Below are 54143 nucleotides of genomic sequence, written 5' to 3'. Positions count from 1 at the left end.
CACTTGCACCTTCGAGCGGATGACGGGATTCGAACCCGCGACCCTCACCTTGGCAAGGTGATGCGCTACCAACTGCGCTACATCCGCGCGCCTCGGACGAGATCGTCGCCCGGTGCGAAGCACGACGATAGTCCACGTGAGCGGGCACATACAAATTTCTTGGTACAAGCCGTGTCCAGGCTATCGCGACGGCCTGCGACACGATGCGGCCGGTATTGTCGAGGCCGGCGCGTGCTAGTCTTCGACGTCGTCCGCCGTCTCGGCGCCGGTCCCGTGGCTCAGTGGGAGAGCGTCCGCTTCACACGCGGAAGGTCGCTGGTTCGATCCCAGCCGGGACCACAAGTCCACGGCGTTATTCGTCCGCGACGTGCAACTTCCGTGCAACAACGGGGGACAAAAGTCGCCTCCGGCTCGGGTATTTCCGGGGCTTGCGTGCGGCGCCGGATGAAGGCCGTCATGCCGACACCGCCTGATGCGCGTGGCGCAGCATGTCGGTTCAATTACGCGGCGGATCCGCGAATAGACGGGCTGACCATTGGCTCGGTGTGCGCGCCGCTGGGTCGGTGAGAACGCTGGAGTCGGTCATGGCGACACCCTGGCAAACGACCGTGCAAGCGCAGCTGCTGCGCTCTTAGCCAGGCTTCAAGTCGCTGAACAGACGGCATTGTCTTATCGTTGGTCATGAAATTCAGCAGGGGACTGCTGACCACGGCCCTCGCCGCAGCTGCGATTGGGGCCGCCTGCATCGCTTCGGCACCGCCGGCTTCGGCGGGGTGCTTGGCGGTCGATCCGGAGAACACCTATTGCGATGACCCGGTAGCACCAGACGGGACCTGGCACCGATGCCACCAAAGGTCCCTAATCGTGTACCAGGGCGGCTGGGTGTGGAAGCGGATGCCGCCGACCAACTCTTGTTACCGTGTCGATCCGACGCAGCCGTGGGCGCCGACGCCGGTCGGACAGCCACAGTTCCACGTCGACGATTAAGGCTTCAGTTTGCTGACAATGCCGATTCAGTAGGCATCGGACTTCAGAATCGCAAAATTTGTTGAGTACGGGATCGGTTGTCCTGCATGTCTTTTCAGTGGACACAGCCGACCCCGGACGGTTACCTGGGCGCCGCACGTAAGCGATAATCGCTACACGTCATGATCGGCTGGTTCGATCCCAGCCGGGACCACGGGTGTTCTTGCAGGTAAATTGCGGTGAGTAAGCTTGCAAGAACAAAACCGGTGTTATCCCGATGTCATTCGTCATATCCCCCTGGCTTGGTCGTCGTTTCCGCTTCACCTCAAAAGGCAAGTGCAGGAAGACGAACCGGTCGCTGCGGGACGAGAAATCATTCGGGCACAAAATCGACCCAGTCCGCTTCTGAATAGTTGATCGGGTCGCCCAACGCTCGAAGGGGCGGCCCGATTGCTAGCGCGTTGTGGGCTTCCGCGCGGCGCGTGATGCGCACCGAGTCGGCGAGCTGAGTTGTCCTCAACTGCTTTGACCGGATCGACAGGAGCCCCGTCCTGACGGGTACTTGCTACCGGGAACCTACGACCGTGCGGGTTCGTTGAGCGCAGGTGCTGCTGGATGAAACGTCGCGGGCTTACCGGAAGTAACGCGCTAGCAGCACCGTGTCAAAAGGACCACGGCGCCCTTGCCTAACCATGCTCACTAAGCCACCATGAGCTGCATGAGTAAGGTAACCCTAACTACGGAGCTGCCGATCCCGGTCGAGACGGCCTCCGCTCTGGCGCGCAAGCCTGAGCTGATGCGGCATGTCCTCAGCCCGGTGTTGCGGGCATACCGCCTCGACGTCCCCGAGCGCATCGAGGTCGGCACCCAGGGGTCGGCGCGATTTTGGTGGTTCGGTGTGATCCCGGGCTGGACCCACCACCTCACCATCAAGCGGCTCGAGCCGACCGAGATTTACACCAACGAGCACGGTGGACCGGTCCGGACGTGGAACCACCGCCTGACGTTCGAACCCATCGACGAGCGCAGCTGCCGCTACACCGACGAGATCGAGACCGACGACGGCGTCCACGGACTGCTGACCCGCGCCTTCGTCCGAGTCATGTTTCGCCACCGACACCGGCGATGGCGCAAGCTCGCGCAGATCCTCCACTGACGCGCGTCAGAGAGACGGTGAACATGGCCGGAAATTACGTGACGCCGGCATCTGAAACTCGAATGCCCACAGACTCATCCCGCCGGCCGCATCCGGTGGGGACACCACGAGCATCCGGTAACCGACGCAACCTCGGTAATAGCCGACTCCTCTGCGACCGCGGAGATGGTCACGCTGCTATACGTGTAGTCGCCCGGCACTGCGGATACCGTAAGAGCTACAGTAGCCGCGTTGCGGCGTGGCGCATCCGCGGCGACACCGACCTGAGAGGAGTCCCGTGGCGCAGACATCGCAGAGCAGCCCCCGTCCACCCGAAGGCGATTGGCTCGGTACGCCGTACCTGCGCTTCGAACGTCAGGGCCCGATCGCGGTCTGCACCATCGACCGGCCCGACGCACGCAACGCCTTGAGCCCAGCGATGTACTTCGGAATCCGTTATGCGGTAGGGCGTCTCAACGAGGACCCGGAATTGGCGGGGCTGGTGCTCACCGGAACCGGCGACGTCTTCGCCCCCGGCGGTGACATGGGCGGCGGGGGAGGCGAGGACAACTGGATCACCTTCGGTTCCGCGTTGGGCATGGACGTGACCCCGTTCGACGCGGTCCGCACCTCGGGCAAGCCCATCGTCTCGGCGGTCAACGGGTTATGCCAAGGCGGCGGATTCCAGATCGCGCTGTGCAGCGACCTGTCGGTGGTGAGCGATCGGGCGACCTTCCGGGTGCCCGAGTTGTTCCGCGGCTATGCCGACACCTATTACAGCCAGATGCTCACCCGCGTCATCGGGCCGGTGCGCGCCCGCGACCTCATGTTCACCGGTCGGGTGCTCACTGCGGTCGAAGCCCTCGACTGGGGCCTGGTCACCAGGGTGGTTCCACATGAGGGTCTGCTGGATGCGGCGAAAGACCTACTCGCACAATGCTGTCGAACCGCTCCGCGCGCCCGCGGCGTCATCAAGTCCAGCATCGACAGCTATCTGGGCCTCTATGACCGGATCGGCATGACCGCCAGCCTGTCCGACGCCGAGGCCATCGAGGGGTTCCGTTCGTTCAAGGAACGGCGCTCACCCGACTGGGTGCACCCGGAGCTGCGCGTCGAGGGGCGCCTGTAGCGCACTCAATCACTCAGGAGGCGCGCGCGGGCGTTGTCGATCTGGGCGAAGGCGTAGGCCGCTGTGGTCGGTCCGCCGAGCACGCTGATCGCACAGTCGCGCCGCGCCGCATCCACGCGAGTGCTCATACGCTACGCGCCCGGTTGCGCCAAAAAGGTTCCCGCAGCTGCGTTTTCAGGATCTTTCCACTCGCGTTGCGGGGCAGCTCCGGCACGAAGTCCACCGTGCGCGGGCATTTGAAGCCGGCCAGATGCTGTCGGCAGAATTCGATGATGTCTTTCGCATCGGTTGTGCCATCGCTTACCACGATCGCTTTGACGGATTCGCCCCAGAAGTCATCGGGCACCCCGATCACCGCGGCGTCCTCGACGGCGGGATGTTCGATGAGCACGCTTTCCACCTCGGGTCCGTACACGTTCTCGCCGCCGGTGATGATCATGTCCTTGATGCGGTCTTCGATGTAGACATAGCCGTCGCTGTCCAGGCGCCCGACGTCGCCGGTGCGAACCCAGTCGTCATCGGTGATGGTTTCGGCGGTCGCCTCCGGCCGGTTGAGGTAGCCGGTCATATTCTGGTTGCTGCGCACACACACCTCGCCGGATTCCCCGGGAGGTAACTGTTTCCCGGTCTCGGGATCGACGATGCGAATCTCGCAGCCCTGCACCGCCTTTCCGGCCGCCAGTTGCAGCTCGGGCCTTGCGGCGTCGCGGTGATCGTCGTCGGACAGCGCGGTGACCGCGCCGCACAGTTCCGTCTGCCCGTACACCTGCACGAATTTTGTGCCGGGCCAGGTGGACAGCGCTCGATGAAGCAATGGCAGCGGCATCGGTGCGGCGCCGTACACGATGTAACGCAAGCCGGCGATGGCCATGGTCGCCGCCTGACCCGCATCCAGGAACCGGGCGATCACCGGCGGGACGAAGAACGCGTGGGTGGCTCCCGCGCGCACCGCGCCGATCAGCGTAGCGGCGTCAGGTTCGCGGGTCATGAATGTCGGTGCACCGGAGCGGATTCCAAACAGCGCGTAGCCGATTCCGCCGACGTGGAACAACGGCATGGCCACGAGGTTCGCGTCGCCCTCGGCGAACGGAAATGCCGGGGCCAGGTTGGATGCGTGGTTGACCAGCGCACGTTGACTGAGCAGCACGCCCTTGGGGCGTCCGGTGGTGCCGGAGCTGTAGATCACCAACGCCGTCTCGTTCTCGTCGACGCTCGGGTCTGGCCGCGTCGGTGCCGCCGCGGCGAGCAGCGATTCGTACTCGTCGCCGATCTCGATGATGCGGTTCACGCCGGGCACCCGCCCGGCGGCCGCCTCGGCCGCGTCGCGCAACTCAGCGCCGACCAGCAGCACGCGGGCGCCGCTGTCGGCAAGGACGTGGACGAGTTCGTCGCCGATCACCCGCCAGTTGACGACCGTGGTGGCAACGCCGATGGAGGCGCCGGCGATGAGAACTTCGAGACAGGCGGGGTGGTTCTTGTCCAGGACGGCCACGCAGTGGCCCCGTTCGAGACCGGCGGCGCGCAGCACGCCGGCGGTGCGACGGATCCGCGAGCTCCACTCGGCCCAGGACCACTGGCGTTCGCCGAAGCGAATGGCGATTGCGTCGGGCCTGCTGTGGGCGTGGCTGTCGACGATGCCGGCGAGCGTCTCCGCCGTGCCGGTTCTCGTGTCGGCTGGTGCCATGAACCCCTCCGCGTTCGATTTTGTTCCAGTCTGTAATACGCGGTCGGTCCTGCGCACGCGACGCCGACCCTCGCCTGCACAGGTCGCTAGCGGCTCACTCCATGGAGCCGATCATCATTCCACCGTCGCGGGCGGCTTCGGTGGTCGCGCTGCTGTCCTGCCGGAAGTCGACGAACGCCGACCGGCCGTTCGAGGTGTTCAACAGCTCCGTGAACGTGCCGATCACCGGAATTGCGCCCCGCGAGTTGAGCACCGTCGCGGTGTAGTCGACGGAGGCTTCCTGCTGGAAGGTGGGGCCGGGCAGTGCCTTGGTCTCGGGCGGGGTCAGGCGGTTCACGTCGGCCAAGATGGCCGAGGCGCTACCGGTGAATTGATCGATGTCGGCCTGCAGGAGCCCCGCGGCATCCGCGCCACCCGCGGGCTTGATGGTGATCCGCAGTTGGGCGCTGGTGTCGGCGTTGTTCAGCGCCACCCAGTTCGAGCCGCGATGTCCCAGCGTCCAACCGGGCGCGGGCGTGACCGAGACGCCCTGCGCGATGGTGATCGCGTCCTCGGATCTCAGTGCTATCGCGGCCGGGGGTTCGGCCCGGTTTGGGGTGGAGGCCAGGACCACCACCCCAGTCACGACCGCCGCGCTCGCCGCCCCGACCCGCCATCGGGCCCGGCGGGTGAGCGCCCGAGGCTGAGTCGTTGACATCGTTATTCCTAACGCCGCCGGGGCGCTGCGAAATTCGCCCGCCGGCTCATCGTCCTCCAGCGGCCTCGGCAATGTCCATGACGTTTCGCCACGGCTTGATGCCACCCAGCTATTCAGTCGGCTCATGCGTGTGTAAAGCCAAGGGCGCGAAAAGATTTGACATAACGTTCGATATCTGCGAAGCGATTGCGAGCCGGTGTGTCACCATGACGGGGCCGACCGGCCCGACCGACCCAGACAAGGATCCGACAAATGGTGAACCCCGACCGCGCCCGTTCCCGCACCTTTGTCGTGACCGGCGCCGCGTCGGGAATAGGGCTGGCCACCGCGCGGCGGCTCTTGGCCGAGGGCGGCACCGTGATCGGCGCCGATCTGGCCGCCCCGCCCGACGGCCTGGGCCCGCGGTTCACCTTCGTGTCCGCCGACGTGACCGACGAAGCCGCCATCGCCGCGGTGCTGGCCGCCGTGCCGGGCCGCCTCGACGGGCTCTTTCACGCCGCGGGTGTCGCCGGCGGAGGCCCGGTGCACCTGCTCGACCGCGCCGAATGGGAGCGGGTGATCGGGATCAATCTCACCGGCACCTTCCTGGTGGCCAAGGCGGCGCTGGCCAGGATGATCGAACAACCGCGAGTCGGCGGCGAACGCGGCTCGGTGGTGACGGTCGCCAGCGTCGAGGGTCTGGAGGGCACCGCCGGCGGCAGCTCGTATAACGCCGCCAAGGGCGGTGTCGTGCTGCTCACCAAAAATATCGCGCTCGACTACGGACCCAGTGGCATCCGGGCCAACGTCATCTGTCCCGGCTTCATCGAAACGCCGATGGCGCACAGCGTGTTCAGCATCCCCGGAATGGAGGGCCCGCTGGCCTCCATCACCAAGGAGCACGCCCTGCAGCGGCTGGGGCAGCCGGAAGAGATCGCCGCCATGGCCGCCTTCCTGCTGTCTCCCGACGCGTCCTTTGTCAGCGGCCAGGCCCTTGCCGTCGACGGCGGCTATACAGCCGGTCGCGATCACGGTGTCGTCGAACTCTTCGGCTTTCCCGACTGATCCAACTAAGATTCGTCCATGAGCGGTGGACTTACTCCTGACCAGGCGATCGAGGCGATCCGGGGGGCCGGGGGAGCCCAGCCCGGTTGTCGCGCGTTGCACGCCAAAGGGACCCTGTATCGCGGCACGTTCACCGCCACCCGCGACGCGCTCATGCTTTCGCGCGCACAACATCTCGATGGTTCGACCGTCTCGGTGCTGATTCGCTTCTCCAACGGGTCGGGCAATCCCGAGCAGCGCGACGGTGCGTCCGGTGTGCGCGGGATGGCGGTGAAGTTCACCCTGCCCGACGGCTCCACCACCGATGTTTCGACGCAGACCGCCCGGCTGTTCGTCTCCAGCACGCCGGACGGCTTCATCGATCTGCTCAAGGCGATGCGGCCAGGCCTCACGACGCCGCTGCGCATGGCCAAACACCTGCTTTACCATCCGAAGCTCCTCGGTGCGCTGCCCATCCTGCGCGAGGCGAGCCGGGTCCCGGCCAGTTACGCCACCACCGAATACCACGGCTTGCATGCCTTCCGCTGGATCGCCGCCGACGGAAGCGCCAGATTCGTTCGCTACCACCTGGTTCCGAATGCATCCGAGGAATACCTGTCGGGGTCCGATGCCCATGACAGGGACCCAGACTTCCTCACCGAGGAGCTCAAGGAGCGTTTGGACGGCGGGCCAGTGCGGTTCGACTTCCGGGTGCAGATCGCCGGGCCCACCGACTCGACGGTGGACCCCTCTGCGGCCTGGCAGAGTACGCAGATCGTCACCGTCGGCACGCTGACGATCACCGGTCTGGACACCGAGCGCGAGCACGGCGGCGACATCGTCGTCTTCGACCCGATGCGCGTGACCGACGGCATCGAACCCTCCGACGATCCGGTCCTGCATTTTCGGACCCTGGCGTATTCGGCCTCGGTCAAGCTGCGCACCGGTGTGGAACGCGGCGCAGAAGCCCCGCCCGCCTGACCGGACGGTGCCGGGGCCGACGCTCGCCTCGCGCCGAAATCGGCGGCACGCTAAGGTTTTTCTCCGGTGTCGCCGTTTCAGATGTTCCTCATATGCCTGGCCGGGCTGGGCGCCGGTGCGATCAACGCGCTGGTCGGGTCCGGCACCCTGATCACCTTCCCGACGCTGGTCGCGCTCGGCTATCCGCCGGTGACGGCCACCATGTCGAACGCGACGGGTCTGGTCGCCGGCAGCGTCTCGGGCACCTGGGGCTATCGCGCCGAGCTGCGCGGCCAGGGGGATCGGCTGCGGTGGCAGCTCCCGGCATCGCTGGCCGGCGCGGCGCTGGGTGCGTACCTGCTGCTGCATCTGCCCGAGAAGGTGTTCGCCGACATCGTGCCGGTGCTGCTGGTCCTGGCGCTGGTGCTGGTGGTCATCGGGCCGCGAATCCAGGCGTGGACGGCCCGGCGCGCCGTGGGGGCACCTCCCGCTTGCGGGGGACAGGCGGGTCGCTCGCCCGACCAAGTCAGCCCGCGCCGGATGGCGACGCTGGTGTTCGGCACGTTCGCCGTCGGCGTCTACGGCGGCTATTTCACCGCCGCGCAAGGGATTCTGCTGGTCGGTCTGATGGGCGCCCTGTTGCCCGAGTCGGTGCAGCGCACCAACGCGGCCAAGAACCTGTTGGCTTTAATGGTGAATGTGGTTGCCGCCATTGCCTATACGGCGGTGGCGTTCGATCGGATCAGCTGGCCGGCCGCCGGGCTGATCGCGGCGGGCTCACTGGTCGGCGGATTGCTCGGTGCGCGTTACGGGCGGCGGTTGTCGGGCAATGCCCTGCGGGCGATCATCGTGGCCGTGGGACTGATCGGGCTGTATCGCCTGCTCGCGGTGACCTGACGAGAAATCAAGTACGACAGCGCGATTCGGGTGCGTCTCAGCTCAGCGTCGCCGTGGCGGCCTCGGCGATGACGTCGTGCACCTCGCCGCGTCTGCGCCACGCCCGCAATTGGCGCATCGCCCCGTTACCGCCGGAGATCACGCGGTCGAGTTCTCCGATGACACGGTCATATTCACCCAGCGACTCCAGCGCGGGTCGCGCTCGCCGCACCAGCGCCCGCAATTGCTCACCCGCCGGCACCGCACCGCGGCCGTCGATCAAATCCAATGCGTGACCGGACAATCCGTCGTGTGCGGCCTTCCAATACGCCGCGCGTAGCGCACCGGGCGGGAGTCGCCGGGCGTCATCGGGTGAGTCCAGCGCGGTCATCACCGCTGCCCTGATTATGGTGGCGAGCAACACGGTCTCTGCGACGGTGGCCGGCACGTCGGCCACCCGGACCTCCACCGTCGGGAAATCGGCCGACGGGCGTACGTCCCAATAGACCATGTCGTTATCGAGGATCACCCCGGTGTCGACCAGCATGCGCACCGTGTCGTCGTACTCGTCGGGCGAGGAGAAAAATGGCGGTGCTCCGGCCGCGGGCCAGCGCCGCCACAGCACGCTGCGCCAGCTCGCGTGGCCGCTGTCCGCATTGCGGTACACCCGCGAATTCGCCGACAGCGCAAGCAATGACGGCAGCCACGGCCGCAACCAATTGCTGACGTGGATGGCCGCGGCACGGTCGGGCACCTGCACATGCACGTGGCATCCGCAGATGCCTTGCTCGTGCGCGATCATTCCGAATTCCTCGCCGATCTTGCGGTAGCGCGGGGTGTCGGTGACGGGAAACTCGTGCGGAGTGGTCGGCGGAAGCCCGCAGGCCAGCAGCCGGACGCCGGCGGCCTCGGCGGCCTGCGCCGCGGTGCGCCGCAGCCGGCTGAGCTCCGCACCGAGTTCGGCACTGGTCGACGCCACCTGCGAGGTGGTCTCCACCTGGCAACTGCTCAGTTCGAGCTGCAGCTTGACGCCTCGCCGCTCGGCCTCCGCGGCGACCGCGGCGTTGTGCGGCGCGGGCTCGCCGGTTCGTGGGTCGACGAGGAGGAATTCTTCCTCGGCACCAAAAGTGGGATGGTCGCCCATGAGCCGATTACGGCCCGAGGTACTACCAGCGGGCGGCGGCCGAGAGGGCGGAGTCGACGGTCGGGTAGATCGGGAGCACGCTACCGAGACCGCATGCGTCGACAATGCGCGTGACGATCGGCGCGCAGCTCACCACGCGTACCTCGATGCCGCGTTTCCGGCAGCTCCTGGCCTCTTCGGCCAACACCTCGAACGCGCAGCAGCCCATGAAGTCGATTCCGGTGACGTCGACGACAAAGGGGCCGGGCGCGGTGACGCCGCTGGCCGCCTCGGACACCAGGTGGCGCCAGGTGTCCTCGTTGCAGGCGTCGATCTCGCCCCCGGCATAGATCACCACCGACGGTCCGCTGCGATCCGCGGTCGCCCGCAGCGTGGAATTGGGGTCGCCGAGTTCGTAAACGAGTTTTGTGCTCAGCGTCAAATGGCTGGTGGGCATCGCCTCAATGACAGAATTCATGGTGGTGGACCCCCTGATCGACAGGCGCCGAGACGCCTCGATGGATGCCCGTCCTAATGTCTGAAGACAGACTGTTGCCTACGTGAATCTCATTTCTATAACGAGACAGGGTGGTCTGTCTACCGGCGGGGGCCTAAGAGTACGTTAAGTCCGGTATGACAACGCCCGATGTCGAAGCACCCACCGCCTCGCCTCGCGAACGCATTCTTGCTGCCGCATATGAGCTGTTCAGCCGGCGCGGCATCCGCGCGGTGGGCACCGATGAGGTGATCGTGCGGGCCGGTGTCGCCAGGGCGACGCTGTACCGCCATTTCGCGACCAAGAGCGACCTGGTGCTGGCCGTGCTGGAGCGCCGCGAGGAGGTTTGGACCCGCGGTTTGATCGAGGAACAGTCGCGCCGGCGCGGCAACACCCCCGAGGAGCAATTGCTGGCGATCTTCGACGTCATGCACGACTGGTTCCAGCTCCGCGATGGCTACGAGGGCTGCTCGTTCATCAACGTGCTGCTCGAGGTCGGACCCACTCACCCGGCCGGTCAGGCCTGCATCGTCCACATCGACCACGTACGCGATATCGTGCGGCGCCGCGCCGTTGCGGCCGATCTGACCGACGTCGAGGAATTCGCCTCGTCCTGGCACATCCTGATGAAGGGCGCGATGATCTTGGCCGCCGTCGGGGATTTGGACGCCGCGCTGCGCGCGCGCAAGATGGCCCGCGCGTTGATCGACCAACACCGTCCGCCCTTGGCGGCGGACGCCGGTGAGGCCGTGTAGTCAGACGGGATCGGATGCGGTCGTGCCGGTCTTGCGGTGGTGCTCGGCCTCCAACTCCGCGATCATCCGGGATGTGCGTTCCCGCAACAGGATCGCGGCTGTCAGCCCGGCCATGACGGCGATCACCAGGCCGATCCAGGAGAACCGTTCCAGCCAGCGTTCGGCCGCGATTCCGGCGTAGTACACGAGCGCGGTCGTGCCGCCCGCCCAGCAGATGGCGCCCGACACGTTGGCCGCCAGGAACCTGGGATAGTGCATCTTCAGCGCGCCCGCCAGCGGGCCGGCCAAAATCCGCAGGAGCGCGATGAACCGGCCGAGGAAGACGGCGCGAACACCCCAGCGGTTGAACAACTTTTCGGCGAGCGCGACGTGTCCGGGACCGAAATGTTTCGGGAAACGCCGGCCGAGCCGGTCGAAAAGCGGCATGCCGAAGCGGCGTCCGATCGCGTAGCCGATCGAATCACCGATCACCGCGCCGATCACCGCCGCGACGCCGACCCCGAGCGGGTTGACGGCCAGGTCATGGTGCGACGACATCAGCGCGGCGGTGACCAGCACGATCTCCCCCGGCAGGGGGATGCCCAGGCTCTCGATCCCGACCACAGCGCCGACCACCAGGTAGACCGTGATCGGCGGAATCGAGTGCAGCAGGGGCTCGAGATTCATGCGTCAAGGATGCCTGACCGGCCGCGAATCCGTGACTCAAGGTGTGCGCCTGAGTTCGCTCGGGGTGTCCAGCCCCTCCAGCCGCGGACGTTTGGGTTCGCGCCCGTCGTACGACGACAGGCCGCGCAGGCGTCGCCAGATCCACGGGAAGAAGCTTTCGCGCGTCCAGCGCAACTGCTCGTAGGTGCCGGCCGCGAAGGAGCGCTGGCTGGGATTGAGGCCGGCAAGTGCCCAATCATGGTTCGTATCAGGCAAATTGAGCGCTTCGGCGGCCGCGGCGGCGAACAGCATGTGTCCCTTGCTTGACGCGTGCACCCGGTCTATGGCCCAGGTGTCCAATTCGCGCATCGAGGGCGCGTTGTACAGGTCGACGAGCCGGAAGCCGTAACGGTGGGCGGCCGCGCTGATGGCCCCGTTGATGCGGGTGAGCCGCCCCGCCACCAACCGTCCGAGGGGGAGGAACTGGGCGACGTTCGGAAAGGTCGTCGTCACGACCGTCGCGCCGGATTCGGCCAGCGCGGCGTAGATGCGCTCCAGGTCGGTTAGGGCCGGGCCAAAGGATCGTCCGGGCTGGATGACGTCGTTCATCCCTGCGCAGACGGTGATCAGATCGGGCTGCATAGCCAGTGCCTGCGGAAGCTGCTCGGTGAGCACGTGGCTGATCCGCTTTCCGCGGATCGCGAGGTTGGCGTATTGCAGGCCGGGATAGAGCGAATCGACCATCACCGCGAGCCGGTCGGCGAATCCGAGCAGGCCGATGGTGTCGTCGCCGTCCCACAGGCCTTCGGTCTGACTGTCGCCGATGGCGACGTAACGGTGGTATCCAGCGTGAATAGCCCCGCTCACGAGGCCGAGAATAACCGAAGCCGCGCCCATTACTGGTTACCGTGGAGCCATGCCACACAAGCGTGAGCCGGACGCCGAGGACGCCGCGGCGGGGTCCGGTGCCGATTCGCTTGCGCCGCAGTATCCGATCGAGTCGGTCGACAACGCGCTGAAGCTGTTGCTGCTGTTGGGCGAACAGCCCCAGATCCGGTTGAGCGAGGCGACCCGCTATCTGGGTGTGGCGTCGTCAACCGCGCATCGGTTGCTGGCGATGCTGGCCTATCGCGGGTTCGTTCGGCAGGACCCGGTGTCCAAGGCGTACCTGCCCGGCCCGTCGTTGACCGGTGTGGCGTTCGCGATCTTCGGCCGCATCGACATTGCGCGATCCGCGGCGCCCGTCCTGCGCGGTCTCAGCGAGCAACTGCGCGAAACGGTGCACGTCGGCGTGCTGGACGGGGCCAGCGTCCGCTTCGTCGCCGCCGTCGAGGGGCCGGCCGCCGTGCGGGTGGCGTCGCGGCTGGGCCGCGCCATGCCGGCCCATTGCACCTCGACGGGCAAGGTCATGCTCGCCCAGTTGCCGCGACCGGAATTGCGTGCGCTGCTGCCGCGCGAGCAACTAAAGCGCACCACCCCGCACTCGATCGGCAGCCGCACCGAGTTGGAAGCCGAACTCGCCGGCATCCGCGAGCGCGGCTATGCCACCAACCGCGAAGAGAGCGAGGAAGGCGTCGCGTCGGTCGCCGTGCCGATCCCGACGCGCGCGCCGGGGCTGCGGCTCGCGCTCAACGCGGCCGCGCCGCAAAACCGACTGGAAGCCTCCCGCTATCCCGCGGTGGCGGCCGCACTTATCGCGGCCGCCAAGGAGATTGGCGATCAGCTGGGCTAGCGATCGGCAAGCCGCGCCACCTCGTGGCGCCAGGCCGCCTCGGCGGTGAACGCAGACCCCAAGTCCGGCAGGTCATCCCAGTCCGCGTCGTCGATGTCGCGCAGCGTGCCACCCGCCGCGACGACCCGCAGCGACATTCGCGCCAGCGCGTCGAGGCTGATCGCCTGCAGAACCGCCTGCGGCACGGTGGCGGCGGCGCTGGTGATGCCGTGGCCGCGGCAAATCACCACCGGACGGTCGCGCATCGCCGCCACCATTTCCCTGCCCAGGCGCGAATTCCGGATCAGCACAGCGCGTTCGTAGACGGGAACACCGCCGCGCGCCAGCCAGGCGCCGGGAATGTCATAGGCGCCGAAGATCGGCCGAATAGTGATCCCGGCCAGGTCGGCGGCGACCACGTCCGGTGGATGCAGGTGCGCAACGGCGACATGCCCAGGGGCGGCCAGCATCGTCTCGACGTGGATCGGCAGTTCGTTGGGCACGCGATAGCCGTCGAGTTCTCCTGGGGCACCGGCGGTGCCGTCGAAGGTGATCAACCGGATATCACTGGGTCGGGTGAATGCCACCCCGGTGTCGGCATCGCTTCGGCAGCGCACCAGTAGGCGCTCCTCGCCGACCCGCAGGCCCAGGTGGCCGAGGATGCCGTCGACCAGGCCGCGGGCCGCCGCGACACGACAACCCTGTGCCACCAGAGCGCGCTGCTGATCCAGGTCCGTCATCGCGGCGCGCCCAACCCGAATCCGCCGTCGGGCCGCACGGTTTCGCCGGTGATCCCGCGCGACCGCTGGGACGCCAGGAACACATAACTCCACGCGTGGTCCTCGCCGGTGAGCGCGACGTGCAGGGGAGTGCGCGCGGCAACGTCGCGCGCCCGGTCCGGGCTGTCATCCAGTCGGGTCTCGCCGAGGCCCAGGCTGGACAGGCCGCGCAGGTCGGTGTTGAGCGTGCCGCCGGGCGCCACGCCGTTGACCCGGATGTCCGGCGCCAGTTCGTGCGCCAACGCCGACACCAGCCCGCGCACCGCGAATTTCGAGGACACGTAGAGCACGCCACCGCGTCCGGGATAGAACGACGACGCGGACTCGGTCAGCACGATTGAGGAATCGTTCCCGCGCCGCAGCACCGGGATCGCCGCCTTGACCGACTGCAGATGGCTGAGCACGTTGGTGCGAAACATCTCGTCGAACGCGTCGGGGAGTGCGTCGGCGTCGATGTCGCCCACCCCCCGGTAGAAGTCGAAGACCCCGACGCAGTTGACCAGGGTGTCCAATCCCCCGAAGGCATCTACCGCCGCGGCGACGGCGCGGTCGTTGGCCTCGCGCGTGGTGGCGTCGCCCTCGACCACCGGCACCTGAGGGAGCTGTTGGCGCAACGCATCACACTTGTCTGGATTACGTTCGAGCACAGCAATATTCGCGCTCTCTGCACTGAAGGCCGCCGCCACAGCACGGCCGATCCCGGAACCGGCGCCCACCACCAGCGCGCGTCTGCCCTCCAGCCAGCCGGTCATGGTTGGGGTTCGTCCTCGTCGGGCAGCAGAGGCGCATGGGAGTTGCCGACCATGGCGGCCAGCGTACGGGGGTTCTGCCAGGTCAATGCCTCGACCTCCAGCGCGTCCAGGGTGATCCACTGCCCGGAGCGTGGGGCGCTGATCATCAGGCGCGATCCGTTGCGGGTGTCGACCCGGCGCACCAGGACCTCGGTGAATTCGTTTGCGACGCTGATCGGTTCGCCGACCGCGCCGTCGAGCAGCTGCTGCAGTTCGTCGTTCATAGGAACACCGCCAGGTTCTGCATCCGCAGCACCGACTCGTCGACAATGATGTTGCGGCGGGCCAGCTTCCAGCGATCGTCGCACCAGCGCAGCACGTCCGCGCGGCCGCACGACATCAGGACGCTGTCGTTGACGTCGCCCCGGCTACGGAACAGCAGTTCGGCCGATTCGACCAGTAGGTGGGCTGTGTCCTCTGGGTCGTCGCGGGTGAAGGTGCGCACGTTGGTGATGAAATGACGCAGCCGCGACGGCGGGTCCTCGGCCCACACGTGCTCGGTGCCCATCCGCGCGACCCGCTGGGACAGCGAATATTTGTCCTCGTCGAAATGGTCCATGCCCGGTGCAGTGTCGAATCCGGCGCCGCGCGCGGTCGTGACGCGCACCGGCATGGCGTAGCGGACATCGTCGGTCAGCGTGTCCAGCCACGCCTCATACTGCTGGGCGTCCAGCAGGTACGCCTCGTCCACCAGGAACTGGTGTGCCTCGAGGTGCCGAGTGTCATTGAACGGCAGTGACTTTCTCATGTGGGCACCCGCTGCAGATAGTCGGCCCACATCGTCAGCAGGGCCCGCTGGTTGTGCTCGTTATAGCCGACTTGCGCCCGGCCCGGCCCGTGGAAAGCGCTGGGCGGCAACGCCTCGATGACCGGACGGTCGTCGGCGAGCAGGCCCATCCGGCTGTTCAGCAGCAGCCGTCGCGCCATCGAACCGCCCGCGGTGGTGGTCAGCGACACCCAGTTCTCCACATCGTCTTGTTCGAACATGCCGGTCGACCCGAAGCACATCAAATACGCCTTGTACGAGTCTTGTTTGTACTGCGCGGGAGCGGCGGAGTCCACCGCGAACCACGAGCACACTTCGGTTTCGTTCGCGCTGATTGGCTGCCACAGCCGAATAGAGATGAACGGCAGCACTTCGTCTTCGTCACCGTCGCGCACCCTGGGCCAGTTGTGCACGAAACTGAGGTTCGGAAAACACGTCGCGGCGGAGATCATGAATCCGTCCTCGCCGACTACTCGCTGCTGTCGCGGTGTCCAGGAGTCTTTGATCCGGCCGATCATCTCGTCGGGGTAGCCGACGTAGCGCATCCGCTGCTCGAAGTCGCCCGGCGGGAGTTTGTAGGTGGTTCCACCGCCGCAGTGCGCCCAATAGGTGGCGCCGTCCTTGCGCTTCTGCGCTTTCGGCTCGCGGAAGAGCCCGATGTCGACGATTGACGCATGCGTGTGCGGGGTGTGGTACATGTCCCCGGCGAAATTCTCCGCGCCGATCTTCCAGTTCGCCTTGATCCGCCAGCGCTGCGGCCCACGCACCTCGAGACCGCCTGCGCTCTGCTTGGTGTAGTAGTCCAGGTAGAACTTGAAGTCACCGAGGAAGTCTTCCAGCGGTTCGGCATCTCGATCCAAGCTGATGAACAGCAGGCCGTTGTAGCTCGCGAAATTCGGTGCCGGCAACAGGGTTTGGTCCTTGGCGAACCCGTCGTCGCCGCCGTAGGCCTCGCGGTGAAACGGCAACCCGGTGAGCCGGCCGTCGTTGCGGTAGGTCCAGCCGTGGTAGGGGCAGCGGAAATTGGAGGCGTTTCCCATCTCCGCGCGACACACCTGCATGCCGCGATGCAGGCACATATTGAACAGGGCCCGCACGGTGCCCTGCGAGTCGCGGGTGATGATGAACGAGTCGTCGAGCACGCGACGCACCACGTAGTCGCCGTCCTGGCCGATCTCGGACTCGTGCCCAACGAAGATCCACGTCCGGCTGAACAGTCGTTGCTTCTCCAGTGCGAACAGTTCGTGGTCGTTGTAGATGTGCGCGGGAATCATCCCTCTGCGCACGTTGTGAAAAAGCTCGTCGAATTCGCCGCGATGGTCTGTCATGGCCCTTTGCGATTCTCTCTGTCTTACAGAAATAATCTCCGCTCAGTAGAATCTCGCACTCCGCGACGCCGGTCAATCACCTGGCAGCCGCGCCGCAAGGCTTTTACAAGAATGCTTGGTGCTAATTCACAGGTTGCACACAACTACAGGGCGCAAGCCCGCGGCTACCGTTGGGTCACGGCGGCCGCATCGTGTCCGCGATCGCGGTGTGAACAACGGGTAAACTCTCGGTTTTACGGTATTTAACCGTCGTTTTCCACTGATCTGAGGAAGGAACTGGTGCCATGGTGGGTCGGCCACGAGGGGGTCGATTGCAGCAGGTCGGATCGAAGGTTCTGGCCGTCATCGGGCGCCAGGTATGGCTTGATCGGCCGAGCTATCGGTTCGAACACCTGCTCAGCTTCGCCTACAACGGGCTCGGCGGCGCGCGGAACACCGTCGCGAACGCGCTCAACGGGGTCTGGCTGGGACACCCGGTGCACCCGCCGCTGGCGTCCTTGACCAGTGGCGCGCTCGGGACGACGGTGGCGCTCGACGCGCTCAGTCTGCTGCCGGGTCAGCCGGCCTCCGAGGTCGTCGACGCCTCGCGATTCGCTTCCCGCTCCCTCGGGGTGGGCATCCTGGTGAGCCTCGGCTCGGCGGTCACCGGTGTCACCGACTGGCAGCACACCCACGAGGAGGACCGCCGGATCGGCGCGGTGCACGGCCTGGCGAACGTGGCCGCCACCGCGCTGTACATGCAGTCCTGGTGGGACCGGCGCAAGGGGCGCCACGGGCGCGGCATCCTGCTGACCGCTCTCGGCTACGGGATCACGGTCGCCGGCAGCTACCTCGGTGGTGCGCTGGTCTTCGAGTCCGGGATCGGCATCGACCAATCGGGTCCGCGCCTGCGCACCTCCACCTGGACGCCGGTGCTGCCCGCAAGTTCGTTGAACGGCAAGCCGGTACGCGTCGAGGTCGACGGAGTGGGCCTGGTGGTCTGCCAGACCAAGCCCGGTGAGGTCGGGGCGTACGGGGAATTCTGCCCGCACCTGGCCGCACCGATGGCCGACGGCTGGATGGACCGGGGCCGGCTGGTGTGCCCGTGGCACGGTTCATGGTTCGCGGCCGAGTCCGGAGAAGTCGTGCGCGGCCCGGCAGCAGCGCCGCTGCCGTGCTATGAGGCCCGGTTGGTCGACGGGGTGGTCGAAGTCCGTGGCGAGCGGGACCACGCTCCCGGCGGCGGGGCAGGAATCGCAAAAGGAGGAGCCAATTGAACGCCTACGACGTGCTCAAGGAACACCACATCGTGATCAAGGGCCTGGGCCGCAAGATCAGCGATGCACCGGTGAATTCCGAAGAGCGGCACGAGCTTTTCGACGACCTGCTGATCGAGCTCGACATCCACTTCCGCATCGAGGACGACCTGTACTACCCGGCGCTCAAAGATGCCAGCAAGCTGATCGCGATCGCCCACGCCGAGCATCGCCAGGTGGTCGACCAGCTTTCCGTGCTGTTGAGGACTCCGCAGAGCTCGCCCGGCTATGAGGACGAGTGGAACTCCTTCAAGACGGTGCTGGAAGCGCACGCCGACGAGGAGGAACGCGACATGATTCCCGCCCCGCCGGAGGTGACGATCACCGACGAGGAGCTCGAAGAGCTGGGCAACAAGATGGCCGCGAGGATGGAGCAATACCGCGGCTCGGCGACCTACAAGATGCGCACCAAAGGGCGCGCGGCGCTGGTGCGCTCCCTCTAGCCCGACGACACCGCCCGCTTGCGGGATTCGGTGGGCCACCGAGAGTAGCCTCACGGCACATGAACCCCGAGCGTGTCGCTACTCAGGGTGACATCACGGCGGAGATCGCCCGCATCGCAGCGCAATACCAGGTAGCCGGGGGAGCCGGGCAACGTGAGCGGCCGCGCCTCGACTACCCGCCGTACCGCAGCACGACGCTGCGCCATCCCAAGCAGCCGCTGGTCGTCGTCGACCCCGAGGGCGTCGAACTATGGGCCCCGTGCTTCGGGCACCGGGACGTCGACCCACTCGACGCCGACCTGACGGCCGGTAATCCCGGCGAGCCGATCGGGGAGCGCGTCGTCGTGACGGGGCGCGTCCTCGACCAATCCGGCCGCCCGGTCGCGGGCCAACTGGTGGAGATCTGGCAAGCCAACGCCGGCGGGCGCTACCGTCACCAGCGCGACCAGCATCCCGCGCCGCTCGACCCGAACTTCACCGGCGCAGGCCGCTGCCTGACCGGGCCGGACGGCAGCTATCGCTTCCTGACCATCAAGCCCGGCCCCTACCCGTGGCGCAACCACCACAATGCGTGGCGCCCGGCCCACATCCATTTCTCCTTCTTCGGAACCGCTTTCACGCAGCGACTGGTCACCCAGATGTACTTTCCGGGCGATCCGATGTTCGAGCTGGACCCCATCTTTCAGTCCATCCTGGATCCCGCCGCACGCCAACGACTGATCGCCCGCTACGACCACGACCTCACCGAGCCGGAATACGCGACCGGGTACCGGTGGGACATCGTGCTGGCCGGCGGCGCGCGAACCCCGACCGAGTGTGATCATGACTGAATCAGCTTGCACGCCAGGTCAAACCGTCGGGCCATTCTTCGGCCTGGGACTGTCGTTTCCCGGTGACAGCCTGATCCTCGACCCCGGCCATCCGGAGGCGATCCGGCTGCACGGCACGGTCTACGACGGCGCCGACGCCGCCGTCGAGGACGCGCTGGTGGAACTGTGGCAACCCGACAGCGCGGGAGATGTTGCGCGCCAAGCCGGTTCGCTGCGCCGCGGCCCCACGACGTTCAGTGGCTGGGGACGCTGCGCGACCGACGCCGCCGGAAGCTACTCCTTCACCACCCTGACTCCCGGATCGGCGATCGCGGGGCGCCCACCGTTCTTCGCCCTCAGCGTGTTCGCCCGGGGACTGCTGGACCGCCTGTTCACCCGGGCCTACCTGCCCGGCGCCGAGGCCCACTCCGATCCGCTGCTGGCGGCGGTCGCCGCCGAGCGCCGGTCCACGTTGCTCTGCGTCGCCGAAATCAACGCCGCCGCTTACCGTTTCGACATCCACCTGCAGGGGCCCACCGAGACGGTGTTCCTGGCGTACTCGAAAGACCCCCGATGAGCAACCTGTTATGGCCCGGAGACCATCGCGCCGGCGAGCACCTGACCGATGAGGCGCTGCTGAGATCGATGATCGCCGTGGAGTGCGCGTGGCTGGACGCACTGGCGGCCGCCGGTCTGGCGCCCGCCGATTGCGCCGAAGCGAAGCTGTGGAATCTGGTCACGCACAACGACTGTGAGTCGATCGCCGTCGCCGCCGAGGACGGTGGCAACCCGGTGATTCCCTTGGTGAAGCTGCTGCGGCAGCGGGCCGAGTCGCGCATCGCGCCCTGGATTCACCGCGGACTCACCAGCCAGGACGTCTTGGACACCAGCCTGATTCTTGGCGTGCGTGCGGTCGCCGACGACCTGGCCACCGAGCTGAGGCAGCAGATTTCCACATTGTCCGCACTCGCGACCGAACACCGGGCCACGCCGATGGTGGCCCGCACCCTCACCCAGCACGCCGCACCCACCACCTTCGGCGTCAAGGCGGCCGACTGGCTCAACGGCATCGTCGACGCGTTCGAGCGGGTCGCCGTGCTGACCATGCCGATCCAAATCGGCGGCGCCGCCGGCACATTGGCCGCCACCACGGAGCTCGCGACGTTGCTCACCGGCACGACCGACGCGGCCCGCGTCGCACTCGGGCTCGTGCAAAGCGCCGCGACCACGCTCGGCCTACACGACCGGCCCGCGTGGCATACCGCCCGCGCGCCCATCACCGCGGCCGCCGACGCCTTCGTCGGCTGCACGGACGCATGGGGCCGCATCGCCTCAAACATCGTCATACTGGCCCGCCCGGAGATCGCCGAACTCGACGAGCCGGCCGCGGCCGGCCGCGGCGGCTCGTCGTCGATGCCGCACAAACGAAACCCGGTGCTGTCCATCCTGATCCGGCGGGCGGCCGTCGCGGCACCGCCGTTGGCGGCGACGCTGCACACCGCGGCGGGGCTGGCCAACGACGAGCGGCCCGACGGGGCATGGCACGCCGAGTGGGATACGCTGCGCACGCTGGCCCGCCGCACCGTCGTCGCGGGATTGCAATCTGGCGAGCTGCTGGCCGGATTGACGGTGCACGCGCACCGGATGGCCGAAAACCTCTCTGCCGCAGACGTTTCCGGAGAGCAGCGCGCGATCGCCGAGCTGGTGGGCGAAGAGCCGTCATCCACCTATCTCGGCGCCGCCGAGGAGTTGATCGATGAGAGCCTGCGACGCGCGGCGCGGGCGCTCGCTCAGCGCGGATAAAAATCAGTAAGAATGTCGATTAAGACCAACGCTCTGCCGGGGGACGACTGTGTCAGTCGGCCACCGCGATTTCGATGGACAAGCACTCGCCCAGCGCGTGTGCGGCGGCCCAGTCGCCGCCGCAGACGGCGCGCTCGAGTTCGTCCACCAGTGGGCTGTCGGCAGCGCCCAGGTCGGCGAGCCAGGCCGCGACCGTCGCAGTGATCTGGTGAGCGGGTACGCGAGCCATGTGCCCTTTGTGGAGCCGGTCGGTCAATTGGTAGATCGTGGCCGTCGGCCTGCGCTGCGGCCAATGAACCGTCCATTTCGGTGAATTCATCGTCCCCTCCCCGCTAGCCTCAACGACTCATCCGGCCCCGGTTGATCGTTCAGCTTTAAGGCACAATCGTACGTCCGTACCAATGCCATGGCCGGCATTTTCGGGCTGCGAAATGCCGGCATTTTGAAATCTTTGGTCATCCGATCGCCTACCTGGTGCTACGGGACAAACGGCCCGACCAACGCCGCGCCGGCGCGGCCGCGGGCCATGATGCGTTCCAAGACGTTGTGGGACAGGTCGCCGTCGTTGGCCACCCGAGCGAGACCGCGCCGCCGCAGGAATGTGTCGAGCCGTCGATCCGGTGACCAATCGGCGTAGATGGATCCGAGGTAGTGCGACTGCAGAAAATCCGACGCCAACGCATCGAGGTCGGACTCCGTCAACAACGGTGGGGTTGCACCCATAACCGGCAAGCTCCTTCGTTCTCCCGCGACTGCCGCAGCCAAGTTTTGCCAGGGGGCGTAACTAAACCGTCACGCATAGATTGCAGAACGGGCCCAAAGTCGGGGGGCGGGGCAAAGGCGATGGTCAAACGGTTGCCGCGGTCGTCAGCCGGTGTCGGACGCCGCGGGTTTGTGGGCGACGATCGCGACGGCGGCCAGCCGCTTGCGATGTTTGTGGAACGTGCGGCGCATGGTCAGGACCCGTTGCGGGCGTCGCGGTGCGCGATCACGTTCCCGGCGAATCGCAGCGGACCGAAGAGCCCTTCGTCGGAAACGAGCCGGCGGGGCTGCAGCAGGGCCCTGGGCGCGGTCGCGACGTGATCGACCCGCAATCCGTGCTCGGCGAGCAGTCGCGACCACTCCGCGACCGTCAGTGGACGCGCGTTCACCTTGATCGCGCGGGCGAGCGCCTGCCGGATGTCGGTGCTGATCTCCTCCGCCACGTTGTCCGGCGTGAGGGCCAGTTCGTGGATGGCGTAGCGTCCGCCCGGCCGCAGCACGCGCGCGACGAGCCGTGCCAGCAGCCAATGGCCGACGACCCGCGTCGTCGCCGCGGTTCGACGACGGTAGCGCAAGTTCGGAACCCGCTCGTGGTCTTGGCATCAGATCTCCTGCCGCACAGAGCTTTCCAGCGGATCTAGGGCCAGCTCGAGATGACCGTGACGCACCGGGGGAGGGGCGTCGGTTAATTTGGCGATCCGGATCCGCCAGACGGTTGGTCGGGTGCTTATCCGGCTTGCGCAGTTGTCGGACGTCAAGTTCGTTGGCGGGCATGGGCTCTCGGGCGTCGATTCTAGTTTTTACAAGTGATGTTGTGTAAACTCTAGCGCATGACCTACGTGATCGGGAAGCCATGCATCGATGTGATGGACCGCGCTTGCGTCGACGAATGCCCGGTGGATTGCATTTACGAAGGCGGCCGGGCGCTCTACATTCATCCCGACGAATGCGTCGATTGCGGCGCTTGTGAACCGGTTTGTCCCGTGGAAGCGATTTACTACGAAGATGACCTGCCTGAGGATCTCAAACCCCACTTGGCGGACAATGAGGCATTCTTCGCTGAAACGCTCCCGGGTCGCGACGCCCCGTTGGGTTCCCCGGGTGGCGCGGGGAAGCTCGGTCCGCTCGGTGTGGACACACCTCTGGTGGCAGGGCAGCCCAGTGTCACCCATTCAGACGGGGCGTGAAGGGCAAGGAGCGGGAGGGCCCCTTTGAAATCCGAGAATTCCCAGAAGTCCCACGACTCGTCGACCGGGGAATCGGCCGGCCGGCGGCGCGCCGTGATGCGGTTGCTGCGGGCCGCGCCGGACCCGATGAGCATCGCCGGAATCGCCGACGTGTTGGGTGTGCACCCCAACACCGTCCGCTTCCACCTCGACAGCCTGGTCGCCGACGGCCAGGTGGAGCATGTCGAGCTGGACCGGAAGGGCCCGGGGCGTCCACCGCTGATGTTCCGCGCGGTCCGGCAGATGGATCGCGGCGGAACGCGGCACTACCGGTTGCTGGCAGAGGTCCTGGCCATGGGCTTCGCCGCGGAACACGACCCCGGCCCCAAAGCCCTGGCCGCGGGCCGCGCCTGGGGGCGGCGGATCGATTCCGAACCGCGCCCGCTGCCTGAGACCCCCGACAGCGCCGAAGAGGCCATCGGCCGCCTAATCGACGTGCTCGACGAACTCGGCTTCGCCCCCGAACACCGCGTCAGCAACGGAGAGCAGCAGATCGGCTTGCGGCACTGCCCATTTCTGGAACTGGCCGAAAACTCCTCGAGTGTCGTATGTCCGGTGCATCTGGGCCTCATGCAGGGAGCCATGGAGACGTGGGGAGCGCCGGTCTCGGTGGACCGGCTCGACCCGTTCGTCGAGCCGGACCTGTGCCTGGCTCACCTGACACTGGCGACCAAATGAGCACCGGCCCGGCGATTGCCGTTGCGCTGACCTTCATCTGGCTCGGCATGGTGCTGGCCATCTCCTTCCTGGAAGCCCCACTGAAATTCCGGGCCCCCAATGTGACGTTGCAGATCGGGCTCGGCATCGGGCGGCTGGTCTTTCGCGCGCTCAACACCGTCGAGGTGGCTTTCGCCCTCGTCATCGGGGCCATCGTGATTTCCGGTCCGACCCGGGTCGGCGTCGCGGTGGCGATCGCCGTCGCCGTGGCCGCGCTCGCCGTCCAGCTGGCCGCGGTGCGTCCCGCGCTGACCCGTCGTGCCGACAAGGTGCTCGCGGGATCGGATGGACCGCGCTCCCGCGCCCACTACGCCTACGTCGCGCTGGAGACGGTCAAAGTCATCAGCCTCATCGTGGCGGGGATACTGCTACTGAGCGGTTAACAGCCACCCTCGAGGCCGTGAGGCCTTGCAACTTCGAAGGACCCACTATGGATTCCATCTCGCTGACCGACCTCTCGTCCGAAAAGCTCGCCGAGGCCAAGCAATCGCACAGCGGACGTGCCGCCCACACCATCCACGGCGGTCACACCCACGAGCTTCGCCAGACCGTGCTGGCGCTGCTCGCCGGTCACGACCTGTCCGAACACGACAGCCCCGGCGAGGCGACGCTGCAGGTGCTGCAGGGCCACGTCCGCCTGACCGCCAGCGGCGACGCCTGGGACGGCAAGGCCGGCGAATACGTCGCGATTCCCGCCGAACGGCACGCCCTGCACGCGGTCGAGGATTCAGTGGTCCTGCTGACCGTGCTGAAGACCATCCCCTCGGCACACTAGCCGCCGATGCTCTCGACGGCCTGGTCCACGAATTTCGGTCTGCGGGTCCCCATCGTCAACGCCCCGATGGGCGGGGTCGCCGGTGGCCGGCTGGCCGCGGCGGTCACGGCCGCCGGCGGGCTCGGCATGGTCGGCATGGGCAGCGTCGCGACCAGGGAGTTGCTCGCCGAGCAGCTACAGCACGTCGACGGGCGGTTCGGTATCGGCATGGTCGACTGGGTGATGCGCAACGAGTCCGGACTGCTCGAGGACGCGCTGGCCGCACGGCCCGCCCTGTTGTCGGTCAGCTTCGGCACGGAGTGGTCGTGGGTCGCCAAGGCGCATGACGCCGGAATCCCTACGGTCACGCAGGTTTACGACAGCGCCGGGGCCCGGCGGGCCGTCGATGCCGGCGTCGACATCCTGGTCGCGCGCGGATCCGAGGGCGGCGGGCACGGCGAGGACAAGCTGGGGCTGCTACCGCTGCTGGACGCCGTTTTGGACGCCGTCTCGGTGCCGGTGCTGGCCGGCGGCGGGGTCGCCTCGGCGCGCAGCCTGGCCGCGGTGCTGGCCGCCGGGGCCAGCGGGGCGTGGGTGGGCACCCGATTGTCGGCATGTCCGGAAGCGCTGACCGGCGACACCGGCCGTCGGGCTTTGGTCACGGCCAGCGAAACCGACACCGCCGTCACCCGGGTCTTCGACGTCGCCAAGGGGCTGCCCTGGCCGGCGCGGTTCCCGTCGCGGGTGTTGGCCAACGACTTCGTCGAGCACTGGACGGGTCACGAGGAGGCGCTGGACGCGGGGGCTTGTGACGAGCTGGCCGCCGCGATCGCCGCCGGCGACTGCCGGATCGCGCCCGTGGATGCCGGCCAGGGCGTCGGGATGATCCACAACGACGCATCGGTGGCCGACGTCATCGACGAGATGTGTACGGGCGCCGAGGAATTGCTGTCCCGCTGGGGAAGGTAGCCTCCTGGCCGTCAGGCCGGTGTGACGCCCGACGACCCTACTGGTCGCCGGCCCTGAGCACGACGCAACACCGGTCCCGGCCGGGGCAGAGTCGGGCGTCCGGACCGTGCGGCGCCAGCGCATCGGCCACACCGGTGATCAGCGCGTGGTTCATGCTGCAGGCCAGCTCCGTCTGCTCCTGCGCCAGCGCGTGGAATGGGCAGTTGGCGAGCTCGACCTCACTGTCGCAAAAGCGTGGCTCGTAGCCGAATCGGCGCAGCACCGCGACGGCGCGCTGCAGCGCGGCGGCGGCATCTTTCGGGGGCACCGACCCCACGGAGGTGGTGCCGATCTCGTGGCCGTACTCGCGGGCGACCCGGTGCAGGATCTCGACAACCGGCTCGCCGGTATCGGCCGAACGCGTGATGGCCGTCGGTGTCGCGGCGCGTCAGACCGCGCGCAGGTAGCGCCTGGCGATGAGGCGCTGACCCACCTTCACCACCGGCCCGCCGGCCTTGCTCCACCAGGTCGCGGGCCGGGAGAAGGCCGACACTTCCGCATAGACCGCCGAGGTGACCGGGTCGCGACGAACCACGAACCGTTCCTCGCCCGACTCCGGATGGCCTGGCAGGGTGCCATAGCCGAAGCCGCGGATGTCGGGTTCATCGACGACGTAGACGACGCGGCAGGGCGCCGGTAGAAAGCCCATCTTCACCACCACTACCGCGTCGACGACGGCGACCTCGGAGCTGGCATGCACCCGCAGCCCGGATCCGCGCTGCATGCCCCAGCGCATGACGGCGGCCGCCGCTTGCTCGAAACGCTGTTCGCCCGTGCCGATTTGGCGCTCGGCGTGCTGATGGTCGTATCCCGCGGGCAATTCGCCGGACGCCGTCGCACCCACTTCGGCGTAGGTCAGGGGGAGTTCCTCAAGCGCTCGCAGGTCCACGTGCTCAGCTTGCCACGCCGAGACGCGTCGCCGCATTCGGCGCGTACGGTCGTACAAGTGACCGCAGAAAACTCGAAAACTGTTGCAGGGGCATCCAGGACATTCACCTTCGGCGGCGACCTGACCGTCAACCGACTCGGCTTCGGCGCCATGCGCCTGACGGCCAAGGGCGTGTGGGGCCCGCCCGACGACCGCGACGAGTGCGTCCGGGTGCTGCGCCGGGCGGTCGAACTCGGGGTGAACTTCATCGACACCGCCGATTCCTACGGCCCCTACGTGTCCGAGGACATCATCCGCGAGGCGCTGCATCCCTACGACGGTCTGGTGATCGCGACCAAGGCGGGCCTGCTGCGCACCGGCCCGGACATCTGGATTCCGTTGGGCAATCCGAGCTACCTGCGCCAGGAATGCGAGATGAGCCTGCGCCGGCTGGGCGTGGACACCATCGATTTGTTCCAGCTGCACCGCATCGACAAGAACTTCCCGCTGGAAGATCAGGTGGGCGAGCTGCTCACCCTGAAGAACGAGGGCAAGATCCGCCACATCGGCCTGTCCGAGATCGACGTCGCCCAGCTGAACGCGGCCCGGCGTATCACCGAGATCGTGTCGGTGCAGAACATGTACAACCTGACCGCCCGCGCCGCCGAGCCGCTGCTGGACGCCGCGACCAAGCAGGGCATCGGGTTCATCCCGTGGTTCCCGCTGGCCGCCGGGCCGTTGGCCGCCCCCGACGGCCCGCTGCAGCGCATCGCCGCCGACCACGACGCGTCGCCCTCACAGCTGGCGCTGGCGTGGTTGCTGAAACGCTCGCCGGTGATGGTGCCGATCCCGGGTACGTCCAAGGTTGCGCACCTGGAGGAGAACGTCGCCGCCGCGCAGATCGAGCTCTCCGACGACGAGTTCGAAACCCTGTCGGCCGCCGGGGCGCAACAGCCGGCCTGACCACCGCGCGAAAGCCCGCCCGCCGGGCAATACGGTGTGGTGGTGGCCGAACACCAGCGACACCCCGGGGGTGGCTTCAACCCCCCGGAGCCGACGACCAAGGGCGGGCCCGACTACGGCAGGTTCATCGACGCCGTGCGCTCGTTGCAGGACCACGCCCGGGCCGCCGACGCGCCCGACGAGGTGATCAGCGAGGCCGCTGACCTGGTGGAGAAGGTGTCGGCGTTGCTGGCGCCGTTCGACGCCGACGAGTGGGCGTCGCCGTCGGGTCGGCGGATGGACCTGCCGATGCGCGGCAACATCCTGACGATCCCGATGTCGGCACACAAAGGCGAGGACGGTCGGATCCATGGCCAGGCCCGTTTCGCCCGGTTCCATCTGGGCCGCAACGGCGCCGTGCACGGCGGCGCGCTGGGCATGCTGTTCGACTCCATCCTCGGGTTGTCGGCCTCGGTGCTCACCGGCAACCCGCGGCAGCGCACCGCCTACCTCAAGATTGACTACCGGCACATCGTTCCGGTGGAAAAGGAACTGCAGTTCGACGCGGGCATCGACCGGGTGGACGGGCGCAAGATCTTCGTGTCGGGCCGGTTGACCGACGGCGATCGGTTGCTGACCGAGGCCGACGCGCTGTTCGTACGGCTCAAACCCGGTCAGCCCTGAGCTCGGACGGCACCGACGTGCCGAGACATAAACCATGCACACCTGCATCGGCGTGTCGGGTGCGTGGTTTATGTGTCGCGATAGCGGCGGCGCCCCGCGGCTCCTAATGCCTGGGGTTCTCTAGAGGCCTGCCCCGATAGCATGGCAACGATCATCGAGAACTCGACCCTTGGAGAACCAGCCTCATGAGCGCCGCCGCCAACGACGCCCCGCACGCCCCGATCCGGGTGCCCGCCGGGACCACGGCGGCCGCCGCGGTCGGCGAGGCGGGGCTGCCGCGCCGGGGCGCGCCCGATGCCGTCGTGGTGGTGCGCGACGTTGAGGGCAGGCTGCGCGATCTGAGCTGGACACCCGACGCCGATGCCGACGTCGTCCCCGTGGCCGCCAACACCGACGAGGGCCGCAGCGTGATCCGGCATTCGGCCGCACACGTGTTGGCCCAGGCCGTACAGGAGCTGTTCCCGGACGCCAAGCTGGGCATCGGGCCGCCCATCGCCGACGGCTTCTACTACGACTTCGACGTCGTCGAGCCGTTCACACCGGAAGACCTCACGGCGCTGGAAAAGCGGATGCGTCAGATCGTCAAAGAGGGCCAGCTGTTCGAGCGGCGCGTGTATGAGTCCAAAGACCAGGCGCGCACTGAACTGGCCAACGAGCCGTACAAGCTCGAACTCGTCGACGACAAGTCCGGCGATCCCGACATCATGGAGGTCGGCGGCGACGAGCTCACGGCCTACGACAACCTCAATCCTCGCACCCGGCAACGGGTTTGGGGTGACCTGTGCCGCGGGCCGCACATCCCGACCACCAAGCACATCCCGGCGTTCAAGCTCACTCGTAGCTCGGCAGCCTACTGGCGCGGCGACCAGAGCAACGCCAGCCTGCAACGCATCTACGGCACCGCCTGGGAATCGCAGGAGGCGCTGGATGCCTACCTCGAGCTGATCGAGGAGGCGCAACGCCGCGACCACCGCAAGCTGGGAAGCGAGCTGGACTTGTTCAGCTTCCCCGACGAAATCGGTTCCGGCCTGGCGGTTTTCCACCCCAAGGGCGGCATCATCCGTCGCGAGCTGGAGGAGTACTCGCGGCGCAAGCACATCGAGGCCGGGTACGAGTTCGTCAACACCCCGCACATCACCAAGGAGCAGCTCTACATCACGTCGGGTCACCTGGAGTGGTACGCCGACGGCATGTACCCGCCCATGCACCTCGACGCGGAGTTCAACGCGGACGGGACGGTGCGCAAGCCCGGCCAGGACTACTACCTCAAGCCGATGAACTGCCCGATGCACCACCTGATCTATCGGTCACGCGGTCGCTCGTATCGCGAGCTTCCGTTGCGGCTCTTCGAGTTCGGCAGCGTGTACCGCTACGAGAAGTCGGGCGTGGTGCACGGGCTGACCCGGGTGCGCGGCATGACCCAGGACGACGCCCACATCTACTGCACGCGAGAGCAGATGCGCGATGAGCTGACCTCGCTGCTGCGCTTCGTGCTCGATCTGCTGGCCGACTATGGACTCAACGACTTCTACCTGGAACTGTCCACCAAAGACCCGGAGAAGTACTCGGGCTCCGACGAGATGTGGGACGAGGCCACCGAGGTCCTGCGGGAGGTCGCCGAGGCGTCGGGGTTGCATTTCGTTCCCGACCCGGGCGGCGCGGCGTTCTACGGGCCGAAGATTTCGGTGCAGGTCAAGGACGCGTTGGGCCGCAGCTGGCAGATGTCGACCATCCAGCTCGACTTCAACATGCCGGACCGATTCGAGCTCGAATACACCGCGTCGGACGGCTCGCGGCAGCGGCCGGTGCTGATTCACCGGGCGCTCTTCGGGTCGATCGAGCGGTTCTTCGGCATCCTCACCGAGCACTACGCGGGGGCGTTCCCGGCGTGGCTGGCGCCGGTGCAGGCGGTGGGCATCCCGGTCGCCGATGAGCACGTCGACTACCTGGAAAACGTTGCCGCACAGCTGAAGTCGCACGGAGTGCGGGTCGAGGTCGACGCCAGTGATGACCGGATGGCCAAGAAGATCGTCCACCACACCGCCCAGCGAGTGCCGTTCATGCTGCTGGCCGGTGACCGCGACGTGCAGGCCGGCGCGGTCAGCTTCCGCTTCGGTGACCGCACGCAGATCAACGGCGTGCCGCGCGACAGTGCGGTCGATGCGATCGTGAAGTGGATCGCCGACCGTGAGAACTCCGTGCCCACAGCCGAACTCGTGAAAGTGTCAAGTGGTGAGTGACCGTGACTGATCGCGAACCGGCCGAGCAGGGTGCCGACGACACCATCCTGGACAGGGGTGTCGGCGAGCGAGATCACCTGCAGCGGTTGTGGACGCCCTATCGGATGACCTACCTGGCCGAAGCGCCGATGAAGCGCGACAACGGCAAAACCGAGCAGCCGTTCACCGACATTCCGCACCTCGCCGACGAAGACGGATTGGTGGTCGCCCGCGGGGAGCTGGTCTACGCCGTGCTCAACCTCTACCCCTACAACCCCGGACATCTGATGGTGGTGCCCTACCGGAGGGTGTCCGAGCTCGAGGACCTGACCGACCCCGAAAGCGCGGAGCTGATGTCCTTCATTCAAAAGGCAATTCGCGTCATCAAAAACGTCTCGCGACCGCACGGTTTCAACGTCGGCCTGAACCTGGGCACATCAGCCGGTGGTTCACTCGCCGAGCACCTGCACGTGCACGTGGTGCCGCGCTGGGGCGGTGACGCGAACTTCATCACCATCGTCGGCGGGTCGAAGGTGATCCCGCAGTTGCTGCGCGAGACGCGCCAGCTCCTGGCCACGGAGTGGACGAAACAACCATGAGCCGCGTCGGCGACAATGCAGAGCGAAGCGATGAGGTGGGGGTGCGCCCCCACGAGTGGGAGGTACCGCCACGCGCTTGCGGGGGAGAGCGGCGCAGATGAGCAAGGTGCCGTTCCTGTCGCGGGCGGCGTTCGCGCGGCTGACCACTCCGACCGCACGGGCGGCCTTGCGGGTGGGATTGACCCCCGACGTCGTCACCATCCTGGGGACCATCGTTGCGGTGGCGGGGGCGCTGACGCTGTTCCCGATGGGCAAGCTGTTCGCCGGGGCGTGCGTGGTCTGGTTCTTCGTCCTCTTCGACATGCTCGACGGGGCGATGGCCCGGGAACGCGGCGGCGGCACTCGGTTCGGCGCCGTGCTGGACGCCACCTGTGACCGGCTCAGCGACGGCGCGGTGTTCTGCGGGCTGCTGTGGTGGATCGCCTTCGGGCTGCACGACAAGCTGTTGGCGGTCGCCACGCTGATCTGCCTGGTCACATCGCAGGTGATCTCCTACATCAAGGCCCGTGCCGAAGCCAGCGGACTGCGCGGCGACGGCGGGTTGATCGAACGGCCGGAACGGCTCATCATCGTGCTCGCCGGCGCGGGCGTGTCCGACTTTCCGTTCGTCGCGTGGCCGCCCGCGCTGCCCGTGGCGATGTGGGTGCTGGCGGTGGCCAGCCTCCTTACCTGCGCGCAGCGGCTGCATGCGGTGCGCACCTCGCCGGGCGCGACCGACCGGCTGGTGAGCGAGCCATGATCCCCACTCCGCCGGGCATGAAAATGATTGGGGCACAACCCCTGCGCCGGTTGGCAAGCGGCGTGGTGGGCCGTGTCACGGGCGGGGTGAGCGCCGACTGGGCGTACGCGTCGGGCTGGATGGCGGTACGTGCGATGCCGGAGTTCGCCGCGCGCAACGCCTTTGAGGCCGGGGCGCGTTATGCCGCCCGCGGCGGCGGCCCCGACCAGCTGCGCAAGAACCTGGCTCGCGTCATCGGGGTGCCGCCCGAGGACGTGCCCGACTCGCTGATGCGGGCCTCACTGGCCTCCTATGCCCGCTACTGGCGCGAGGCGTTCCGCCTGCCGGGCATGGACCTGGTCAAGCTGGGCCGCGAACTCCACGACTCGGTCCTCGGGTCAGGCAACATCGAAGCGGCGCTGAACAGCGGCCGCGGCGCGGTGATCGCCTTGCCGCACAGCGGCAATTGGGACATGGCCGGGGTATGGCTGGCGCAGACACACGGCACCTTCACCACCGTCGCCGAGCGCCTCAAACCCGAATCGCTGTACCGGCGCTTCATTGCCTACCGTGAAGGCCTCGGCTTCGAGGTGCTGCCCCTGTCCGGGGGAGAACGGCCGCCGTTCGACGTGTTGTGCGATCGGCTGCGGGCCAACCGCGTGGTGTGCCTGATGGCCGAACGCGACCTCACCCGCACCGGCGTGCAGGTCGACTTCTTCGGTGAGCCCACCCGGCTGCCGGCCGGCCCGGCGAAACTGGCCATCGCGACCGGGGCGGCCCTGCTGCCGGCCCACTGCTGGTTCGAGGACCGAGGCTGGGGCGTCTTTATCGGCCCGCCGCTGGATTGCACCAGCGGCGACGTCAGCGTCATCACCCAGGCGATGGCCGATCAGTTCGAGAAGAACATCGCCGCCTGCCCCCAGGACTGGCACATGATGCAGCCGCAGTGGCTGGCCGACCTCCCCGAGGCCAAACAGGCGCGGCTGAAGGAAACCTGATGCGGATCGGGATGATCTGTCCCTACTCGTTCGACGTTCCGGGCGGGGTGCAGTCGCACGTCCTGCAGCTGGCCGAGGTGATGCGCGCCCGGGGGCACGACGTCAGCGTGCTCGCACCGGCCTCGCCGCACGCCGAACTGCCCGACTACGTCGTCTCGGCGGGCAAGGCCGTCCCGATTCCCTACAACGGGTCGGTGGCCCGGCTGCGGTTCGGGCCGGCCACCCACCGCAAGGTGAAAAAGTGGCTCGCCGAAGGCGATTTCGACGTGCTGCACCTGCACGAGCCCAACGCGCCGAGCCTGTCCATGTTGGCCCTCAACATCGCCGAGGGCCCGATCGTCGCCACGTTTCACACGTCGACCACCAAATCGCTGACGCTGACGGTGTTTCAGGGCATCCTGCGCCCGATGCACGAGAAGATCGTCGGCCGGATCGCGGTCTCCGATCTGGCCCGGCGCTGGCAGATGGAGGCGCTGGGCACCGACGCGGTGGAGATTCCCAACGGCGTCGACGTCGCCTCGTTCGCCTCGGCCCCGCATCTGGGCGGCTACCCGCGCCCCGGCAAGACGGTGCTGTTCCTGGGCCGCTACGGCGAGCCGCGCAAGGGCATGTCGGTGCTGCTCGATGCGCTGCCGACGGTGGTAGAGCGATTCCCCGACGTGCAGCTGCTGGTCGTCGGGCGCGGTGACGAAGACCAATTGCGCGCCCAGGCAGGCGAATTGGTGGAGCATGTCCGTTTCCTCGGCCAGGTCGACGACGCCGGGAAGGCTTCGGCCATGCGCAGCGCCGACGTGTATTGCGCGCCCAACCTCGGCGGGGAGAGTTTCGGCATCGTCCTGGTCGAGGCGCTGGCCGCCGGCACCCCGGTGGTGGCGAGTGACCTGGACGCCTTCCGTCGCGTGCTGGCCAGCGGCGACGTCGGATGCCTGGTGCCCGTCGGCGACGGCGACGCGCTTGCCGATGCGCTGATCGCGGTGCTGGAGGATGATGTGCTGCGGGAACGCTACGTGACGGCCGGTGCGGCGGCCGTCCAGCGCTACGACTGGTCGGTGGTGGCCAGCCAGATCATGCGGGTGTACGAAACGGTCGCCGCGACAGGCGCCAAGGTTGAGGTGGCCAGTTGATGACATGGCTGATCGTCGCCGTCGCGGTCTTCATCGCGGTGCTGGCAATCGTCGGCGCCTGGGCCTACCGCACCGCCAACCGGCTGGACCGGCTCCACGTCCGCTACGACCTGTCCTGGCAGGCGCTCGACGGTGCGCTGGGCAGGCGCGCGGTGGTGTCGCGCGCCGTCGCCATCGACGCCTACGGCGGGGCGCCCGAAGGGCGGCGGCTGGCGGCGCTGGCCGACGTCGCCGAGGGGGCGCCGCGGCCCGCTCGGGAACACGCCGAGAACGAGCTGTCGGCCGCGCTGGCCGGCGTCGATCCGGCATCGCTGCCGGCCGGTCTGATCGCCGAGCTGGCCGATGCCGAGGCCCGGGTGGTGCTGGCCCGCCGCTTTCACAACGACGCGGTCCGTGACACCCTGGCCCTGGCCGAACGGCCCCTGGTGCGGCTGTTCCACCTCGGCGGGACCGCCGCGCTGCCCAGCTATTTCGAGATCGTTGAGCGGCCCCACGCGCTGGCCCACGGCGCCTTGGGCTTTGACGGCGTCCTCAACCACCGCACCTCGGCGCGCGTCGTGCTGCTCGACGACACCGGTGCGGTGCTGCTGCTGTGCGGGTCCGATCCCGCACTGGCTGCCCAGCACGCGCCGAAGTGGTGGTTCACGGTGGGCGGCGAAGTGCAGCAAGGGGAGCGGCTGGCCGAGGCCGCCGCGCGCGAGCTGGCCGAGGAAACCGGTCTGCGTGTCGCGCCGGCGGAAATGGTCGGGCCGGTGTGGCGCCGCGACGAGGTCTTCGAGTTCAACGGCTCGCTGATCGACAGCGAGGAGTTCTACTTCGTCTACCGAACCCACCGATTCGAGCCGTCGCGCACGGGCCGAACCGAACTGGAACGCAGCTACATCCACGGCCACCGCTGGTGTGACGCTGCCGACATCGCCGCGCTGGTCGCGGCGGGGGAGACGGTGTACCCCAAGCAACTATCCGGACTGCTCACCGACGCGGCCGCGCTCGCCAGCGGCCGCGCCCCCGGGCCGTTGCTGCCCATCCGTTGACTCCGCGGGGTCAACGGGGGCCAAAGCGCCTCATTAGACTGGGTCGACAACGGTTGAAGGAGATCATGCAGTGAGTACCGCCCACCCGAGCAACGGGCGAACCGGAACGGCGCGCGTCAAACGCGGCATGGCCGAGATGCTCAAGGGCGGCGTCATCATGGACGTCGTCACCCCCGAGCAGGCCAAGATCGCCGAGGCCGCCGGCGCCGTCGCCGTCATGGCGCTGGAACGGGTGCCCGCCGACATCCGCGCGCAGGGCGGCGTGTCGCGGATGAGCGACCCCGACATGATCGAGGGCATCATCGCCGCGGTGACCATCCCGGTGATGGCCAAGGCGCGCATCGGCCACTTCGTCGAGGCGCAGATCCTGCAGAGCCTGGGCGTGGACTACGTCGACGAGTCCGAGGTGCTCACCCCCGCGGACTACACCCATCACATCGACAAGTGGAAGTTCACCGTGCCGTTCGTGTGTGGGGCGACCAACCTCGGTGAGGCGCTGCGCCGCATCAGCGAGGGCGCGGCCATGATCCGCTCCAAGGGCGAAGCCGGCACCGGTGACGTCTCCAACGCCACCACGCACATGCGGGCGATCGGTGGCGAGATCCGCCGCCTGACGTCGTTGTCGGAAGACGAGTTATACGTCGCCGCAAAGGAATTGCAAGCACCCCACGACCTGGTCGTGGAGGTGGCCCGGGCGGGCAAGCTGCCGGTCACGCTGTTCACCGCGGGCGGCATCGCCACCCCGGCCGATGCGGCGATGATGATGCAGCTCGGCGCCGAGGGCGTGTTCGTGGGTTCCGGGATCTTCAAGTCCGGCGATCCCGCCGCGCGCGCGGCCGCGATAGTCAAGGCCACCACCTTCTACGACGACCCCGACGTGCTCGCCAAGGTGTCGCGCGGGCTGGGCGAGGCGATGGTCGGCATCAACGTCGAGCAGATCGCGGAGCCCCACCGGCTGGCCGAACGCGGCTGGTAAAAACAGTCCGTGGCGATCGAAGAGATCCTTGATCTCGAGCAACTCGAGGTCAACATCTACCGTGGTCGGGTTTTCAGCCCGGAGTCGGGCTATTTCCAGCGCACGTTCGGCGGTCACGTGGCCGGGCAGTCGCTCGTCTCGGCGGTTCGCACCGTGGACCCCCACTACCAGGTCCACTCGCTGCACGGTTACTTCCTGCGGCCAGGCGACGCCAACGAGCCCACGGTGTTCATCGTCGAACGCACCCGCGACGGCGGGTCGTTCGCCACCCGGCGCGTCAACGCCATCCAGCACGGCGAAATCATCTTCAGCATGGGGGCGTCCTTCCAGACCGACCAGGAGGGCATCCACCACCAGGACGTCATGCCCGCCGCCGCGCCGCCGGACGGCCTGCCCGGCCTGGACTCGATCAAGGTGTTCGACGACGCCGGATTCAAGCAGTTCGAGGAGTGGGACGTCTGCATCGTGCCCCGAGAAAAGCTGCGGCTCTCGCCGGGCAAGGCCTCCCAACAGCAGGTGTGGTTCCGCCACCGTGACCCGCTGCCCGACGACCCGGTGCTGCACATCTGCGCGCTGGCCTACATGAGCGACCTGACGCTGCTGGGATCGGCGCAGGTCAACCACCTCGACGTGCGCGAGCACCTACAGGTGGCGTCGCTGGACCACGCCATGTGGTTCATGCGGGCGTTCCGGGCCGACGAGTGGCTGCTCTACGACCAGAGCTCGCCGTCGGCCAGCGGCGGCCGCTCGCTGTGCCAGGGCAAGATCTTCACCCAATCCGGTGAGATGGTCGCGGCGGTCATGCAGGAGGGGCTGACCCGCTTCAAGCGCGGGTACCAGCCGACCAACCAGTGAGCGCGCCGCGGATCGGGGTCCTGGCGCTGCAGGGCGACACCCGCGAGCACCTGGCGGCCCTGCGCGAGGCGGGAGCCGAGTCGATGCCGGTGCGCCGGCGCAGCGAGCTCGAATCGGTCGACGGTCTGGTCATCCCCGGCGGGGAATCGACCACCATGAGCCACCTGCTGCTCGACCTCGACCTGCTGGAGCCCTTGCGCGGCCTGCTCGCCGACGGGCTGCCCGCCTACGGCGCCTGCGCCGGGATGATCCTGCTGGCCAGCGAGATCCTCGACGCCGGCGCGGGCGGGCGTGCGGCACTGCCGCTGCGTGCGATCGATATGACGGTGCGGCGCAACGCTTTTGGGCGACAGGTCGATTCGTTCGAGGGTGACATCCCGTTCGCGGGGCTGAGCGATCCGGTGCGCGCGGTATTCATCCGCGCCCCCTGGGTCGAGCGCGCCGGTGACGACGTCGAGGCGCTGGCCAGCGCGGCCGGCCACGTCGTCGCGGTGAAGCAGGGCCGAAAGCTGGCCACGGCGTTTCACCCCGAGATGACCGGCGACCGGCGCATCCACCACCTGTTCGTCGACCTCGTCACTGGCTGACGATCGACCCAAATCCGGGGCCGACCGGGCATGATGTGCCCATGGCAGACATCAGACGGGGAGGCCTGCGCCGCGCCGCGAAGTTGGCGAGCTTGCCGGCCGGGGTGGCCGGCCGCGCGGCCCTGGGCGTCGGTAAGCGGATGACGGGCCAATCCAAGGACGAGGTCAACGCCGCGCTTTTGGAGAAGGCCGCCGACGAAATGTTCAAGGTGCTCGGCGAGCTCAAGGGCGGCGCCATGAAGGTCGGACAGGCGCTGTCGGTGATGGAGGCCGCGATACCGCCGCAATTCGCCGAACCATTCCGCGAGACCCTGGTCAAGTTGCAGAGCGAGGCCCCGCCGCTGCCCGCGGCCAAGGTGCACCGGGTGCTGGACGCCCAGCTGGGCATCAAGTGGCGGGACCGTTTCCAATCCTTCGACGACATCGCCGTCGCTGCGGCGAGCATCGGGCAGGTGCACAAGGGCGTGTGGAGGGACGGGCGCGAGGTCGCCGTCAAGATCCAATATCCGGGCGCCGACGAGGCGTTGCGCGCGGATCTCAAACTGATCCAACGGTTCAGCTGGATCGCCAAGCAGGTCGTACCGGGCGCCGACGTGGACCGGCTGGTGGCCGAGATCAACGACACCTTGGAAGCCGAATTGGACTATCGCCGGGAGGCCGAGAATCAGCGCGCCTTCGCCCTGGCCTTCGCCGGCGATCCGAAGTTCGCGGTGCCGGCCGTGGTTGCCAGCGCGCCGAAGGTCATGGTTTCGGAGTGGGTGGACGGTCGGCGTCTGTCCACGGTCATCGCCGAGGGGACCAAGGCCGAGCGCGATTCCGTGGCCGGGTTGTTGATCGAGTTCACCCTCAGCGCGCCCGCGCGGGTCGGCCTCGTGCACGCCGATCCACACCCGGGCAACTTCATGCTGCTGGCCGATGGTCGGCTGGGTGTCATCGACTTCGGTGCCGTCGCCGAGCATCCCGGTGGGATCCCGGCCGGCTTCGGCGAGCTGCTGTGCCGGGCGCGCGATGAACAATGGGACGAAGTGATCCGGCTGCTGAAGGAGCTCGGGTTCATGCCGGCCGGCTACGAACTGACCGCCGAACAGCTGGTGGAGTACCTGCAGCCGTTGTGGCCCTACATCGACCCGCTGCGGTCCGGCGAGTTTCACTTCACCCGCAAATGGTTTCGCAAGTCGGCGTTGGTCACCACCGATCCGCTGGCCGACGGATTCGGCGACCGGTTCAAGATGGCCCGGCAGATGACCATCCCGCCCGGCTACGTGATGTTGCTGCGCACCCTCGGCGGCTTGCTGGGCGTGGCCGTGCAACTCGACGCCACGACGGCGTACGCCGAACTGATCGAGCGATGGGTGCCGGGATTCTTCCCGCCTGGCGGTGTCCCGCCGGCGTCCACGTAGACTCGTCGGCGAACTTTACGTAACAGAAGAGGTAGAACACACCGATGAGCGGCCATTCCAAGTGGGCCACCACCAAACACCAGAAGGCCGTCAAGGACGCACGCCGCGGCAAGGAGTTCGCCCGGCTGATCAAGAACATTGAGGTCGCCGCCCGTACCGGCGGGGGGGACCAGGCGGGCAACCCGACGCTGTACGACGCCATCCAGAAGGCGAAGAAGACCTCGGTGCCCAATGACAACATCGAGCGTGCCCGCAAGCGCGGCGCGGGCGAGGAAGCCGGCGGCGCCGACTACCAGACCATCATGTACGAGGGCTACGGACCGAACGGCGTGGCGGTCTTGATCGAGTGCCTCACCGACAACCGCAACCGGGCGGCCGGCGAGGTCCGGGTGGCGGTGACCCGCAACGGTGGCAACATGGCCGACCCCGGCTCGGTGTCCTACCTGTTCACCCGCAAGGGCGTCGTCACCCTGGAGAAGAACGGCCTGACCGAGGACGACGTGCTGACCGCCGTGCTCGAAGCCGGCGCCGAGGACGTCAACGACCTCGGTGAGAGCTTCGAGGTCATCTCCGAACCGACGGACCTCGTCGCGGTGCGCACGGCGTTGCAGGACGCCGGCATCGACTACGAATCGGCCGAGGCGAGCTTCCAGCCCTCGGTCAGCGTGCCAGTCGACGTCGAGGGAGCGCGGAAGGTGTTCAAGCTGGTCGATGCGCTGGAGGACAGCGACGACGTGCAGAACGTCTGGACCAACGTTGACCTGTCCGACGAGGTGCTGGCCGCCCTCGACGAGGAATAGTTCGCTTTCGCCGAGCGTGCACTCAGGGCGAGATTCAGGCCGATTTTTCGCCATCAGTGCACGCTCGGCGTGACCAAGGCAACTGCCAGAAACTACTCGTACCCGTGCCGCATGTCCTCGACGATGCGCGGATTGTCCAGGGTCGACGGCTCCACCGGCCGCGGCCCGATGTCGCCGGAGAAGACGCCCGCGGCGTCGAGCACCTGCTGGTTGAGGTAACGCAGCGGCGGCGCATTGGTGGGCACCTTCGGTGCGGGTGCGACGCCGGCGCGCTGCGCCAGGGCGAATCCCCAGTCGCCGAACGTGGGCACGTGCACGTGATACGGCGTGACCGCATAGCCGGCCGCAAGGATCGTCGATACCGTGCGCCAATACGCCGTCGGCGTGGAGAAGGGACTGCCCGCCTGCACCACCATCAGGCCACCGGGCGCGAGCGCGCGGGCGACCAGCGCGTAGAACTCCGCGGAGTACAGCCGGCCCAGCACGGGTGTGTCGGGGTCGGGAAGGTCGACGATCACCGCGTCGAAGCGGTCCACGTTCGGCCCGCGCAACCAGTTCATCGCGTCCTCGGTCAGCACGGACACCCGGGGGTTGTCCAGCGAGCCGCCATTGGCCACTCGCAGCGTGGTGCGCGCGACGTCGATCACCGCGGGGTCGAGCTCGACCTGCACGATCCTGGAAATGCCTGGCTGGCGCAGCAATTCGCGCGCCGCCAGGCCGTCTCCGCCGCCGAGCACCAGCACCGAATGGGCGCCGTTGCCGAGGGCGGGATAGACGAGGCTCTCGGTGTAGCGGTATTCGTCTCGGGTGGAGAACTGCAGCCCGCCGTTGAGATACAGCCGGGTGTCGTTGCCGCGGCGGGTCACCACGATCTCTTGATAGGCCGTGTGCCGGTAGACGATGATCGGGTCGGCGTAAAGCCTTTGCCTGCTTGTTGTTTCGATGTCGCCCGAACGCAGCAGGAGGGTGGCGAGTAGCGCGACGGCGGCGGCCAGCGCGCAGATCGCCAGCACCAGCTGCCGCGTCGAAACCACTTGGCGCAACAGGAAAATCGCTACGACCGCGGCGGCCGCCAGGTTGATCATGCCGGTGGCGGCCGCACCGCGGATCATCCCCAACTGCGGCAGCAACAGGAACGGCCAGACCAGGCCGCCCAGCAGCGCGCCCAGGTAGTCGGCGGCGTTGAGGTTGGCCAGCGTCCGCCCGGCATCGGCCGCACCGGCTGTCCGGCCACCTTGCAGCAGCGTCATCAGCAGCGGCACCTCGGCACCCACCAGACCACCGATGAGCGCCGTGCTCAGCGCGAGCACCCACGTCGACCCGTCCACGAACGCGAACACCACGTACAGCGCGGCCGCCGACAGGCCACCGATGATGCCCAGCAGCGCCTCGACGGCGATGAAGGTGATCGCGGCGTGCGCCAGCAAGGGTTTGACCAGCAGGGCGCCCACGCCCAGCGCGGCGATGTAGCCCGCGACGATCAGGGAGGTGGCGACGATCCCGCCGCCATCCAGACTGGCTGAGAGCGTCAGCAGCGCGAGTTCGTAGATGATGCCGCAGGCCGCGCACGCGGCCACCGCGGCCAGCAGCAGCGCCCGCCATCGACCCGAGGGCCCCGCGGACGGCGCCGCCTCGGGCGGCCGCACATCGACAGCGCTCATGACACCGCCGCGGCGGTCACCCCTCCCACCGCGAGCAGTATCAGCGCCACGGCGAACGATCCCGGATGCAGCTCCGGCTCGTCGATGTGTTCGTGGAAGCTGCCCGGAATCAGCAGGTGCATCGTCAGCAGCGCTATCCCCAGCAGGATCACGCCCATCAGCCCGTACACCGCCACGCCCAGGAGTCCCTGGCCCAGCTGGCTGTAGCTGTTGGCGATGGCGGTGATGATGACGACGGTCAGGGCGACGTACATCGCGCCCGCGACCACCACGGCGTTGGGGCGGCGGTCGATGAACACCAGCTGGCGCAACTTCCCCGGGGTCAGCACGTCGACCGCGTAGAACCCGATGAGAAGCACGGCCATGCCGACGACGAAGTACAGAATCGTGGCGACCGCGCCTTTCAGCACGGGATTGAGGTCGACGGTGCCGATCTCGACGGCAAGGTACATGGTGCTCTCCTTTGCGTTCACTTGATTCCGCCGGGGCCGCCGGGAGTGCCTCCGGCGCCGCCCGACGGGGATCCGGGGGAAAATCCGGGGCCCAGGAAGATGAAGGCGCCGTGGCTGTATCCGGCGCTCAGCGGTTCGACGCGGATGCTGCACTCATAACCGCCGTCGGGGCCGACGATCACGATGTTGTTGCTGTAGCGCAGGTACTCGGTCTTGCCGTTGTCGGCTCGCGCGTCGGGTTGGGCGTAGTCGGCCAACGTGTCGGCGACCTGTTCGAGCGAACCGGTGCACTGGTAGCGGGTCCCGTTCGCGTCGCGGGCGTACTCGTGATAGTGGCCGGCCACGTACGACGCAATGTTCTTCTGTAGCAGGATGATTCCGAAGATCAGGCACGCCACGGCGGCTGCGCCCAGCACTCCGGCGATCACGAACAGGCGGTTGCGGCTCACGGGTGCCACCGGCTGGCCGTGCGAACCACCGTGCCGCCACCCGTCAGACGTCCGGGATAGAGGTGCCAGGTCTGCCAGCGCCAGCCGGCGCCGTCGGGTTCGGCGGCCAGCACGGTCAGTGCGGCGTCATCACCGGGAAAGGTGCCGCCGAGCCAGCCCGCCCGGCGCGCGCAACGGCCGCGCAGGTCCTGCGCGAGCCGGCGAAAGCTCGCCTCGTCGTGGGCGTCGGTACGCGACTGCAGACTGTAGCCGGGCGCGTCGGTGCGCTCGGGCAGGTCGGCCCCGAGATTGCGTGCCGTGCAAGAGATTTCCTCGGAAAACCGGCCGCCGGCGTGCTCGACCGCGACGACATGTGACGCGCCGAGCACGCCCAGCAACAGCGTGGCGCCACCGGCGGGGTGGTCCAGGCGGCAGCTGGCCAGCGGCGCGGGCACCGGCTCGTTGAGCGCGAGTCCCAGCCTTTCCCCGGATACGTCGGCCGGAGTCACGGCGAGTTGATGAAGGGGCACCGACCTGACCTCGTGCCCTACGCCGAGCTGGGTGGGGGTGCCGAATACACGGTGATCTCGCCCGGCGAGACGGACTTGCCCGTCGATACCTCCCAGGGCATGTCCGGGGCCCAGCGCTCGAACGAGAGCAGCGCCGACTCGTCGGCGTTGGTGCAGTCGACGAACTCCATCTCGCCGCCGGCCGGCAGGCCGGTGGTGCCTTCGGTCGTGTAGGAGGCGCGCCCGCGCTCGGACTCATGGAACGTGACGCCGTCGACGACGTATTGGTCGCCGGGCCGCAGTGATATGTCCTTGCGCTTGACCCACATCGCCAGCTCCAGGCGTCCGTCGTCCTCCTCGACGCTGAACCAGAGCGGCTGGTCGCCGCCCTCCAGCAGGTGCTCCCACCACACGAAAGGTCCTTCGCGGTAGGTGACCGAACCGCGCACGATGTAGTCGATGCCGCTGTAGCTGACGATGGCGCCGGGGCCCAGTTGACGCGGACCGAACTGCGGCATCGCGTCGGAGGAGAGCGGGTCCTGGCGCCCGCCTCGCTGGGCCGGCTGCTTGGGTCGTCGCAAAGCCACCACCAGCACCACGATGGATGCGATGAAGAGCACCACGGCGATCATGACCAGCAGAGATCCCACGCCAACCCCTCCGTTGCCACGTTGCTCGAGCGAACGTGGGGCTAAAGCTAACAGCTTTTCGGCGGAATCGGCGACGTAACGTCGCCGCTGGAATCGGCCGCGCCGCCGCGTGTCGCGCCCGCGCGCGTCGGCGCCGGCCGCTAGGGTATCGAACAGCTGTTCTACTAGGTGGGAGCGGGAATGCGGGTGATGGGCGTCGATCCCGGCCTGACCCGATGTGGTCTGTCGGTCGTCGAAACCGGGCGGGGGCGCACGGTCGTCGCGCTCGATGTCGACGTGGTGCGCACGCCCTCGGACGCGCCGCTCGCCGAGCGGCTGCTGACGATCAGCGATGCCGTCGAGCACTGGCTGGCCACCCACCAACCGGACGTCGTGGCGATCGAGCGGGTGTTCTCCCAACTCAACGTGTCGACGGTGATGGGCACCGCCCAGGCCGGCGGCGTCGTCGCGCTGGCCGCGGCCAGACGCGGCATCGACGTGCACTTCCACACCCCCAGCGAGGTCAAGGCCGCGGTCACCGGCAACGGCGCGGCCGATAAGCTCCAAGTCACCGCCATGGTCACCAGAATCCTTGCGCTGCAAGCCAAACCGACACCGGCCGACGCCGCCGACGCGCTGGCGTTGGCGATTTGCCATTGCTGGCGCGCGCCGATGATCGCCCGGATGGCCGCGGCGGAGGCGATGGCCGCCGAGCAGCGGCGAAAATACAAGGCCACCTTGGATGCCAAGCTGAAGGCCGCGCGATGATCGCCTCGGTGCGCGGCGAGGTTCTCGAGGTGGCGCTCGATCACGTGGTGATCGAGGCCGCCGGCGTCGGCTACCGGGTGAACGCGACCCCGTCGACGCTGTCCACGTTGCGGACCGGGACCGAGGCGCGGCTGATCATCGCGATGATCGTCCGCGAGGACTCGATGACGCTGTACGGCTTCACCGACACCGACACCCGCGATCTGTTCTTGACGCTGCTGTCGGTGTCGGGGGTCGGGCCGCGGCTCGCGATGGCGACCCTGGCCGTACACGACGCCGGGGCGCTGCGCCAAGCGCTGCACGACGGCGACGTCACCGCGCTGACCCGGGTGCCCGGAATCGGCAAGCGCAGCGCCGAACGGATGGTCCTGGAATTGCGCGACAAGGTCGGCGCCGGCTTCGCGGCCGGAGGAGCGTCGCCCGCCGCGGGCCTCAACGGCCACGCGATACGCGGGCCGGTGGTGGAGGCGCTGGTCGGACTCGGTTTCGCCGTCAAGCAGGCCGAGGAGGCCACCGACAAGGTGCTGGCCACCGACCACGACGCCAGCACGACGGCCGCCCTGCGCGCCGCCCTGTCGATGCTGGGTAAGTCCCGATGACGGACGACTACGAGGAACGAGAGGTTTCCCCGGCACTGACCGTGGGTGAGGGCGACGTCGACGTCAGCCTGCGTCCGCGCTCGCTGCGCGAGTTCATCGGCCAGCCGCGGGTGCGCGAGCAACTGCAGCTCGTCCTCGAAGGCGCCAAAAACCGCGGCAGCACACCGGATCACATCCTGTTGTCCGGTCCGCCGGGGCTGGGCAAGACGTCACTGGCGATGATCATCGCGGCCGAGCTCGGGTCCTCGCTGCGGATGACGTCGGGGCCCGCGTTGGAACGCGCCGGTGACCTGGCGGCGATGCTGTCCAACCTGGTCGAACACGACGTGCTGTTCATCGACGAGATCCACCGCATCGCCCGGCCCGCCGAGGAGATGCTGTACCTGGCCATGGAGGACTTCCGGGTCGACGTGGTGGTCGGCAAGGGTCCCGGGGCTACGTCGATTCCGCTGGAGTTGGCGCCGTTCACCCTGGTCGGCGCGACCACCCGGTCCGGCGCGCTGACCGGCCCGCTGCGCGATCGGTTCGGTTTCACCGCGCATATGGACTTCTACGAGCCCTCCGAGCTGGAGCGGGTGCTGGCGCGCTCCGCCGGGATCCTGGGCATCGAACTCGGCGGCGACGCGGCCGAGGAGATCGCCCGGCGCTCGCGCGGAACACCGCGGATCGCCAACCGGTTGTTGCGCCGGGTTCGCGACTTCGCCGAGGTGCGCGCAGACGGTGTGATCACCCGCGATGTCGCCAAGGCCGCGCTGGCCGTCTACGACGTCGACGAGCTGGGCCTGGACCGGCTGGACCGGGCGGTGCTTTCGGCCCTGACCCGCAGCTTCGGGGGCGGACCGGTCGGGGTGTCGACGCTGGCGGTGGCAGTGGGCGAGGAGGCCGCCACCGTCGAGGAGGTCTGCGAGCCGTTCCTGGTGCGCGCCGGCATGGTCGCGCGCACGCCGCGAGGCCGGGTGGCCACCGCCCAGGCCTGGACACATCTCGGCATGACCCCGCCGGCCGGGGTGACCGGCTTCGGCCAGGCCGGCCTGTTCGACTAGCGACGCCCGAACAATTCGCGGCCAAATCGTGACCTTTGCGCCGAGCCCGGGCCCGAGGCGCGTCCGCCCCGGGGTTTGGCCAGCTCAGACCCGCCCGCGCCGTCCATCGCACGGCCTCGGGCGCGCCGGCCGCGCCTCACCCCAGCGGCCTCAGCAAACGCCTGGGCACCGCGTGAGCGGTTACACCCCAACACCGTAGGGTAACCAGCCCCACAGCAGTCATACCTGTCTGAAGGAGGTTCCGATGAGGACCACGAGCCGAGACTACGGTCGCCCCCGCGCGCTGTACATGCCACGTACCCGCGGCGCGCTAACCGGGTTACTCCTGATACTTCTGGGTGCGTGGGGTGCGTTGGTGCCCTTCTTCGGGCCCAATGTCAACTGGGCGTATATGGCCGATCCGGCCTGGACGTGGACCACGGCCAAAGGCTGGCTGGAGGTGCTCCCCGGGGTGGCGGCCGCGGTGGGCGGCTTGCTGGTGCTGATGTCCGGTAACCGGGCCAGCGCGGTGCTCGGCGGCTGGCTGGCGGTCGCCGGTGGCGCCTGGTTCGTGGTGGGCCGCGCGTTCGCGTCGACACTCGGCATCGGAGACCTCGGTCAACCGATGGCTTCGACGGACCTGAAGCGAGCCCTGCTCGAGGTCACCTACTTCACCGGCCTGGGCGCCCTGATCGTGTTCCTGGGCGGGGCCGCTGTTGCGCGGCTGGCCGTTCGCCACGCGCGAGACGTCGTCGCGACCGAGCCGGCGCCGGTGGCGGGCGAAACCGTGCCCGCGGCCGAACCGGTTATGTACGACGAGGGTCGCGTCCCGGCGGGAGCACAAACCAACGCCTTGGCCGACGAGCCAGCGGACCGCGGGCGCACCGGTGGTGGCCTGTTCCGTCGGCGCTCCGGCGAGGGTGGCCTGTTCCATCGGCGCACCGATGGTGGGGGCCTGTTCCACCGGCACCATCACGCGGGCGCCTGACGCATTAAATCCAGGCGAAGGCACCGGTAGCCGCGGCTACCGGTGCCTGTTCGCGTCAGGCTGGCCGGGGTGAGCGCCGCTCGGTAAAGTTCACCGGCGCCCAGACATGCGGTATCTGGCCGCGTCGCGGTCCCCAACCAGCGAGGAGGGACGATGATCGCCACCGCCTTGGTGTTCGCCGCACTGGCGGCGTTGCTGCACGTCTACATATTTGTGATGGAATCGTTGACCTGGACCTCGCCGCGCACCCGCGCCACGTTCGCCACCACCGAGGCCGAAGCCGAAACCACCAAGCTGCTCGCCTTCAACCAAGGGTTCTACAACCTCTTTTTGGTCGTCGTCACCGGTGTGGGCATCATCGCGGTTGCCTTGGGGCACAAAGGTATCGGAGCGTCGCTCGTCTTCGCCGGCGTCGGATCGATGGCTGCGGCCGCGTTGGTTCTGGTCGCGTCCGACCGCGACAAGGCGCGCGCCGCCGCGACGCAGGGCTCGCTTCCGGCGATCGCCATCGTGCTCCTGGTGCTCGGCCTTCAGTAGTAACACCAGTCCCATCAGCCTCAACAGCCACGGCTGGCGGTCGCTTTCGCTTCCCTTATGGGTTAGTAGTGAAAGGCGCTGGGTAACCACCCCAGGCCGGAAACCGACCCGGTATTCAACGAGGGGATGTCATGAAATACGCAGAAGACGGCCACACCCGCGGGCTGAGTATGCCGCGCTCGCGCGGCGCGGTCAGCGGATTGCTCCTGGTCATCTTGGGAGCGTGGGGGGCGTTAATACCGTTTGTTGGCCCGCACTTCAATTTCGCCTACACACCGGACCGGGACTGGGCATGGAGCACGGCCCGCGGCTGGCTCGAGGTCGCCCCGGGCGCGGCGGCCGTAGTGGGCGGCCTGTTGCTGATCGTCGCCGGAAACCGTGTCGCCGCCGCATTGGGCGGTTGGCTGGCCGTGCTGGCCGGTGTCTGGTTCGTCGTGGGCGGTCAGGTCGCCCCTCTGCTGGGAATCGGCTCGGCCGGTGACCCGATCGCCGCGAGCGATCGCAAGCGCGCGGTGCTCGAGGTTACGTATTTCTCGGGGCTGGGCACGCTGATCGTCTTCCTGGGCGGTGTTGCGCTGGCCCGCACCGCCGCGCGCCTGGCGCGCGACGTGCATCCGGTGGCCGGTGAACGCGCCGCGGCGCCGACCGTTGATCCGTACCGGGAGTCGACTTACGACGAGCCGGCCGAGGTCTCTTCGGGTGCGCTGACCAAGCCGCGATACGCGGCCGACGCCCAGCCCAAGCGGGGATGGCGTCGTAACCGCGCCGGTGCGGGGGCCGGTGGCAACGCCGCGTACCTGCGCTGGCCGCACCCGCAACAATAGACTTGCGCACAGACAAGCCGCCCAGCCCTAAAAGGGCTGGGCGGCTTGCTGTTTGGCCTACCTCAGAGCAGTCCGAGCAATTGCAGGTTGGTGATGTACTTGACGATGACCGGTGTCGACACGTGCGGAATGTCTTTGTCGGGACCGATCTTCGCTTCCTGCACCGCCGCACGGAATACATCGGTGGGTGCCATCGAGCCGTTGATCGGCTTTTCCGGCTTCTGGTAGTTGTGCAACAGCGGCAGCAGCGAGTACTGACGCTGCCGATCCGGCAGGGCCCGCAGCGAGGTCTCGAACCGCCGCAGCCATTCGGAGTAGTCGGCGATGCGCTCGATCGAATAGCCGGCCTCGACCAGCCAGTCGATGTACTCGTCCAGGCCGATGCCGTCGTCGTACGGGTTCATCACGTGGTAGGTCTGGAAGCCGGTGTCGCTGTCGGTGATCTGCGTTCCCAGCGTCGAGATCGCCGCGGCGATGAACTCGACCGGCAGACCGTCGTAGTGTGCCCGCTGCCGGTTGCCGTCGGCGTCGAGCTCGTAGAACGAACCGGGCGCGATACCGGTGGCGACCAGGCTCAGCATCAGGCGGGTGAACATGTCCGGCAGGTTGAGCTGTCCGGCATAGGTGGTGTCGGCCAGGATCATGTCGCAGCGGAACACCGTGGCGGGCAGCCCGCACAGGTCGTGTGCCTCACGCAGTAGCACCTCGCCGGCCCACTTGCTGTTGCCGTAGCCGTTGGCGTAGTTGTCGTTGATCTCGCGGGTGGCGCTGATCTGCCGGATGTCGGCGTTCTCGACGAACGTGCCCGGCTTGATCTGGTCGCCCACACCGATCGTCGACACGTACGTGTAGGGCTTTTGCTTCGACGTCAACGCAATCCGGATCAGCTCCGCGGTGCCCAAAGCGTTGGGCCCGAACAGCTCGCTGTAGGGCAACACGTGGTTCACCAGCGCCGCCGGGTCGACGATCGCGTCGACCTCATCGGCCAGCCGCTGCCAGGTCTGCGGGTCCAGGCCGAGGTTGGCCTCACCCTTGTCGCCCGCGATCACCTCGAGGTGGTCGGCGGCCAGCTTCTGGTAGTGCGCCAGCAGTTTCGGGTCGCCGCTGTCGAAGGTCTTGTCCAGCCGGGCCCGCGCCTCCTCATCAGACTTGCCGCGCACCAGGGCGATGACCTTGCCGCCGACCATGTCCATCCGCTCGAGCCAATCCAGTGCCAGGTAGCGGCCCAGGAATCCGGTCGCACCGGTCAGCAGCACAGTGCGCACCTCGGTCGCCGGCTTCGGCAGGCTCGGCGCGGCGGCCAGGGTCGCCTCGTCGATGAACTTGTCCAGCGTGAGATCACTGGCGTGCACCGTGGTGGCGCCACGCCCGTGCACGGCGGCGAACGTCGGCCGCTTGGAGCCCTGCAGCTCGGCCTCGATGTAGGCGGCGATGGCCGCCAGGTCGTTGGCCGGGCTGACGATGACACCCACCGGGACGTCGACATCGAAGATCTCGCGCAGCAGGTTGCCGAAGGTCAACGCCGACAACGAGTCTCCACCCAGATCGGTGAAGTGGGCGTCGGGGGACAGGTCGCTGGTCGCGGCCCCCAGCATGGCGGCCGCGGCCCGGCTCACGGTCTGCAGCACCGGCGCGTCGGCGCCGCTGCGGCGCAGCTCGGCCAGCTCGTTGGCCTGCCCTGCGGCCAGGTCGGCGTAGATCTGCTCGAGCCGTTCGCCGTAGTGCTGCTTCAACTTCGGCCACGCCAGCTTGCGGATCCCGGTCAGCAGACCGTTTTCCAGCGTGAACGGGGCCGTCTCGATGATGAAGTCGCGCGGCACCTCGTAGGATTGCAGGCCGGTCTCCTTGGCGACCTTCTGCAGCGAGTCGGCGATCTTCGGCTTGAGCGACTCGATGTCGTTGTCCGCCAACGCCTCTTGAGTCGGCACCACGACGGCCAGCAGGTAGGGCTGAGAGCTGTTGCCGTAGACGTAGATCTGGCGGATCAGCGGGCTGTTGCCGAACACCGCTTCCAGTTTGGCCAGCGTCACGAACTCGCCCTGCGCGAGCTTCAGCACGTTGTTGCGGCGGTCGACGTACACCAGCCGGTCCGGACCGATCTCGGCGAACACGTCACCGGTCCGGTAGTAGCCGTCGTCGTCGAAGACGTTGGCAGTCGTTTCGGCCCGCTTGTAGTAGCCGGGGAACATGTTCTCGGTCCGCAGCAACAGCTCACCGCGCGGATGCGGGCGGTCGGTGCTGAAATAACCCAGATCCGGAACGTCGACCAGCTTGTAGTCGATCACCGGCGGACGCTGAATCTCCCCGTCGAACAACACCATTCCGGCCTCGGTCGAGCCGTAGCCGTCCATCAGGTGCATCTGCAGCAGCGACTCGGCCCACTTCTTCAATTCCGGTGAGGTGGGTGCGGAGCCCGTCATCGCGAAGATGAACCGCCCGCCCAGCAGGTACTGGCGCTGTTCGTCCAGAACCGCGGCCTCGACCACGTCGCGGTCCGCGCCGTCGGCCAGACGACGCTCGACCTGGCGTTGGAATTCGCCGTACAGCGTCTCCCAGATGCGCGGGACGAAATTCAGCTCGGTGGGGCGCACCAGCTCGAGGTCCTCGAGCAGGGTGGACAGGTCGCTGCGGGCCGCGAAGTAGGCGGTGCCGCCATTGCCCAAGGTGCCGTAAAGGATTCCGCGTCCCATGACGTGGCTCATGGGCATGAAGTTGAGGGTGATCGATGCGGCGCTCTCGCCGAACCAGTTCTTGCTGCCGCGGCGCCACATCTTGCCGACGTTGCTCTGCGGGTACATCGCGCCCTTGGGCGCGCCGGTGCTACCGGAGGTGTAGATGAGCAGCGCCAGCGAGTCCTCGTCGGTCTCCGGCTCGACGGCGGCCGGTAGGTCCTTGCCGCGGCGCAGCACGTCGGCGAGCGCCTCGACGACCACGTCGGTGCCGGCCAGCCGCGCCACGGCGCCGTCCACGGCCTCGCGCTGGTCGTCAACCTCGGGGTGGTAGTCGAACACGACGAGCTTGCCGGGCACGTGGTCGCCGGCCAGGATCAGCTCCACGGCGTCGGTCAGCTGGTTGACGCTCGACGCGATCAAGCTGGGCTCGGTCTCGGCCACGATCGGCTGCAGCGACGTGATCGCCGCGCTGGTCTGCAGCGGCACCGACACGGCTCCGATGGTGGCCAGCGCCATGTCGACGGTGGCGTAGTCGACGCTGTTGAAGCCCAACACGCAGACGCGGTCGCCGGGGCTCACCGAGTCACTGAGCCAGGCCCGGCCGAGCGCCGAAACCCGTTCGCCCAGTTCGCCATACGTGATGGTCTCGAAGCGGGGGAGCAGCTCGGCCGACGTGCGTCCGGTCTTGGCGTCCTTGACGAACTCGACGCCGCGCTGCGCCAGCGCCGGCCGGTCGGCGTAGCCGTCCAGCACGGTCCGAATGATCTGGTGCAGCCGCAGCCCGGGTTGTTCGGTGGCCGCGGTGACCGCGGGGTCCGGTCGGGTGGCGGCGAACTGGGGGTCGTTGGCAATGAGTTCTTCGACGCGACGGTCGAGTTGTTCGTCATGAATAGCGGTCGACATAAACAGATCCCTTGCAAATGAAAGTTAGCGAGTCAATTCGCGCTGTCCGCGCTGACCCATAGAACGTTAGCTAAAGTAACGGTATTCCACCATGATCCAACATTCGTGGTGTTTGTGAGATTGCCCACGTGGAGCCGGGGCTTTTTCAGGTCTTACAGGTCGCCCAGCAGCGCCCCGAGGACGTCGATGCCCTCGGCCAGCAGTTCGTCGCTGATGGTCAGCGGGGGCAGCAGCCGGATGATGTTGCCGTACATGCCGCAGGTCAGGACGATCACTCCGGCGGCGGCCGCCGCGACGGACAGCCTCTGGGCCAAGTCCTTGTCTGGCTCAGCGGTTCCCGATTTCACCAATTCGATGGCGATCATGGCGCCCCGACCACGCACGTCGCCGATCCGGTCGTCGCCGGTCTGCAGGCGCAGCAGTGGTTCGGTGATCAGACGTTCCAACTGCCGGGCCCGATCGATCAATCCGTCATTCTCGATCGTCTCGATGGTGGCCAGCGCGGCCGCACACGCCAGAGGATTTCCGCCGAAGGTGCCGCCCAAACCGCCGACATGCGGCGCGTCCATGATCTGTGCCCGGCCGGTGACCGCCGACAGCGGCAGTCCGTCGGCGATGGCCTTCGCGGTGCAGATCAGGTCGGGCTCGATGCCCTCGTGCTCACACGCGAACATGGCGCCGGAGCGCGCGAATCCCGTTTGCACCTCGTCGGCGATGAACACCACGTCGTTGTCGTGGCACCAGTCCAGCAGGGCGGGCAGAAATCCCTCGGCCGGAACGATGAACCCGCCCTCGCCCTGGATGGGCTCGATGACGAGGGCGGCCAGGTTGTCGGCACCGATCTGGCCGTCGATGACCCTGATGGTGCGCGCGGCGGCCTTCTCCCCGTCGGTGGCCAGTTCCTTGTCGACCAGGCCGTCGCGATAGGGGTAGGACAGGGGCGCGCGGTATACCTCCGGCGCGAACGGGCCGAAGCCGCCCTTGTATGGCATCGACTTGGCGGTCAGCGCCATGGTCAGGTTGGTGCGGCCGTGGTAGGCGTGGTTGAACGCCACGACGGCGGGCTTGCGGGTGTAGGCGCGTGCGACCTTGACGGCGTTCTCGACCGCCTCCGCGCCGGAGTTGAACAGCACGGAGCGCTTCTCACCGGAGCCCGGCGTGATTCGGTTCAGCGTCTCCGCGACGGCGACGTAGGACTCATACGGCGTCACCATGAAGCACGTGTGGGTGAACTCGGCCACCTGCGCGCGGACCGCTTCGACCACTCGGGGCGACGAGTTGCCGATGGTCGTTACGGCGATCCCGGATCCGAGGTCGATCAGCCGGTTGCCGTCGACGTCCTCGATGATGCCGCCGCCGGCACGCGCCACGAATACCGGCGTCGAGACGTTCACCGCGTGCGACACCGCCGCCGCGCGGCGCTTGGTCAGTTCCAGCGATGCCGGACCGGGGATCTCGGTGACGAGCTGGCGAGTCTGCTCGAGGCTGGCCACACATAACTCCTCCCCGCGGCGCGCGGGTCACGTCGCGTCAAAAGCCTATCGAGCTTGACGCCGGCGGGCACTCGGTGCACCGTGGCGGACGGTCGCCGCAGGTGGCCTGCCAGACTGAACGGGCACACTGGACCGTTACGAGGTGCGCGATGCTCGCGGCACCGTTGGTCCCGATATTCACGACGAAAGACAGGCGCGTCCATGCAGAGCTTGATCCTGTTCCTGCCGTTCCTGCTCATCATGGGCGGGTTCATGTACTTGGCATCGCGCCGCCAGAAGCGTGCGATGCAGGCCACCATCGACCTGCACGAGTCGTTGCGTCCGGGCGACCGGGTGCACACCACGTCGGGCCTGCAGGCCACCGTCGTCGAGATCACCGACGACACCGTCGACCTCGAGATCTCACCCGGCGTGGTGACCACCTGGATGAAGCTGGCGATCCGCGACCGGATCCTGCCCGACGACGACGAAGACCTGGCCGACGGCGACGGCTCCGCCGAGGAGGGCTCGATCACCAAGGATTCCTGACGCGGATTCCCCACCCGGCGGACCGCTTGCACAACGGGCAAGTGAGGGCCACGTAGGCTCTGTCCGGGGTAAGTAACCGATTTCAAGGAGATAGAAGGAACGTGGCATCGTCTTCGGCGCCGGTGCACCCTGCCCGCTACCTGTCGATCTTCTTGTTACTGCTCGTCGGGGTCTACCTGCTGGTGTTTCTGACCGGGGACAAGCGGGCCGCTCCCAAGCTCGGCATCGACCTCCAGGGCGGCACCCGCGTCACCTTGACCGCGCGCACTCCGGACGGCTCGAAGCCCAGCCGTGAGGCGTTGGCGCAGGCCCAGCAGATCATCGGTGCCCGAGTCAATGGGCTCGGTGTCTCCGGCTCGGAGGTCGTCGTCGACGGCGACAACTTGATCATCACCGTCCCCGGGAACGACGGCAACGAGGCCCGCAACCTGGGTCAGACCGCCCGCCTCTACATCCGGCCCGTGCTCAACTCGATGCCGGCCCAGAGCGCAGAGCCCAAGCCGCCGGCGCGCCGGCCCGCGGGCGGCCAGCCCGCGCCCGGTCAACCGGCTCCGGGGCAACCCGCTCCCGCTCAGCCCGCGCCCGGTCAGCCGGCCCCCGCTCAACCCGCGCCCGCGCACCCGGGTGCCCAGCCCCGGCCCTATC

General features: G+C 67.8%; 59 protein-coding genes, 2 tRNA genes and 3 pseudogenes. 39 read left to right on the top strand and 25 right to left on the bottom strand.

The window, feature by feature from the left end; genetic code table 11:
• Positions 1 to 14 precede the first annotated feature (14 nt).
• Positions 15 to 87: transfer RNA gene (locus tag A5753_RS10635), tRNA-Gly, on the bottom strand.
• A 180-nt stretch (positions 88 to 267) separates the two neighbouring features.
• Between A5753_RS10635 and A5753_RS10630 the strand changes: the two genes are divergently transcribed.
• The 3 genes from A5753_RS10630 to A5753_RS10615 all read left to right on the top strand — a co-directional run bounded on the left by A5753_RS10630 (position 268) and on the right by A5753_RS10615 (position 3230).
• Positions 268 to 339, top strand: a tRNA-Val gene (locus A5753_RS10630).
• Positions 340 to 1675: 1336 nt separating this feature from the next.
• Entirely contained in the window at positions 1676 to 2122 is a 447-nt protein-coding gene (locus A5753_RS10620) for a hypothetical protein (protein ID WP_067126854.1), read from the top strand.
• Positions 2123 to 2399: 277 nt separating this feature from the next.
• Entirely contained in the window at positions 2400 to 3230 is an 831-nt protein-coding gene (locus tag A5753_RS10615) for an enoyl-CoA hydratase/isomerase family protein (protein ID WP_067126851.1), read from the top strand.
• A gap of 5 nt (positions 3231 to 3235) precedes the next feature.
• On the opposite strand, the gene A5753_RS25055 is transcribed toward A5753_RS10615, so the two are convergent.
• From A5753_RS25055 to A5753_RS10605, 3 genes are all read right to left on the bottom strand, one after another.
• Positions 3236 to 3358 (bottom strand): hypothetical protein, encoded by a 123-nt coding sequence (locus tag A5753_RS25055; protein ID WP_255361359.1) that lies wholly within the window; start codon positions 3356 to 3358, stop codon positions 3236 to 3238.
• Entirely contained in the window at positions 3355 to 4914 is a 1560-nt protein-coding gene (locus tag A5753_RS10610) for a long-chain-fatty-acid--CoA ligase (protein ID WP_067126848.1), read from the bottom strand. Before A5753_RS10610 ends, A5753_RS25055 begins: the two co-directional genes overlap by 4 nt.
• A 94-nt stretch (positions 4915 to 5008) precedes the next feature.
• Entirely contained in the window at positions 5009 to 5611 is a 603-nt protein-coding gene (locus tag A5753_RS10605; protein WP_067126845.1) for a hypothetical protein, read from the bottom strand.
• 252 nt (positions 5612 to 5863) lie between these two features.
• Between A5753_RS10605 and A5753_RS10600 the strand changes: the two genes are divergently transcribed.
• From A5753_RS10600 to A5753_RS10590, 3 genes are all read left to right on the top strand, one after another.
• Positions 5864 to 6655 (top strand): SDR family NAD(P)-dependent oxidoreductase, encoded by a 792-nt coding sequence (locus tag A5753_RS10600; protein WP_067126842.1) that lies wholly within the window; start codon positions 5864 to 5866, stop codon positions 6653 to 6655.
• Positions 6656 to 6673: 18 nt separating this feature from the next.
• Entirely contained in the window at positions 6674 to 7615 is a 942-nt protein-coding gene (locus A5753_RS10595) for a catalase family peroxidase (RefSeq protein WP_067126839.1), read from the top strand.
• Between the two features lie 81 nt (positions 7616 to 7696).
• On the top strand, positions 7697 to 8491 hold the full coding sequence (locus A5753_RS10590; protein WP_067127264.1) for a sulfite exporter TauE/SafE family protein: 795 nt from the start codon (positions 7697 to 7699) through the stop codon (positions 8489 to 8491).
• A 37-nt stretch (positions 8492 to 8528) separates the two neighbouring features.
• On the opposite strand, the gene A5753_RS10585 is transcribed toward A5753_RS10590, so the two are convergent.
• Positions 8529 to 9614: a glutamate--cysteine ligase gene (locus A5753_RS10585; RefSeq protein ID WP_067126836.1), complete on the bottom strand. Its 1086-nt coding sequence runs from the start codon at positions 9612 to 9614 to the stop codon at positions 8529 to 8531.
• Between the two features lie 22 nt (positions 9615 to 9636).
• Entirely contained in the window at positions 9637 to 10071 is a 435-nt protein-coding gene (locus A5753_RS10580; protein WP_067126833.1) for an anti-sigma factor antagonist, read from the bottom strand.
• A 155-nt stretch (positions 10072 to 10226) separates the two neighbouring features.
• Here A5753_RS10580 and A5753_RS10575 point away from each other — a divergent pair, with 155 nt between their 5' ends.
• Complete coding sequence (locus tag A5753_RS10575) at positions 10227 to 10844, top strand: TetR/AcrR family transcriptional regulator (RefSeq protein ID WP_067126829.1); 618 nt, start codon at positions 10227 to 10229, stop codon at positions 10842 to 10844.
• On the opposite strand, the gene A5753_RS10570 is transcribed toward A5753_RS10575, so the two are convergent.
• Complete coding sequence (locus A5753_RS10570) at positions 10845 to 11510, bottom strand: DedA family protein (RefSeq protein WP_067126826.1); 666 nt, start codon at positions 11508 to 11510, stop codon at positions 10845 to 10847. It abuts the gene before it with no gap.
• A 36-nt stretch (positions 11511 to 11546) separates the two neighbouring features.
• A complete protein-coding gene (locus A5753_RS10565; RefSeq protein WP_082971265.1) occupies positions 11547 to 12356 on the bottom strand; it encodes an SGNH/GDSL hydrolase family protein in 810 nt (269 codons plus the stop codon).
• Positions 12357 to 12405: 49 nt separating this feature from the next.
• On the opposite strand from A5753_RS10565, the gene A5753_RS10560 reads away from it, so the two are divergent.
• Positions 12406 to 13221, top strand: a complete 816-nt coding sequence (locus A5753_RS10560; RefSeq protein ID WP_067126820.1) for an IclR family transcriptional regulator — start codon at positions 12406 to 12408, stop codon at positions 13219 to 13221.
• Here A5753_RS10560 and A5753_RS10555 read toward each other — a convergent pair.
• From A5753_RS10555 to A5753_RS10535, 5 genes are read right to left on the bottom strand one after another with little or no spacing between them, the layout of a single operon-like run.
• Complete coding sequence (locus tag A5753_RS10555; RefSeq protein WP_067126817.1) at positions 13218 to 13940, bottom strand: class II aldolase/adducin family protein; 723 nt, start codon at positions 13938 to 13940, stop codon at positions 13218 to 13220. The two genes, A5753_RS10560 and A5753_RS10555, sit on opposite strands and share 4 nt — an antisense overlap.
• A complete protein-coding gene (hcaB, locus tag A5753_RS10550; protein ID WP_067126816.1) occupies positions 13937 to 14731 on the bottom strand; it encodes a 3-(cis-5,6-dihydroxycyclohexa-1,3-dien-1-yl)propanoate dehydrogenase in 795 nt (264 codons plus the stop codon). The genes A5753_RS10555 and hcaB overlap by 4 nt, the downstream gene beginning before the upstream one ends.
• A complete protein-coding gene (locus A5753_RS10545; protein WP_067126813.1) occupies positions 14728 to 14994 on the bottom strand; it encodes a dihydrodiol dehydrogenase in 267 nt (88 codons plus the stop codon). Before A5753_RS10545 ends, hcaB begins: the two co-directional genes overlap by 4 nt.
• A complete protein-coding gene (locus A5753_RS10540) occupies positions 14991 to 15518 on the bottom strand; it encodes a 3-phenylpropionate/cinnamic acid dioxygenase subunit beta (protein ID WP_067126810.1) in 528 nt (175 codons plus the stop codon). The genes A5753_RS10545 and A5753_RS10540 overlap by 4 nt, the downstream gene beginning before the upstream one ends.
• Entirely contained in the window at positions 15515 to 16864 is a 1350-nt protein-coding gene (locus A5753_RS10535; RefSeq protein ID WP_067126808.1) for an aromatic ring-hydroxylating dioxygenase subunit alpha, read from the bottom strand. The genes A5753_RS10540 and A5753_RS10535 overlap by 4 nt, the downstream gene beginning before the upstream one ends.
• 284 nt (positions 16865 to 17148) lie before the next feature.
• On the opposite strand from A5753_RS10535, the gene A5753_RS10530 reads away from it, so the two are divergent.
• Genes A5753_RS10530 through A5753_RS10510 form a run of 5 tightly spaced genes read left to right on the top strand, consistent with a single transcriptional unit; the run spans position 17149 to position 21214 of the window.
• Entirely contained in the window at positions 17149 to 18120 is a 972-nt protein-coding gene (locus A5753_RS10530; RefSeq protein ID WP_067126805.1) for a Rieske 2Fe-2S domain-containing protein, read from the top strand.
• Positions 18117 to 18602, top strand: a complete 486-nt coding sequence (locus A5753_RS10525; protein WP_067126802.1) for a hemerythrin domain-containing protein — start codon at positions 18117 to 18119, stop codon at positions 18600 to 18602. Before A5753_RS10530 ends, A5753_RS10525 begins: the two co-directional genes overlap by 4 nt.
• Positions 18603 to 18661: 59 nt before the next feature.
• The gene (pcaH, locus tag A5753_RS10520) at positions 18662 to 19432 is read left to right on the top strand and encodes a protocatechuate 3,4-dioxygenase subunit beta (protein WP_067126799.1); all 771 of its coding nucleotides are present in this window, start codon (positions 18662 to 18664) and stop codon (positions 19430 to 19432) included.
• Positions 19425 to 19988 carry a protocatechuate 3,4-dioxygenase subunit alpha gene (gene pcaG / locus A5753_RS10515; RefSeq protein WP_067127261.1) on the top strand — a complete coding sequence of 188 codons (564 nt, stop codon included), beginning with the start codon at positions 19425 to 19427 and terminating at the stop codon, positions 19986 to 19988. The genes pcaH and pcaG overlap by 8 nt, the downstream gene beginning before the upstream one ends.
• Positions 19985 to 21214 (top strand): lyase family protein, encoded by a 1230-nt coding sequence (locus tag A5753_RS10510; RefSeq protein WP_067126796.1) that lies wholly within the window; start codon positions 19985 to 19987, stop codon positions 21212 to 21214. The genes pcaG and A5753_RS10510 overlap by 4 nt, the downstream gene beginning before the upstream one ends.
• A gap of 52 nt (positions 21215 to 21266) precedes the next feature.
• Here the strand turns inward: A5753_RS10510 and A5753_RS10505 are convergent, their stop codons facing one another.
• The 3 genes and pseudogenes from A5753_RS10505 to A5753_RS10495 form a co-directional block, all read right to left on the bottom strand.
• Positions 21267 to 21533, bottom strand: a complete 267-nt coding sequence (locus A5753_RS10505; RefSeq protein ID WP_067126793.1) for a hypothetical protein — start codon at positions 21531 to 21533, stop codon at positions 21267 to 21269.
• Between the two features lie 158 nt (positions 21534 to 21691).
• Entirely contained in the window at positions 21692 to 21916 is a 225-nt protein-coding gene (locus tag A5753_RS10500) for a hypothetical protein (RefSeq protein WP_197694660.1), read from the bottom strand.
• A gap of 165 nt (positions 21917 to 22081) precedes the next feature.
• Positions 22082 to 22485: pseudogene (locus tag A5753_RS10495) on the bottom strand (SAM-dependent methyltransferase); the annotation flags it as partial.
• Positions 22486 to 22806: 321 nt separating this feature from the next.
• Here A5753_RS10495 and fdxA point away from each other — a divergent pair.
• From fdxA to A5753_RS10470, 5 genes are all read left to right on the top strand, one after another.
• Positions 22807 to 23163: a ferredoxin gene (gene fdxA, locus A5753_RS10490; protein WP_067126787.1), complete on the top strand. Its 357-nt coding sequence runs from the start codon at positions 22807 to 22809 to the stop codon at positions 23161 to 23163.
• 96 nt (positions 23164 to 23259) lie between these two features.
• Positions 23260 to 23880 carry a metalloregulator ArsR/SmtB family transcription factor gene (locus A5753_RS10485; protein ID WP_156656058.1) on the top strand — a complete coding sequence of 207 codons (621 nt, stop codon included), beginning with the start codon at positions 23260 to 23262 and terminating at the stop codon, positions 23878 to 23880.
• On the top strand, positions 23877 to 24302 hold the full coding sequence (locus A5753_RS10480; protein WP_067126782.1) for a hypothetical protein: 426 nt from the start codon (positions 23877 to 23879) through the stop codon (positions 24300 to 24302). The genes A5753_RS10485 and A5753_RS10480 overlap by 4 nt, the downstream gene beginning before the upstream one ends.
• A gap of 47 nt (positions 24303 to 24349) precedes the next feature.
• Positions 24350 to 24694, top strand: a complete 345-nt coding sequence (locus tag A5753_RS10475; protein ID WP_067126779.1) for a cupin domain-containing protein — start codon at positions 24350 to 24352, stop codon at positions 24692 to 24694.
• 6 nt (positions 24695 to 24700) lie between these two features.
• A complete protein-coding gene (locus tag A5753_RS10470; RefSeq protein WP_067126776.1) occupies positions 24701 to 25642 on the top strand; it encodes a nitronate monooxygenase family protein in 942 nt (313 codons plus the stop codon).
• Between the two features lie 37 nt (positions 25643 to 25679).
• Here A5753_RS10470 and A5753_RS10465 read toward each other — a convergent pair.
• A pseudogene (locus tag A5753_RS10465) lies at positions 25680 to 26051 on the bottom strand (transcriptional regulator); the annotation flags it as partial.
• A gap of 18 nt (positions 26052 to 26069) precedes the next feature.
• Entirely contained in the window at positions 26070 to 26570 is a 501-nt protein-coding gene (locus tag A5753_RS10460; protein WP_067126772.1) for a DUF1990 family protein, read from the bottom strand.
• A 57-nt stretch (positions 26571 to 26627) separates the two neighbouring features.
• Here A5753_RS10460 and A5753_RS10455 point away from each other — a divergent pair, with 57 nt between their 5' ends.
• The 13 genes from A5753_RS10455 (at position 26628) to A5753_RS10395 (ending at position 39485) form a co-directional block, all read left to right on the top strand.
• On the top strand, positions 26628 to 27512 hold the full coding sequence (locus tag A5753_RS10455) for an aldo/keto reductase (RefSeq protein ID WP_067126769.1): 885 nt from the start codon (positions 26628 to 26630) through the stop codon (positions 27510 to 27512).
• 36 nt (positions 27513 to 27548) lie between these two features.
• Positions 27549 to 28175, top strand: a complete 627-nt coding sequence (locus A5753_RS10450; RefSeq protein WP_067126766.1) for a PaaI family thioesterase — start codon at positions 27549 to 27551, stop codon at positions 28173 to 28175.
• 185 nt (positions 28176 to 28360) lie between these two features.
• Complete coding sequence (gene thrS / locus A5753_RS10445; RefSeq protein ID WP_067126763.1) at positions 28361 to 30415, top strand: threonine--tRNA ligase; 2055 nt, start codon at positions 28361 to 28363, stop codon at positions 30413 to 30415.
• A 2-nt stretch (positions 30416 to 30417) separates the two neighbouring features.
• The gene (locus A5753_RS10440) at positions 30418 to 30993 is read left to right on the top strand and encodes an HIT domain-containing protein (RefSeq protein WP_067127258.1); all 576 of its coding nucleotides are present in this window, start codon (positions 30418 to 30420) and stop codon (positions 30991 to 30993) included.
• A gap of 97 nt (positions 30994 to 31090) precedes the next feature.
• Positions 31091 to 31732: a phosphatidylinositol phosphate synthase gene (gene pgsA, locus A5753_RS10435; protein ID WP_067126760.1), complete on the top strand. Its 642-nt coding sequence runs from the start codon at positions 31091 to 31093 to the stop codon at positions 31730 to 31732.
• Positions 31729 to 32709, top strand: coding sequence for a phosphatidylinositol mannoside acyltransferase (locus A5753_RS10430; RefSeq protein ID WP_082971264.1), 981 nt, complete (start codon positions 31729 to 31731; stop codon positions 32707 to 32709). Before pgsA ends, A5753_RS10430 begins: the two co-directional genes overlap by 4 nt.
• Positions 32709 to 33833 (top strand): glycosyltransferase family 4 protein, encoded by a 1125-nt coding sequence (locus tag A5753_RS10425; RefSeq protein WP_067126757.1) that lies wholly within the window; start codon positions 32709 to 32711, stop codon positions 33831 to 33833. Before A5753_RS10430 ends, A5753_RS10425 begins: the two co-directional genes overlap by 1 nt.
• On the top strand, positions 33833 to 34867 hold the full coding sequence (locus tag A5753_RS10420) for an NUDIX domain-containing protein (RefSeq protein ID WP_067126754.1): 1035 nt from the start codon (positions 33833 to 33835) through the stop codon (positions 34865 to 34867). Before A5753_RS10425 ends, A5753_RS10420 begins: the two co-directional genes overlap by 1 nt.
• 70 nt (positions 34868 to 34937) lie before the next feature.
• A complete protein-coding gene (gene pdxS / locus A5753_RS10415; protein WP_067126751.1) occupies positions 34938 to 35843 on the top strand; it encodes a pyridoxal 5'-phosphate synthase lyase subunit PdxS in 906 nt (301 codons plus the stop codon).
• Between the two features lie 9 nt (positions 35844 to 35852).
• On the top strand, positions 35853 to 36698 hold the full coding sequence (tesB, locus tag A5753_RS10410; protein WP_067126747.1) for an acyl-CoA thioesterase II: 846 nt from the start codon (positions 35853 to 35855) through the stop codon (positions 36696 to 36698).
• Positions 36695 to 37285, top strand: coding sequence for a pyridoxal 5'-phosphate synthase glutaminase subunit PdxT (pdxT, locus tag A5753_RS10405; protein ID WP_067126744.1), 591 nt, complete (start codon positions 36695 to 36697; stop codon positions 37283 to 37285). The genes tesB and pdxT overlap by 4 nt, the downstream gene beginning before the upstream one ends.
• Positions 37286 to 37326: 41 nt before the next feature.
• Positions 37327 to 38685, top strand: a complete 1359-nt coding sequence (locus tag A5753_RS10400; RefSeq protein WP_067126741.1) for an AarF/ABC1/UbiB kinase family protein — start codon at positions 37327 to 37329, stop codon at positions 38683 to 38685.
• Between the two features lie 44 nt (positions 38686 to 38729).
• Complete coding sequence (locus A5753_RS10395) at positions 38730 to 39485, top strand: YebC/PmpR family DNA-binding transcriptional regulator (protein ID WP_067126737.1); 756 nt, start codon at positions 38730 to 38732, stop codon at positions 39483 to 39485.
• A 92-nt stretch (positions 39486 to 39577) separates the two neighbouring features.
• On the opposite strand, the gene A5753_RS10390 is transcribed toward A5753_RS10395, so the two are convergent.
• From A5753_RS10390 to A5753_RS10370, 5 genes are read right to left on the bottom strand one after another with little or no spacing between them, the layout of a single operon-like run.
• The gene (locus A5753_RS10390) at positions 39578 to 41146 is read right to left on the bottom strand and encodes a polyamine aminopropyltransferase (protein WP_067126734.1); all 1569 of its coding nucleotides are present in this window, start codon (positions 41144 to 41146) and stop codon (positions 39578 to 39580) included.
• Positions 41143 to 41598: a DUF350 domain-containing protein gene (locus A5753_RS10385; protein WP_067127252.1), complete on the bottom strand. Its 456-nt coding sequence runs from the start codon at positions 41596 to 41598 to the stop codon at positions 41143 to 41145. Before A5753_RS10385 ends, A5753_RS10390 begins: the two co-directional genes overlap by 4 nt.
• A 17-nt stretch (positions 41599 to 41615) precedes the next feature.
• Positions 41616 to 42047 (bottom strand): DUF4247 domain-containing protein, encoded by a 432-nt coding sequence (locus A5753_RS10380; protein ID WP_067127249.1) that lies wholly within the window; start codon positions 42045 to 42047, stop codon positions 41616 to 41618.
• Positions 42044 to 42556, bottom strand: coding sequence for a DUF2617 family protein (locus A5753_RS10375; RefSeq protein WP_067126731.1), 513 nt, complete (start codon positions 42554 to 42556; stop codon positions 42044 to 42046). Before A5753_RS10375 ends, A5753_RS10380 begins: the two co-directional genes overlap by 4 nt.
• A 17-nt stretch (positions 42557 to 42573) precedes the next feature.
• Entirely contained in the window at positions 42574 to 43185 is a 612-nt protein-coding gene (locus tag A5753_RS10370) for a DUF4178 domain-containing protein (RefSeq protein ID WP_067126727.1), read from the bottom strand.
• A gap of 180 nt (positions 43186 to 43365) precedes the next feature.
• Between A5753_RS10370 and ruvC the strand changes: the two genes are divergently transcribed.
• The 6 genes from ruvC to A5753_RS10340 all read left to right on the top strand — a co-directional run bounded on the left by ruvC (position 43366) and on the right by A5753_RS10340 (position 47902).
• A complete protein-coding gene (ruvC, locus tag A5753_RS10365; protein ID WP_067126724.1) occupies positions 43366 to 43932 on the top strand; it encodes a crossover junction endodeoxyribonuclease RuvC in 567 nt (188 codons plus the stop codon).
• Positions 43929 to 44531, top strand: coding sequence for a Holliday junction branch migration protein RuvA (ruvA, locus tag A5753_RS10360; RefSeq protein WP_067126721.1), 603 nt, complete (start codon positions 43929 to 43931; stop codon positions 44529 to 44531). Before ruvC ends, ruvA begins: the two co-directional genes overlap by 4 nt.
• Complete coding sequence (gene ruvB, locus A5753_RS10355; protein ID WP_067126719.1) at positions 44528 to 45574, top strand: Holliday junction branch migration DNA helicase RuvB; 1047 nt, start codon at positions 44528 to 44530, stop codon at positions 45572 to 45574. The genes ruvA and ruvB overlap by 4 nt, the downstream gene beginning before the upstream one ends.
• Positions 45575 to 45818: 244 nt before the next feature.
• Entirely contained in the window at positions 45819 to 46541 is a 723-nt protein-coding gene (locus A5753_RS10350; RefSeq protein ID WP_067126716.1) for a hypothetical protein, read from the top strand.
• A gap of 153 nt (positions 46542 to 46694) precedes the next feature.
• Complete coding sequence (locus tag A5753_RS10345; protein WP_067126713.1) at positions 46695 to 47078, top strand: DUF1304 domain-containing protein; 384 nt, start codon at positions 46695 to 46697, stop codon at positions 47076 to 47078.
• A gap of 131 nt (positions 47079 to 47209) precedes the next feature.
• Positions 47210 to 47902 carry a hypothetical protein gene (locus A5753_RS10340; RefSeq protein WP_067126710.1) on the top strand — a complete coding sequence of 231 codons (693 nt, stop codon included), beginning with the start codon at positions 47210 to 47212 and terminating at the stop codon, positions 47900 to 47902.
• Between the two features lie 62 nt (positions 47903 to 47964).
• Here A5753_RS10340 and car read toward each other — a convergent pair whose 3' ends face one another.
• Positions 47965 to 51477 carry a carboxylic acid reductase gene (car, locus tag A5753_RS10335; protein WP_067126707.1) on the bottom strand — a complete coding sequence of 1171 codons (3513 nt, stop codon included), beginning with the start codon at positions 51475 to 51477 and terminating at the stop codon, positions 47965 to 47967.
• Positions 51478 to 51629: 152 nt separating this feature from the next.
• Positions 51630 to 52970 carry a 4-aminobutyrate--2-oxoglutarate transaminase gene (gene gabT / locus A5753_RS10330; protein WP_067126704.1) on the bottom strand — a complete coding sequence of 447 codons (1341 nt, stop codon included), beginning with the start codon at positions 52968 to 52970 and terminating at the stop codon, positions 51630 to 51632.
• Between the two features lie 201 nt (positions 52971 to 53171).
• On the opposite strand from gabT, the gene yajC reads away from it, so the two are divergent.
• Positions 53172 to 53498: a preprotein translocase subunit YajC gene (gene yajC, locus A5753_RS10325; protein ID WP_067126701.1), complete on the top strand. Its 327-nt coding sequence runs from the start codon at positions 53172 to 53174 to the stop codon at positions 53496 to 53498.
• A gap of 101 nt (positions 53499 to 53599) precedes the next feature.
• Positions 53600 to 54143: pseudogene (locus tag A5753_RS10320) on the top strand (protein translocase subunit SecD); the annotation flags it as partial.

The organism is Mycobacterium sp. 852002-51971_SCH5477799-a (assembly GCF_001667145.1).
Lineage (GTDB): Bacteria > Actinomycetota > Actinomycetes > Mycobacteriales > Mycobacteriaceae > Mycobacterium.
This window is presented reverse-complemented; position numbering and strand designations above follow the sequence as displayed.

Coding starts and splice junctions, on each gene's coding strand:
- yajC (WP_067126701.1), top strand. CDS start 53,172: ATGCAGAGCTTGATCCTGTTCCTGCCGTTCCTGCTCATCATGGGCGGG.
- A5753_RS10425 (WP_067126757.1), top strand. CDS start 32,709: ATGCGGATCGGGATGATCTGTCCCTACTCGTTCGACGTTCCGGGCGGG.
- ruvC (WP_067126724.1), top strand. CDS start 43,366: ATGCGGGTGATGGGCGTCGATCCCGGCCTGACCCGATGTGGTCTGTCG.
- A5753_RS10480 (WP_067126782.1), top strand. CDS start 23,877: ATGAGCACCGGCCCGGCGATTGCCGTTGCGCTGACCTTCATCTGGCTC.
- thrS (WP_067126763.1), top strand. CDS start 28,361: ATGAGCGCCGCCGCCAACGACGCCCCGCACGCCCCGATCCGGGTGCCC.
- A5753_RS10345 (WP_067126713.1), top strand. CDS start 46,695: ATGATCGCCACCGCCTTGGTGTTCGCCGCACTGGCGGCGTTGCTGCAC.
- A5753_RS10620 (WP_067126854.1), top strand. CDS start 1,676: ATGAGCTGCATGAGTAAGGTAACCCTAACTACGGAGCTGCCGATCCCG.
- A5753_RS10470 (WP_067126776.1), top strand. CDS start 24,701: ATGCTCTCGACGGCCTGGTCCACGAATTTCGGTCTGCGGGTCCCCATC.
- hcaB (WP_067126816.1), bottom strand. CDS start 14,731: ATGACCGGCTGGCTGGAGGGCAGACGCGCGCTGGTGGTGGGCGCCGGT.
- pcaH (WP_067126799.1), top strand. CDS start 18,662: ATGAACCCCGAGCGTGTCGCTACTCAGGGTGACATCACGGCGGAGATC.
- A5753_RS10510 (WP_067126796.1), top strand. CDS start 19,985: ATGAGCAACCTGTTATGGCCCGGAGACCATCGCGCCGGCGAGCACCTG.
- A5753_RS10540 (WP_067126810.1), bottom strand. CDS start 15,518: ATGAGAAAGTCACTGCCGTTCAATGACACTCGGCACCTCGAGGCACAC.
- A5753_RS10545 (WP_067126813.1), bottom strand. CDS start 14,994: ATGAACGACGAACTGCAGCAGCTGCTCGACGGCGCGGTCGGCGAACCG.
- A5753_RS10420 (WP_067126754.1), top strand. CDS start 33,833: ATGACATGGCTGATCGTCGCCGTCGCGGTCTTCATCGCGGTGCTGGCA.
- ruvB (WP_067126719.1), top strand. CDS start 44,528: ATGACGGACGACTACGAGGAACGAGAGGTTTCCCCGGCACTGACCGTG.
- A5753_RS10610 (WP_067126848.1), bottom strand. CDS start 4,914: ATGGCACCAGCCGACACGAGAACCGGCACGGCGGAGACGCTCGCCGGC.
- A5753_RS10350 (WP_067126716.1), top strand. CDS start 45,819: ATGAGGACCACGAGCCGAGACTACGGTCGCCCCCGCGCGCTGTACATG.
- A5753_RS10475 (WP_067126779.1), top strand. CDS start 24,350: ATGGATTCCATCTCGCTGACCGACCTCTCGTCCGAAAAGCTCGCCGAG.
- A5753_RS10430 (WP_082971264.1), top strand. CDS start 31,729: ATGATCCCCACTCCGCCGGGCATGAAAATGATTGGGGCACAACCCCTG.
- A5753_RS25055 (WP_255361359.1), bottom strand. CDS start 3,358: ATGAGCACTCGCGTGGATGCGGCGCGGCGCGACTGTGCGATCAGCGTG.
- A5753_RS10570 (WP_067126826.1), bottom strand. CDS start 11,510: ATGAATCTCGAGCCCCTGCTGCACTCGATTCCGCCGATCACGGTCTAC.
- A5753_RS10400 (WP_067126741.1), top strand. CDS start 37,327: ATGGCAGACATCAGACGGGGAGGCCTGCGCCGCGCCGCGAAGTTGGCG.
- A5753_RS10535 (WP_067126808.1), bottom strand. CDS start 16,864: ATGACAGACCATCGCGGCGAATTCGACGAGCTTTTTCACAACGTGCGC.
- pgsA (WP_067126760.1), top strand. CDS start 31,091: ATGAGCAAGGTGCCGTTCCTGTCGCGGGCGGCGTTCGCGCGGCTGACC.
- ruvA (WP_067126721.1), top strand. CDS start 43,929: ATGATCGCCTCGGTGCGCGGCGAGGTTCTCGAGGTGGCGCTCGATCAC.
- A5753_RS10395 (WP_067126737.1), top strand. CDS start 38,730: ATGAGCGGCCATTCCAAGTGGGCCACCACCAAACACCAGAAGGCCGTC.
- A5753_RS10600 (WP_067126842.1), top strand. CDS start 5,864: ATGGTGAACCCCGACCGCGCCCGTTCCCGCACCTTTGTCGTGACCGGC.
- A5753_RS10485 (WP_156656058.1), top strand. CDS start 23,260: ATGCGGTTGCTGCGGGCCGCGCCGGACCCGATGAGCATCGCCGGAATC.
- A5753_RS10340 (WP_067126710.1), top strand. CDS start 47,210: ATGAAATACGCAGAAGACGGCCACACCCGCGGGCTGAGTATGCCGCGC.
- A5753_RS10585 (WP_067126836.1), bottom strand. CDS start 9,614: ATGGGCGACCATCCCACTTTTGGTGCCGAGGAAGAATTCCTCCTCGTC.
- A5753_RS10580 (WP_067126833.1), bottom strand. CDS start 10,071: ATGAATTCTGTCATTGAGGCGATGCCCACCAGCCATTTGACGCTGAGC.
- A5753_RS10555 (WP_067126817.1), bottom strand. CDS start 13,940: ATGACGGACCTGGATCAGCAGCGCGCTCTGGTGGCACAGGGTTGTCGT.
- A5753_RS10595 (WP_067126839.1), top strand. CDS start 6,674: ATGAGCGGTGGACTTACTCCTGACCAGGCGATCGAGGCGATCCGGGGG.
- A5753_RS10385 (WP_067127252.1), bottom strand. CDS start 41,598: ATGTACCTTGCCGTCGAGATCGGCACCGTCGACCTCAATCCCGTGCTG.
- pcaG (WP_067127261.1), top strand. CDS start 19,425: ATGACTGAATCAGCTTGCACGCCAGGTCAAACCGTCGGGCCATTCTTC.
- A5753_RS10575 (WP_067126829.1), top strand. CDS start 10,227: ATGACAACGCCCGATGTCGAAGCACCCACCGCCTCGCCTCGCGAACGC.
- fdxA (WP_067126787.1), top strand. CDS start 22,807: ATGACCTACGTGATCGGGAAGCCATGCATCGATGTGATGGACCGCGCT.
- A5753_RS10605 (WP_067126845.1), bottom strand. CDS start 5,611: ATGTCAACGACTCAGCCTCGGGCGCTCACCCGCCGGGCCCGATGGCGG.
- car (WP_067126707.1), bottom strand. CDS start 51,477: ATGTCGACCGCTATTCATGACGAACAACTCGACCGTCGCGTCGAAGAA.
- A5753_RS10505 (WP_067126793.1), bottom strand. CDS start 21,533: ATGAATTCACCGAAATGGACGGTTCATTGGCCGCAGCGCAGGCCGACG.
- A5753_RS10590 (WP_067127264.1), top strand. CDS start 7,697: ATGTTCCTCATATGCCTGGCCGGGCTGGGCGCCGGTGCGATCAACGCG.
- A5753_RS10560 (WP_067126820.1), top strand. CDS start 12,406: ATGCCACACAAGCGTGAGCCGGACGCCGAGGACGCCGCGGCGGGGTCC.
- A5753_RS10390 (WP_067126734.1), bottom strand. CDS start 41,146: ATGAGCGCTGTCGATGTGCGGCCGCCCGAGGCGGCGCCGTCCGCGGGG.
- A5753_RS10530 (WP_067126805.1), top strand. CDS start 17,149: ATGGTGGGTCGGCCACGAGGGGGTCGATTGCAGCAGGTCGGATCGAAG.